Raw genomic sequence first — 54,892 nt, 5'->3', positions numbered from 1 at the left:
CCCCCGCGGCGTAAGCCTCGAGTCACTTCGAACTGCCCGAGGCCCCGCATTGCCGGGGCTTCTTCATTTGTAAACTGGACATCCCATGAAGTTCGTCGACGAAGCCTTCATCGACATCGCCGCGGGCGATGGCGGCAACGGCTGCGTGTCGTTCCGTCATGAGAAGTACAAGGAATTCGGCGGCCCCAACGGCGGCGACGGCGGCCGTGGCGGCCACGTGTTCGCGGTGGCCGACTCGAACCTCAACACCCTGGTCGACTTTCGCTACTCGCGCCGGCACGAAGCCAAGCGCGGCGAGCACGGCATGGGCTCCGACATGTTCGGTGCCGCTGGCGACGACATCACGCTCAAGATGCCGGTTGGCACGATCATCTCCGACGCCGAAACGGGCGAAGTGCTGTTCGAGCTGTTGAAGGAGGGCGAGGTCATCACCATCGCCAAGGGCGGCGACGGCGGCTTCGGAAACATGCGCTTCAAGAGCGCCATCAACCGCGCGCCGCGCCAGAAGACCCCGGGCTGGCCCGGCGAGAAGCGCAGCCTCAAGCTCGAACTCAAGGTTCTGGCCGATGTCGGCCTGCTCGGCATGCCGAACGCAGGCAAGTCGACGCTGATCAGCGCGATTTCGAACGCCCGCCCGCGCATCGCGGACTATCCCTTCACCACGCTGCACCCGAACCTGGGCGTCGTGCGCGTGGGCCCGGAGCAGAGCTTCGTGGTGGCAGACCTTCCCGGCCTGATCGAAGGCGCTTCCGAGGGCGCAGGCCTGGGCCATCTCTTCCTGCGGCACCTGCAGCGCACGCGCCTGCTGCTGCATGTGATCGACATGGCGCCGTTCGACGACAACGTCGACCCGGTGGCACAGGCCAAGGCCATCGTCGGCGAGCTCAAGAAGTACGACGCCGCACTCTACGAAAAGCCGCGCTGGCTCGTGCTCAACAAGCTCGACATGGTGCCGGCCGAAGAACGCGCAGCGCGCGTCAAGGACTTCGTGAAGCGCCTGCGCTTCAAGGGGCCGGTGTTCGAAATCTCGGCGCTCACGCGCGAAGGCTGCGAACATCTGGTGCAGGCCATCTATCAGCAGGTCAAGGCGCAGCAGGTGGCCGAGCATGCGCCGGTGGTCGTCGACCCGCGCTTCACGCCGCTGCCTCCCGAGGGCGCTTAGCGGCACCGCAGCATTGCCCGTGATGCTGCCAACGGACAGATAGACAGACAAAAGCAACCTCGCAGCATTCACCGCAAAATGACCTCGAACTCCGGATCCACAGCCTTGCGGGATGCCCGCCGTATCGTCGTCAAGGTGGGCTCCAGCCTCGTGACCAACGAGGGGCGCGGCCTCGACGAGGCAGCCATCGGCGAATGGTGCCGGCAACTGGCCGCGCTGGTGCGCGAGGGTCGCGAGGTCGTCATGGTGTCGAGCGGAGCGATCGCCGAAGGCATGAAGCGTCTCGGCTGGCGAACCCGGCCGCACGAGGTCCATGAACTGCAGGCCGCCGCGGCTGTGGGGCAGATGGGCCTGGCCCAGATGTACGAAACCAAGCTGCGCGAAAACGAGATAGGCAGTGCGCAGGTGCTGCTGACCCATGCCGACCTGGCCGATCGCGAGCGCTACCTCAATGCCCGTTCGACGCTGGTCACGCTGCTCAAGCTGGGCGTGGTGCCGGTCATCAACGAGAACGACACCGTCGTCAACGACGAGATCAAGTTCGGCGACAACGACACGCTCGGCGCGCTCGTGGCGAACCTCGTCGAGGCCGACGCACTGGTCATCCTCACAGACCAGAAGGGCCTGTACACGGCCGACCCGCGCAAGGACGTCGACGCGAAGTTCGTGCACGAAGCCGCCGCCGGCGACCCGGCGCTCGAGGCCATGGCGGGCGGCGCCGGCTCCAGCATCGGCCGCGGCGGAATGATCACCAAGATTCTTGCGGCCAAGCGCGCGGCCGGCTCGGGCGCCTCCACCGTCATCGCCTGGGGGCGCGAGTCCGATGCTCTGCTGCGCCTGGCGCGAGGCGAGTCCATCGGTACGCTACTGGTGGCGCAGACAGCCAAGCACCAGGCCCGCAAGCGCTGGATGGCCGATCACCTGCAACTGCGCGGCGCCGTCGTTGTCGACGCGGGCGCTGCCGCCAAGGTGCGGGCCGAAGGCAAGAGCCTGCTGCCGATCGGCATGACCAGCGTCTCGGGCGAGTTCTCGCGCGGCGACGTGATTGCGGTGCGCGACGTCGATGGCGTCGAACTGGCCCGGGGCCTGGCCAACTATTCGAGCGTGGAAGCGCGCCTGCTGTGCCGCAAGCCCTCGAGCGAATTCGAGCGCCTGCTGGGCTATGTCGCGGAACCGGAGATGGTCCATCGCGACAACATGGTGCTGATGCCCAACTGATGAAAACAACAACGGGGCGCAAGGCCCCGTTGATGGATTGACTACTGCACTTCCCGTATCGGGTTGCGTATGTTCTGGACCATTTCCCCGATCGAGGCGCGCGGCGCATTGCCGCGGCACAGGGCCTGGCGCGACAGCGCCCGGGTGTAGCTCGAATTCAGGTCGTTCAGGCGCTTCCACTCGGGCTTGGCGACGTCTTGCCAGGCGCCGTTGTTGTAGCGCGCATAGCTCTTCATTTCCGCGGTCGAGCAGCGCACGCCTTCATAGAAGGCATTGACGGCGCCGCCATTGCGGTTGTGCGCCACCACCACGTAGCGCACGATGCCGTCGCCCGTGATCGCGATCGTGTTCGGGTCGATGCCGAACTTCAAGCTCATGTACGGCGGCATTTCGATCGGCAGCAGGCGGCTTTCGCTGAAGGCCGGCGGTGGGGGCGTTGCGGTTTCCTCCCACTCCTTGTCCGTCTCGTAGCGCTTGGGCGGCAGCGGCATGCCCCCCTGGGCCCAGTCGGGATTGTCCGTGTCGTGCGGTCCCGAGGCGCATCCCGCAAGGATGCCGAAGCAGGCCAGAAGAAGGACGCGTTCAGCGTTGCGTCGGAAGGAACGGCGCTTTGTTGTCGTGGACAGGAGGTTCATCGCTCGCAGAAGGAATGTCGGGATGCGGATCGAAACTGCCGCCGGGCGGCAGGTCCAGTCCGGGAGGCGCCCCGGCGTCCAGCGAATGGCGCTCGAATTCTCGGGCGCGCACGTTGCTGCGCAGGAAGCGGTTGCGGAAATCCTGCCGTGGCAGGTAGCGAGCAAGCTCGGTCAGCGCCATCTCATAGACGCCGCGCTTGAACTCGACGACCACGTCGAGCGGCACCCAGTAGTCATGCCAGCGCCAGGCGTCGAATTCGGGATGGTCGGTGGCACGCAGGTTGAGATCCCAGTCGTGGCCGGTGAGTTGCAGCAAATACCAGATTTGTTTCTGGCCCTTGTAGTGGCCCCGTGCGTCACGGCGGATGAACCGATCCGGCACCTCGTAGCGCAACCAGTCGCGGGTACGGGCCACGATGCGCACGTGCTCCGGATGGAGCCCCACTTCCTCGTGCAGTTCCCGGAACATGGCTTGCTCGGGACTTTCGCCGCGGTCGATGCCGCCTTGCGGAAACTGCCAGGAATGCGTGCGTATGCGTTTGCCCCAGAAAACCTGGTTTCTCTGGTTGAGCAGGATGATGCCGACGTTGGGCCTGAAGCCGTCCCGGTCGAGCATAATCAAACCCCAATTTTTGAACTGAGTCGATTATGCATGCCGGGTTGCCGTCGGCAAGCTGCCGATGCCAGGCTCTCAGGGTCTCTCCGGGGGAGCAGTCCCCCACTTCCAAACTTCGAATCCAGCGAATCCATCACCGCAATCCCGATGAAAGCTTCCCGATTTTTTGTCTCCACCCTCAAGGAAGCGCCCGCTGACGCCGAGGTCGCGAGCCACCGGCTCATGATGCGCGCCGGCATGATCAAGAAGCTCGGCACGGGCATCTACACCTACATGCCCATGGGACTGCGCGTGATCCGCAAGGTCGAAGCCATCGTGCGCGAGGAGATGAACCGCGCCGGCGCCGTCGAGATGACGATGCCCGTGGTGCAGCCTGCCGAGTTCTGGCAGGAGACCGGCCGCTTCGAGAAGATGGGCCCCGAGCTGCTGCGCATCAAGGACCGGCACGACCGCGACTTCGTGATCCAGCCGACCAGCGAAGAGGTGGTGACGGACATCGCGCGCCAGGAAATCCGCAGCTACAAGCAGCTGCCGAAGAATTTCTACCAGATCCAGACCAAGTTCCGCGACGAGCGCCGCCCGCGCTTCGGCCTGATGCGCGGGCGCGAATTCATCATGAAGGACGCCTACAGCTTCGACCGCGACCTCGACGCGGCCAAGGCCAGCTACCAGGTCATGGCGCAGGCCTACCGCAACATCTTCGACCGCTTCGGCCTGCGCTATCGCGCCGTGGCGGCCGACAGCGGCGCCATCGGCGGGGACCTGAGCGAAGAGTTCCAGGTGATCGCCGCCACGGGCGAGGACGCCATCGTCTACTGCCCCGACAGCAATTACGCCGCCAACATGGAAAAGGCCGAGGCCCTGGCCCCGGCCGGCCCGCGCCCTGCCGCCGCCAAGGCGCTCGAGAAGACGCCCACTCCGGGCAAGGCCACCTGCGAAGACGTTGCAGTGCTGCTCGGCGTGCCGCTGTCGACCACGGTCAAGTCGCTCGTGCTGGCCACCGACATTGTCGACGACGCAGGCAACCCCAAGGGCTCGCAGGTCTGGCTGCTGCTGCTGCGCGGCGACCACGAGATGAACGAGATCAAGGTCGGCAAGCTGCCAGGCCTGGACAAGGGCTTTCGCTTCGCGACCCTGGCCGAGATCGACGAGCACTTCGGCTGCAAGCCAGGCTACCTTGGCCCGCTGAACCTCAAGAAGCCCGTCAGGATGGTGGCCGACCGCGAGGTGGCCGTGATGGCCGACTGGATCACGGGCGCCAACGAGATCGACTTCCACATGACCGGCGTCAACTGGGGCCGCGACCTGCCCGAGCCCGACCTGGTCGCCGACCTGCGCAACGTGATCGCCGGCGACGCCTCGCCCGACGGCAAGGGCGTGCTGGCCATCGAGCGCGGCATCGAGGTCGGCCACGTGTTCGTGCTCGGCACCAAGTACAGCAAGGACATGAACGCCACCTACCTCGACGAAGGTGGCAAGCCGCAGTTCCTCGAGATGGGCTGCTACGGCATCGGCATCACGCGCCTGCCGGCGGCGGCCATCGAACAGAACCACGACGAGCGCGGCATCATCTGGCCCGACGCGCTGGCACCGTTCACGGTGGTGGTCTGCCCGATCGGCATGGACCGCAGCCCTGAGGTCAAGGTGGCCGCCGAAGCGCTGTATGAGCAACTGCTCGCTGCCGGCGTCGACGTGTTGCTCGACGACCGCGGCGAGCGCCCCGGCGCGATGTTCGCCGACTGGGAGCTCATCGGCGTGCCGCACCGCGTAGTGATCTCGGACCGCGGTCTGAAGGAAGGCCAGCTCGAATACCAGCACCGCCGTGACACGGCGGCCACCAAGGTACCTGCGGCCGGCATTGCGGAGTTCATCACCGGCAAGCTCGCGAAATGAGCGTGGAGGGCGGCCTCTCGCGACGCCAGTGCCTGGGCGGCGCCGTGACGGCAAGCGCCCTCGCCATGCTGTCGCTGCCACAGACCGCCCTGGCCGGTGCGCAGATCGAGGAGCCGCTGATCGACTCGGTGCGCACCGCGCTCAGCTCGGCCATCCACAACAAGGCACCGCCGGTGCCCCAGTTCGCGAACACCGAGGCCCGGCTCGCCTACCTGCGCTGGTTGGGCGAGATGAGCGAGCGGCTGCGCAAGAAGGTTGCCGACGCGCCATCGCGCATCGAATTCCTGCAGACCGCCTGGTACGAAGCCAAGCGCTCGGGGCTCGACGTGAGCCTGGTGCTCGGGCTCGTCCAGGTCGAGAGCAATTTCCGCAAGTTCGCGGTGTCGAGCGCCGGTGCGCGTGGCTACATGCAGGTCATGCCGTTCTGGACGCGCGTGATCGGCGACGCCGACCCGGCCAAGCTGTTTCACATGCAGACCAACCTGCGCTTCGGCTGCGTCATTCTTCGCCACTACCTCGACCGCGAGAACGGCGACCTGTACATGACGCTGGGTCGCTACAACGGCAGCCGCGGCAAGTCGCCGTACCCGAACGCGGTATTTGCCAACCAGCGGCTCTGGGTGTTCAACGACAGGGAGCGCGAGCGCGAGAAGGACCCCGCCTCCGCAGGCTGAGCCTCCGTCAGCCGGCCGGCGCCTTGGCAGTGGCCGAGCCCTTCGTGACCATCACCTGGTCAATGCGGTAGCTGTCCACGTCCATCACCTCGAAGGTGTAGCCGCCCCAGGTCACGCTGTCGGTGCGCTTGGGTACGCGGCGCAGCATCACCATCAGGAAGCCGGCCAGCGTCTCGTACTCCTCCGAGTGAGGCAGTTCGTCGATGTGCAGTGCGCGCTGCACGTCCTGGATGGGCGTGATGCCATCGATCAGCCACGAGTTCTCGTCGCGCTGCACGATCTGCTCCTCGTCGGGCATGGAGACGAGGTCGCCCATCACCGTGCTCATCACGTCGTTGAGCGTGATCACGCCCACCACGAGGCTGTATTCGTTGACGATGATCGCGAAGTCCTCGTGCGCCTGCTGGAACTGTTCGAGCACCTCGGTGAGCGACAGGCGATCGGGAATCACCAGCGCCTTGTGCAGCGGCAGGCCCTGGTCGAAGGCCAGCGGCTGGCCGCTCAGCACACGCTGGAACATGTCCTTGGCATCGACGTAGCCGAGCACGTGGTCGATGTCGCCGTCGCACACCGGATACGCCGAGTAGGGCTCGGCCACGATGCGCGCACGCAGCACCGTCTCGGGGTCGTCGTGCAGGAACCAGGCGATGCTGTCGCGCGCCGTCATCACGCTGCTGACCAGGCGCGTCTCCAGTTCGAACACGTTGGCGATCACCTGTTGCTCGCGCACCGCGAGCACGCCGGCCCGTGCGCCGGCCTCGGTCATCGCGAGGATGTCGGCCGAGGTGATCTTGTCGTCGCGCGCCATCGGCATGCCGAGCACTTTGAAAAGCAGGTCGGTGCAGCGCGTGAAGAACCACACCAGAGGCTTGAAGGTGGTGATCAGCACCTGCATCGGCCCGACCATGCGCACCGCCAACTGCTCGGGGTTGCTCATGCCCAGCCGCTTGGGGAACAGGTCGGCGAACACCAGGAACACCGCGATGATGATGACGAACGAGCACAGGAAGGCCGCGTTGGCGGAGGCCTCGACGCTCAGCCATTTCTCGAAGAACACCGCGAAGTAGGGGCTGAGCGAGCCCTCGCCGACCACGCCGCCGAGGATCGCCACCGCGTTCAGGCCGATCTGCACCACGGTGAAGTAGTGGCCGGGTTGCTCCTGCACGCGCAGCACCTTCTCGGCCCGGGGGTCGCCCTCGTCGGCCATCTGGCGCAGGCGCAGGCGGCGCGAGGCGGCCAGGGTGATTTCGGCAAGTGAGAAGAACGCGCTCATCGCGATCAGCATGGCGATGATGAGCAGGCTTTGGGTCAGGGTCATGGTGGCACGTCGAAGACGGCCACCATGGTGCCATGACTCGACACCCGAAAAGTGCTCAGACCCCGCCCTGCGGATGCGTGGGGTCGACCCAGAGTACCGATTCGGGCTTTTCGACGGGTTCGATGTCGAGGTTGACCGCCACCGCTTCGCCATCGCTGCGGCACAGCACGCATTCGAGCGTCTCGGTCGCGCTGGCGTTGATCTCCTGGTGCGGCACGTAGGGCGGCACGTAGATGAAGTCGCCCGGTCCGGCCTCGGCCGTGAACTCGAGCTTTTCCCCCCAGCGCATGCGGGCCCGGCCGCGCACGACGTAGATCACCGATTCGAGATGCCCATGGTGATGGGCGCCGGTCTTGGCGTCGGCGTGGATGGTCACGGTGCCGGCCCAGAGCTTCTGCGCGCCCACGCGGGCGAAGTTGATGGCCGCTGCCCGGTTCATGCCGGGCGTCTGGGCGGTGTTGGCGTCGAGCTGGTTGGCCGCGATCACGCGCACGCCATCGTGCTTCCAGGCCGACTCGCCTTCTTCATGCGAATGGCCGTGATCCGCGTGATCGTGGCTCATTGCGGGTCCCGTGGAATCAGGCTGCGCCGCCGCCGATGACCTGCTGCAGTTCGCCTGATTCGTACATCTCCATCATGATGTCCGAGCCGCCGACGAACTCGCCCTTCACGTAGAGCTGCGGAATCGTGGGCCAGTTGCTGTATTCCTTGATGCCCTGGCGGATGCCGTCGTCTTCGAGCACGTTGACGGTCTTGAGCGTTCGGGTGTCGACGCCGACCGCCTTCAGGATCTGGATCGCGCGGCCCGAGAAGCCGCACATCGGGAAGCTGGCGTTGCCCTTCATGAAGAGCACGAGGTCGTTGGTTTTGACGAGGTCGTCGATGCGTTGCTGGGCGTCGGACATGGGGACTCCTGAAAAGTGGGCTGGGGGGATTATTTCACCGTGCGCCAGATTCCGCCGGAGCAGCGCTGGATGCCGGCGAGGTCGTCGCGGCTTTGCACTTCGGCGAAACCGCGCGCGGCGAGCAGTTGACGCACGGCCGCAGCCTGGTCGTGGCCGTGTTCGAGCAGCAGCCAGCCGCCTTCGGCGAGGTGGCCGGGAGCGTTCTGCACGATCTGGCGGATGTCGTCGAGGCCGTCGGCGCCCGCGACCAATGCGGAAACGGGTTCGTGGCGCAGGGCGGGCAGGTGCGGGTCGCCGGCGGCGATGTACGGCGGGTTGCTCGCGATCACCGTGTAGCCGCTGCTGGCGCCGTCGAGCCAGTTCGCTTCGGTGAAGCACACCGGCAGGCCGAGGCGCTGCGCGTTGGCCTGGGCGACCGCCAATGCGTCGGCGCTGGCGTCGACCGCGTCGACTTGTGCATCGCGGCGGGCATGTTGCAGGGCCAGTGCGATCGCACCGCTGCCCGTGCCGAGATCAAGCACGCGCGGGGCGACACGGCCTTCGAGGCACTGCAGCGCCCATTCGACCAGCGTCTCGGTGTCGGGCCGCGGCACCAGCACGCGTGGATCGACGTGCAGGGCGAGGCCGTGGAACTCCTTCTCGCCGAGCAGATACGCGATCGGCTCGCCCGCGAGGCGGTGCGACAACTGCGCGCAGAGCGCGGCCCACGCCGCGTCGGGCATCGCATCGGTGTCGTGCGCCAGCAGCCAGGCGCGGTCATGCGGCGCCCGGCCCAGCGCGTGCAGCAGCAGCAACTGCGCGTCGAGCCGCTCCACGCCCAGCGCGACGGCCGCGGCCAGTGCCTGCGCCACGGTGGACGGCTTCGGGTCGTCGGCGGTCATCACGCTGGCAGGCTCGATTCCAGCTCGGCCAGCTGTTCGGCCTCACGCGCGGCGCGCAGCGCGTCGAGCACGTCGCCAAGGTCGCCTTCCATGATCGCGAGCAGCTTGTAGAGCGTGAGGTTGATGCGGTGGTCGGTGAGCCGGCCCTGCGGAAAGTTGTAGGTGCGGATGCGGTCCGAGCGGTCGCCGCTGCCGATCAGGCCCTTGCGCATGGCCGCGTCCTTGGCCGCTCGCTCGCTGCGGTCCTTCTCCTGGATGCGCGCCGACAGCACCTGCAGCGCCTTCGCCTTGTTGCGGTGCTGGCTGCGGTCGTCCTGGCACTCGGCCACGATGCCGGTCGGGATGTGCGTGATGCGCACGGCCGAGTCGGTCTTGTTGATGTGCTGTCCGCCCGCGCCGCTTGCGCGGTAGGTGTCGATGCGCAGGTCGGCCGGGTTGATCTGCACGGCCACGGTTTCGTCGGGCTCGGCCAGCACGGCGACCGTGCAGGCGCTGGTGTGGATGCGGCCTTGTGTTTCGGTCGCCGGCACGCGCTGAACGCGGTGGCCGCCCGACTCGAAGCGCAGGTGGCCGAACACCTCGTCGCCGACGATGCGGATCACCACTTCCTTGTAGCCGCCGAGCTCGCTTTCGCTCTCGCTCACCACCTCGCAGCGCCAGCCGGCGCGCTCGCAGTAGCGCGTGTACATGCGCAGCAGGTCGCCCGCGAACAGGGCCGATTCGTCGCCGCCGGTACCGGCGCGGATTTCGAGGAAGGCGTTGCGCGCGTCGTCGGGGTCCTTCGGCAGCAGCAGGCGCTGCAGTTCTTCTTCGAGCTGCACCAGCTCGGCTTCGGCGCCCGCGATTTCTTCCTTTGCCATCTCGGCCATGTCGGGGTCGTCGAGCATCTCCCTGGCACCGGCGATGTCGGCCTCGCGCTGCCTGTAGCGCTCGTAGCGGCCGGCGATCTGCGTGACTTCGGCATGCTCGCGCGAGATGGTGCGGTACTGCGCCATGTCGCTCATGATGTCTTCGCGCGAGAGCAGGAAGTCGAGCTCGCCGAGGCGTTGGGCGTAGCGTTCGAGTTGGTGGCGCAGAAAGGATTTCACGGAGGAACGGGACTCGAAAAATATGGAGGTGCTGCCGCAAAAGGGCAGCGCGCATGAAGACCGCGGCCGATCGGGCCTGGCGACGACGAGCGTCGCTAACGCTCTTTGCGCAGGAACAGGCGCGAGATGGCCTGCGCCGTCTGCTCGCGCGAGGCAGCATCGCCCGCGTGCAGTTCGGCCATGGCGCCGTGCATGATCTTCTGCGTGAGCCCGCGCGACATGGCCTCGAGCACGGCATCGACCGATTCGCCCCTGGCCAGCAGCTTGCGTGCGCGCGCCATCTCGGCGGCACGCCATTCGTCGGCCTGCGCATTGAGCTGCTGGATCAGCGGCACGGTGCCGCGCTGGCCCAGCCAGTGCATGAAGCTCTGCACGCCGGCGTCGATGATGACTTCGGCCTGCGCGACAGCCGCCTGGCGGTTGGCCTGGCCCTGTTGCACGACCTGTGCGAGGTCGTCGACGGTGTAGAGGTAGATGTCCTCGAGCGCCTTCACTTCGGGCTCGATGTCGCGCGGCACGGCCAGGTCGACCATGAACATCGGGCGGTGCTTGCGTGCCTTGAGCGCGCGCTCCACGGCGCCCAGGCCGATGATCGGCAGCGTGCTCGCCGTGCAGCTCACGATGATGTCGAACTCGGCGAGTCGCGCCGGCAGGTCGGCCAGGCGCATCGCTTCGGCGCCGAAGCGCGAAGCCAGTTTTTCGCCGCGCTCGAGCGTGCGGTTGGCAATGGCGATCGACCTGGGTTCCTTGGCTGCGAAGTGCGTGGCCGCGAGGTCGATCATCTCGCCCGCGCCGACGAACAGCACGCGCGTTTGATGAAGGTCTTCGAAGAGCTGGCCAGCGAGCCGGACCGCCGCGGCGGCCATGCTGATGGAGTGCGCGCCGATCTCGGTGGCGGTGCGGACTTCCTTCGCCACCGCGAAAGAGCGCTGGAACAGCTGGTTCAGCGTGCTGCCGAGCGCGCCGGCGGTTTCGGCCGCGCGCACGGCATCTTTCATCTGGCCGAGGATCTGAGCTTCGCCGAGCACCATCGAGTCGAGCCCGCTGGCCACGCGGAAGGCATGGCGGGCGGCTTCGTCGTCCTGAAGCGTGTAGGCGTGCGATCGCAGCAGGGCCGGGGCCACGCCGCCGCTTTGCGCCAGCCAGCCGAAGGTGTGGTCGAGTGCGGCCTGTTCCGAGGCGCAATAGATCTCGGTGCGATTGCAGGTGGAGATGATCGCGGCCTCGACCTGGGGGTGGCGGCCGGAGGCAAAGGAACTGCGCAGGCTCTGCAGCGTGGGGGCGATTTGGTCGAGCGCGAACGCGAAACGACCGCGCAGGTCGAGCGGCGCGGTCGTGTGGTTCAAGCCGAGAGCCCAGACTGACATGGCCGTGATTATAAAATCAGCAGCCGCATGAGCCTTGCGGAGGGACAAATGGCTTTCCCTATGACAGCCATATCCTTCGCCGCATGTCCCGGCGCACGCGCAATTCCCTCCGATGGACCTGCTGGCCCTCCTCGATCACCTGTTCAATTTCGTCGCTCCGGCGGCCTTCCTGGCCCTGGTGCTGGCTCTTGCCGGCCGGTTCCTGGGCGGCGGGCGCGCCGGCGTCCCGCGCTGGTGGGTGCAGTGGGCGCTGACCTTTGCCGTGGGTGTCGGCGTGTCGGTGATCGGCCTCGTGGTGTTCGGGCGCGACGGGATGATGGCGACCTACGCTGCGCTTGTGGTGGCCTGCGGCACCGTCCAGTGGCTGGCGATGCGCGGCTGGCGCCGATAGGGCCGATCGACTCCGGGCTGCGGCGGCGGGCCCCCCCGCCCCCCCGCCCCCCCCCGGCACAGGGACGCCTGCCCGGGGACGGGGAGGAGGGCGTGGCGGGTGCCCGCGCCCCCCCCCCCGGCTCGGAGGGCGCCATCATGAAGGTGGTCGGCGTCGCCATCGGCAACGCGGCTTTCCTGAGCTCGTCGAGGATCACGAACAGCAGGTCGCTGCGCACGCCGCCCGCGAGCCGGGGGCTCGCCACATAGGCGATCGCCTGGAAGATCAGCAGCCCGTTCTCGATACCCTCGAGCGTGAGCGACGGCGCCGGCGTTTCCAGCACGCCTTCGTGCCCCCTGCAGGCCGCGAGGATCAGATCGCGCACGCGCTGCGCGTCGGTGGTCAGCGGCATCGGCAGGCGGATCAGCACGCGGCCCTCGGCATTGGCCAGCGTCATGTTGCGAACCGTCTTGGTGATGAACTCCGAGTTCGGCACGATGAGTGTCGAACGGTCGCCAAGCTGGATCTCGGTGGCGCGCACGTTGATGCGCCGCACGTCGCCCTCGGCCGTGCCCAGTACCACCCAGTCGCCCACCTTCACCGGCTGCTCCGCCAGCAGGATCAGCCCGGAGATGAAGTTCTGCACGATCGCCTGCAGCCCGAAGCCGATGCCCACCGACAGCGCGCTCGCCACCCACGCGATGCGCTCGATGCCGATGCCCAGCGCCGACAGGGAGAACGCAATCACCATGATGCCGCCCACGTAGCCCAGCAGCGTGGTGATCGAGTTCTGCATGCCCGGCTCGAACTGCGTGTTCGGCAGGTAGCTGCGCGTGAGCCAGCGCTTGAAGATGCGCAGGACGATGAAGCCCAACACCGCCACCGCCACCGCGCTCAGGATCGCGCCCGGCACCAGTTGGAATTCGCCTACCTTCACGCCGGTGCCGAGCTTGCCGCTGCGCTGGAACACTTCGCTCGGAGATGTGCCCAGCGGCGCGGCCAGCGCGATCAGCATGTAGACGAACAGCGCCACGCGGCTGATGCCCGACAGCACCGTGGCCGCCTGGTCCAGCGTCTGCGGTGCGAGGCTGAAGCTCTTCTGCAGCTTCTGGCCGAAGGTGCTGCGCGAGGCTACGCTGGCCATGAACACGTCGTCGGCGAACTTGAACAGCACGTAGAAGGCAGCGGCCACGATGCCGCTCCAGGTCAGCTGCGAGGCCAGGAAGCTGCCCAGCGCCACGTAGCCCAGCGCCACCAGCACCCAGATGGCGATCATCAGCATGCCGATCAGCGCCACCAGCAGGCCGACCCACATCGGCCGCTCGGGCAGGCCGGCCTCGGGCGCATCGGCGCGCAGCGCCTTGAGCCGGTAGATCACCGTGCCCACCAGGGCCGTCAGCACCAGCGCCGTCAGCACATGCGTGGTCACCACGGCGGCGAAGCTGGCGTCGATCAGCGCATTGATCTCGGCCGGCGTCCAGGCCAGTGCCGCCACCAGCGCCACCAGCCAGGGCAGCGCGGCAAGCCGGCTGGCCGTGGCGTCGGGGATCGGCGGCAGCCGCCATGAGGGGCGCGAAGTGGCCAGCAGCGCGCGGCCCAGGCCGATGACGAAGGCCATGAAGGTCAGCGCCTGCGCCGCCGATTGCAGCGCCTTGCGCGCCTGCGGGTCCCAGGTGGCGTAGGTCTTGAGCACTTCCACGAAGCCGTGCGCGGCTACCGCCACCAGCAGCACGTGGCTCGCGACGATGGCGATCACCAGCAACGAGCGGCGCAGCCTGCCGGCCGGCAGCACCCGCATGGAGAGCCGCGCCAGCAGGTGCTCGGCACCCCAGACGCCCAGGAAGGCCAACAGCAGCGCGCCTATCAGCGCGGCGATCACCGCCGTGCGCGATGCGGGTGCCAGCGCCTGTTCGATGCCGTTGCCGAGGGCCGTGCCCATGGCCTGCAGCCGTGCCAGGTCGTCGGGCCAGGCCTCCTGCAGGTCGTTCCAGAAGGCCTCGGTGAGCGGCGAGGCCGCGCGCTCGGTGAGCTGGGCCTCGAACAGTGCGCGCCGCTGCGTGACCAGGTCGGCGCCGCGCTGGCGCACGTCGATGGACAGAAGCTTCGCAAGCCGGATGTCGGCGTCGAGCGCGTTGCGCTCCTTCGTCAGCTGCGCGCGCTGGCGCGTGATGCCGGGGTCTTCGGTGCTGCCGGCAGCGGGCGGGTTGCCGAGCTCGCCCAGGCGTGCGTTGAGGTCTGCGAGGTCGCCGGTGCGCGCGGCGACGAATTTGTCCGCCTGCGCGCCGATGTCGTTGATCTGCCCGATCTGCTTGCGCGGGTCGTCCTCGGCGTCGCCGCCCTTGCCCGGGTCGGCGGTGAGCTTGTTGAATTGCGCCCGCAGTTCAGCCACGGTGGGCGCGGGGGCTGCCGCGGCGGCGGTGTTGGCGCTGTTGTTGGGATTGCCGGTGCCGGCGTTCATGCTGGCATCGGGCTGCGCGAACGCGCCGCACACCGACAGGGCCAGCAGGATGGCGAGGCCGAAGCCCGCCAGGCGAGAGGTCCGATTCATGGCCGCATCATAGAAGCGGCCATGAGGTAAGAGCCTGTAAGAAACGTGCGCCTCAGCCGGTCGGGCTGAACAGGTCGACCCGGTCAGTGATGATGCCATCGGTACCCAGGCCGATCAGCCGCTGCGCCGCCCATTCGTCGTTCACCGTGTAGCTCAGCGCGCGCATGCCGGCGCCGTGCACCTGCGCGACTACTGCGGCGTCCCACAGCGCGTGATTGCAGACGATGGCCACGCAACCCAACTGTTGCGCGGCTTCGAGCCAGCCGTTCCACAGCGTGTCGAGCAGCAGACCGCGCGGCAGCTCTGGCTGCACCGCTTGCGCGCCTTTCAGCGATTCGACCTGGAAGGACGTGAGCAGCGGCGGTACGGCCGCGCCTTGCCACAGGCGCGCAGCCTCACGCGCCACCACCTCGCCGGTTTCGCGCTCGACGCCCGGCGTCGGCTTGATCTCGATGTTCAGCAGGTGGCCGTTCGCCAGGCAGTAGCGCGCGAGGTTCTCCAGCGTGGGCAGCGGTTCGCCCGCATGGGCGCGTGAGTGCCAGCTGCCCGCATCGAGCTGCGCCAGTGCGCTCCAGGGCTGGGCGCCGCCGGTGCCGTGGCCGCTGGTGGTGCGGTCCAGTGTGGCGTCGTGCATCAGGAAGGGCACGCCGTCGGCGCTGAGCTTGGCGTCGCACTCGAACATGCGGTAGCCGTATGCCGCGCCGAGCCGGAACGCGGCAAGAGTGTTCTCGGGAGCCAGCTTGCCGGCGCCGCGGTGAGCGACCCAGCGGGGGTAGGGCCAGGAATTCATGATCATTTCCTGAGTTGGCTTTCGGCTTCTTCGTGGGACACCGCGGAACCGGCTTTGCCGGGCCGCTGGTGTCGCCCCCGGTAGGGGGTAGGAGAAGCGACACGAAGTGCGCGAAGCCTGGGGGCGAGCATTAGTCCGCGCGCTTGCCGGAGCCGGCGTCGAACCAGTGCAGCTTGTCTTCGCGTGCGGCGATCTTCACCGTGTCGCCTGCCACCGGCGGATGGTCGCCTTCGTCAGTGCGCATGATGATCTGCTCATCGCCGATGCGGCCGTACACCAGGCGCTCGGCGCCCAGCAGCTCGACCTGCTCGACCTGCACCGTCCAGCCGCTCTCGTCGAGCTTCAGGTGTTCGGGGCGGATGCCCAGGATCTGGCCGGGCCGCACGCCCGGCGCATGCTTGAGCAGGTTCATCGGCGGCGAGCCGATGAAGCTCGCCACGAAGGTGGTCGCCGGACGCGAGTACACCTCTTCGGGCGTCGCGAACTGGTCCATCACGCCGCCGTTCATCACGATGATGCGCTGCGCCAGCGTCATCGCCTCGACCTGGTCGTGCGTGACGAACAGCGAGGTGATGCCGAGTTCGCGGTGCAGCTTCTGGATTTCGAGGCGCGTCTGCGCGCGCAGCTTGGCGTCGAGGTTCGACAGCGGTTCGTCGAACAGAAAAACCTGCGGCTGGCGCACGATGGCGCGGCCCATGGCCACGCGCTGGCGCTGGCCGCCGGAGAGTTCGCGCGGCTTGCGCTCCAGCAGGTGGCCGAGTTCGAGGATCTTCGCGGCCTTGTCGACGCGCACCTTGATCTCATCGACCGGTACCTTGGCGATCTTCAGGCCGTAGGCCATGTTCGCGAACACGCTCATGTGCGGGTACAGCGCGTAGTTCTGGAACACCATGGCGATGTCGCGCTCGGAGGGTTCGAGCTGGTTCACCACCTTGCCGCCGATGGCGATCTCGCCGGCCGAGATTTCCTCCAGGCCGGCCACCATGCGCAGCAGCGTGGACTTGCCGCATCCCGAGGGGCCGACGATCACGATGAATTCATGGTTGGCGATCTCGGCGCTCACGCCGTGGATGACCTGGTTGGCTTTCGGCCCGTGGCCGTAGCGCTTGATGACGTTGCGTAGGGAAAGTGCAGCCATGTTCTTCTCGATTTCGGCCTCGACCACGAGGCGCTGTTATTTCCAAAACCACCGCGGAACCGGCTTTGCCGGGCCGCTGGTGGTGCCCCCGGTAGGGGGGAAGGCGTAGCGACACGAAGTGCGCGAAGCCTGGGGGCGAGCCTATTTCTCTGTATCAACAAGGCCCTTGACGAACCACTTTTGCATCAGCACAACCACCAGCGCGGGCGGCAGCATGGCGAGGATGGCGGTGGCCATCACGACGTTCCATTCGTTCTGGCCGTCACCGCCGGCGATGAGCCGCTTGATACCGACCACGATCGGGTACATGTCCTCGTTGGTGACCGCCAGCAGCGGCCACAGGTACTGGTTCCAGCCGTAGATGAACTGGATCACGAAGAGCGCGGCAATGCTGGTCTTCGACAGTGGCAGCAGCACGTCGAAGAAGAAGCGCATCGGGCTCGCGCCATCCATTCGCGATGCCTCGGTGAGTTCCTCGGGCACGGTCAGGAAGAATTGGCGGAACAGGAAGGTGGCCGTGGCCGACGCGATCAGCGGCACCGTGAGGCCCGCGTAGCTGTTCAGCATGCTCAGGTCCGACAGCACCTTGTAGGTGGGCAGGATGCGCACTTCCACCGGCAGCATCAGTGTCACGAAGATCGCCCAGAAGCAGATCTTCTTGAAGGGGAAGCGGAAGTAGACGATGGCGAAGGCTGACAGCAGCGAGATGGCGATCTTGCCGATGGCGATGACCAGTGCCGTCACCAGGCTGACCCACATCATGTGGGCCACCGGGGCGTTGGAGCCTGCGCTGCTCGCGCGGCCGAAGAGCGCGCCCTTGTAGCTGTCGAGCATGTTCGAGCCCGGCAGCAGCGGCATCGGCCGCTGCACGATTTCCTGTGCGGTGTGGGTGGACGCCACGAAGGCGAGGTAGATGGGGAAGGCGACGATCAGGACGCCGAGGATCATCACCACGTGGGCCAGGACGCCCTGAGTGCTTCTTCTTTCAACCATGTCAGTACTGCACCTTTTTCTCGACGTAGCGGAATTGCACGATGGTGAGCGCGATCACGATCACCATCAGCACGACCGACTGCGCGGCCGAGCCACCCAGGTCCAGCGCCTTGAAGCCGTCGTGATAGACCTTGTAGACGAGGATTTCCGTGTCCTTGCCCGGACCGCCTTCGGTGGCCGCGTGAACGATGGCGAAGGTGTCGAAGAACGCGTAGACCACGTTCATCACCAGCAGGAAGAAGGTGGTGGGAGACAGCAGCGGGAACTGCACCGTCCAGAAGCGGCGCCATGGGCGCGCGCCGTCGATGGCCGCCGCCTCGATCAGCGACTTGGGAATGGACTGCAGGCCAGCCAGGAAGAACAGGAAGTTGTACGAGATCTGCTTCCACACCGCGGCCATCACGATCAGCGTCATCGCGTGCTTTGAATTGAGCAGGTGGTTCCAGTCGATGCCGATCTTGCCGAGCGCATAGGCGACCACGCCCAGCGAAGGGGAGAACATGAAGACCCAGAGCACGGCTGCCACGGCGGGCGCCACGGCGTAGGGCAGGATCAGCATGGTCTTGTAGAACATGCCCCCGCTCACGATGCGATCGGCAAAGACGGCCAGCGTCAGCGACAGGCTCAGGCCGATGGTGGCCACCAGCACCGAGAAGACGGCGGTGGTCTTGAACGACTCGCCATAGGCCGGGTCGTGGAACAGGTCCTTGAAGTTCTGCAGCCCGACGAAGTCGACGGATGTGCCGAATGCGTCCTGCTGCTGCATCGATTGCAGGATGGCTTGTGCCGCCGGCCAGAAGAAAAACACGAGGATCACCGCCATCTGCGGTGCCAGCAGCAGCCAGGGCAACCAGCCCGAGCGAAAGAAAACGCGTTTTTCCATGAACCCTCTACATAAAAAATCCCGCCCGGCCCGCTCTTGCGCAAGCGCGGACGGGGGCGGGCGATGTTAGCCGGACACGCGAGGGGTCCGGTTGTCGATCGTCAGCTCTTGTTGGCCTTCTGGAAGCGTTCCAGCTGCTCGTTGCCGCGGGTCACGATGGCGTCGAGGGCTTCCTTGGCGGTTTTCTTGCCGTTCCAGACCTGTTCGAGCTCTTCGTCCTCGATGGCGCGGATCTGCACGTAGTTGCCCAGGCGGATGCCGCGGCTCTTGTCGGTGACCTTGCGGATCATCTGTGTCACGGCCACGTCGGTGCCGGGGTTCTGCTTGTAGAAGCCCGAGTCCTCGGTGAGCTTGTACGAGGCCATGGTCACGGGCAGGTAGCCCGTGCGCTTGTGGCTGGCGGACTGCACTTCAGGCGTCGAGATGAAGCTGAAGAACTTGGCCACGCCCTTGTACTCGGCCGGTTTCTTGCCCGACATGACCCACAGGCTGGCGCCGCCGATCACGGTGTTCTGCGGTGCGCCCGGCACGTCCGGGTAGTAGGGCAGGGGCGCCAGGCCGTAGGCGAACTTGGCGTTCTTCGCCACGTTGCCATAGAAGCCCGAGGACGTGTTGATCATGGCGCACTCGCCCGAGACGAACGAGGCTTCAGGCACGTTGCCGCGGCCCTTGTAGATGAACAGGCCCTGCTTGGCCATGCTGGCCAGGTTCTCGATGTGGCGCTGGTGCAGCGGCGAGTTCACCTTCAGGCGCGCGTCCAGGCCCTGCAGGCCGTTGGACTTGCTCGCGAACTCCACGTTGTGCCAGGCCGAGAAGCTCTCGACCTGCGTCCAGTTCTGCCAGGCCGTGGTGAACGGGCACTTGTGGCCGCTGGCCTTGAGCTTGGCGGCGGCGGCGACCACTTCGGGCCAGGTCGACGGCGCCTTGTCGGTGGGCAGGCCGGCGGCCTTGAAGGCGTCCTTGTTGAAATAGAAGATGGTGGTCGAGCTGTTGAAGGGGAAGCTCAGCATCTGGCCATTGGGGGCGGTGTAGTAGCCGGCCACGGCGGGGATGTAGGCGGCCGGGTCGAACTTCTCGCCCGCGTCCTTCATGACCTGGCCGACCGGCACGATCGCGCCCTTGCTGGCCATCATGGTGGCGGTGCCCACTTCGAAAACCTGCAGGATGTGCGGTGCGTTGCCGGCGCGGAAGGCCGCGATGGACGCCGTCATCGATTCGTCGTACGTGCCCTTGAAGGTCGGCACGACCTTGTATTCCTTCTGGCTCTCGTTGAACTGCTTGGCCAGGTCGTTGACCCATTCGTTGTTGACGGCGGTCATCGAGTGCCACCACTGGATCTCGGTCTGGGCCTGCGCCACGTTGAACAGCGTGGTGGCGGCCAACGCCGATGCCAGCGCGAGCGTCTTGAATCGCATGAAGACTCCTGAAGGGGAAAATGGAAAGCGCGGATGCTAGGGCATGTGCATGACACAGCCGCGTCACATTGGCGCACGGAGCGCTGCTTTCTTCCAATCAGGGAAACCCCTTTGGCCTCATGCCCGGCGCGGGCGACAACCCTGCATGCTGCGCTGCACCATGCTAGCATCGCCCTCCCTTTTTCTGGCCTAGCTTGTCGCCATGGCCGGGGCTTCCGCGAGACCGCCATGAGCAGCAAAACCTCCCTCGACAAAAGCAGGATCAAGTTCCTCTTGCTCGAAGGCATCCACCCCTCGGCCGTGGAGGTGCTGCGCGCCGCCGGCTACACCAACATCGAGTCGCTGCCGGGCGCACTGCCCGACGCCGAACTCAAGGCCAAGATCGCCGATGTCCACTTCCTGGGCATCCGTTCGCGCACCCAGCTGACGGCCGAGGTGTTCGCAGCCGCCCACAAGCTGGTGGCCGCCGGGTGCTTCTGCATCGGCACCAACCAGGTCGACCTCGAGGCGGCGCGCGAGCACGGCGTGGCCGTTTTCAATGCCCCTTACTCCAATACCCGCTCGGTGGCCGAGCTGGTGCTGGCCGAAGCCATCCTGCTGCTGCGCGGAGTGCCCGAAAAGAGCGCGGTGGCGCACCGCGGCGGCTGGCTCAAGTCGGCCGACAACGCGTTCGAGATCCGCGGCAAGACGCTGGGCATCGTGGGCTACGGCTCGATCGGCGCGCAGCTGTCGGTGCTGGCCGAGGCGCTGGGCATGCATGTGGCCTTCTTCGACGTGGTCACCAAGCTGCCGCTGGGCAATGCGCGCCAAGTGCGCGAGCTGCACCAGCTGCTGGCGCAGAGCGACATCGTGACGCTGCACGTGCCCGAGACCCAGGCCACGCAGTGGATGATCGGCGCGGCCGAGATCGCCGCGATGAAGCCGGGCGCCATCCTGCTGAACGCCTCGCGCGGCACGGTGGTCGAGATCGAGCCGCTGGCCGAGGCCCTGCAGAGCAAGAAGCTGCTGGGCGCCGCCATCGACGTGTTTCCGGTGGAGCCGCGCACCAACAAGGACGAGTTCCTGTCGCCGCTGCGGGGCCTGGACAACGTGATCCTGACGCCGCACATCGGCGGATCGACGATGGAGGCCCAGGCCAACATCGGGCTGGAAGTGGCCGAGAAGCTGGTCAAGTACAGCGACAACGGCACCTCGACTTCTTCGGTCAACTTTCCGGAGGTGGCGCTGCCGGCGCACCCGGGCAAGCACCGCCTGCTGCACGTCCACCGCAACGTGCCGGGCGTGCTGTCCGAGATCAACAAGATCTTCTCGGACAACAACATCAACATCTCCTCGCAGTTCCTGCAGACGAACGAGAAGATCGGCTACGTGGTGATGGACATCGACGCGGCTTCTTCCGACCTGGCGCTGGAGAAGCTGGCGAAGGTGAGCGGGACGATCCGCAGCCGCGTGCTGTTCTGATTTGGGTTTCCCCGGGTACGGCGCTGGGTGCTGTGCCCCTTTCCTTGGAGCCCGCTCCCGGTTTTGCTCCCTCTCCCTCCAGAGGAGGGTTGGGGTGAGGGCAGCGGCATCAAAGCCACGACAGGCGTCCGGTATGCGGTACGGCCCAGCCCGCGCGACGCCCCTGGCACAAGGACAACGCCGGGACCCCAAGGCAAGACCCCAAGCCCTGCCTTAAAATCATCCCCCCGGCTACATGGGCGCGCAGCGCCTGGCCAAGGGCCCCACCCGATGAATGCTCCGACCGCGTTGAATACGCTGTTGTCACAGGCCGCAGAGCCCGTACGACTGCGCGAGATCCCGTACAACTACACCAGCTTCTCCGACCGAGAGATCGTGATTCGCCTGCTGGGCGAGCGCGGCTGGGAACTGCTCCAGACCCTGCGCGCCGAGCGCCGCACCGGCCGATCGGCGCGCATGCTCTACGAAGTGCTCGGCGACATCTGGGTCGTCCAGCGCAACCCTTACCTCGTCGACGACCTGCTCGACAACCCGCGCCGCCGCGGCCAGCTGGTCGATGCCCTGCGGCACCGCCTGGCCGAGGTGCAGAAGCGCCGCACCCCCGACAGCGACCTGCCGCGCGACCAGCTCGTGGGCGAACTCACCGGCCTCGTGGGCGAGGCGGTGGCCGCGTTCGACACCAAGTTCCGCGAGGTCGCCGCCCTGCGCCGCAAGGCCACGCGCGCGCTGCGCAGGCTCACGGCCAAGGACAACATCAAGTTCGACGGCCTGTCGCGCGTCTCGCACGTGACCGACGCCACCGACTGGCGCGTGGAGTACCCGTTCGTGGTGCTGTGCCCCGACACCGAGGCCGAGATGGCGCTGCTGGTGAAGGGCTGCATCGAGCTGGGCCTGACCATCATCCCGCGCGGCGGCGGCACCGGCTACACCGGCGGCGCCATCCCGCTGACATGGAAGAGCGTGGTCATCAACACCGAGAAGCTCGAGGCGATGACCGAGGTCGAACACGTCTCGCTGCCCGGCCTCGAAGCCCAAGTGCCCACCATCTGGACCGAAGCCGGTGTGGTCACCCAGCGGGTGGCCGATGCGGCCGAGCGCGCGGGCTTCGTGTTCGCCGTCGATCCGACCTCGGCCGAGGCCTCGTGCGTCGGTGGCAACGTCGCCATGAACGCCGGCGGCAAGAAGGCCGTGCTCTGGGGCACCGCGCTCGACAACCTCGCCTCGTGGCGCATGGTGACGCCGCAGGCCGAATGGCTCGAAGTCACTCGCATCGGCCACAACCTCGGCAAGATCCATGACGCCGAGAGCGCCGTGTTCGAGCTGCAGTACTACGCGGCCGACGGCAAGACGAAGCTGCGCACCGAGCGCCTCGACATTCCGGGGCGCACCTTCCGCAAGGAGGGCCTCGGCAAGGACGTGACCGACAAGTTCCTCTCGGGCCTGCCGGGCATCCAGAAGGAGGGCTGCGACGGCCTCATCACCAGCTGCCGCTGGGTGGTGCACAAGATGCCCGCGCACACGCGCACCGTGTGCCTGGAGTTCTTTGGCAATGCCAAGGACGCCGTGCCCAGCATCGTCGAGATCAAGGACTTCATGTTCGCCGAGCAGAAGCGCTCGGGCGTGCTGCTGGCCGGCCTCGAACACCTGGACGACCGCTACCTGAAGGCCGTGGGCTACGCCACTAAGTCGAAGAAGCACGGCGGCCTGCCGAAGATGGTGCTGTTCGGCGACATCGCCGGCGACGACGCCGATGACGTGGCCCGCGTCACCTCGGAAGTGGTGCGCATCGCCAACTCGCGCAGCGGCGAAGGCTTCATCGCCATCAGCCCCGAGGCGCGCAAGAAGTTCTGGCTCGACCGCAAGCGCACGGCCGCCATCAGCAAGCACACCAACGCCTTCAAGATCAACGAGGACGTGGTGATCCCGCTGCCGCGCATGGCCGAGTACAGCGACGGCATCGAGCGCATCAACATCGAGCTGTCGCTGCAGAACAAGCTCGCGCTCACCGACGCGCTCGAAGCCTTCCTGCTGCGCGGCAACCTGCCGCTGGGCAAGACCGACGACGCGCATGAAATCCCGGCGGCCGAGCTGCTCGAAGACCGTGTGGCGCAGGCCGTCGCGCTGGTGCAGGGCGTGCGCGCGCTCTGGGCCGAATGGCTGCGCGACGTCGACACGCTGTTCCCGCAGCTGCAGGACCACACCCTGCGCGCCAGCTGGAAGACCCAGCTGCGCCAGCCGCTGCAGGAAATCTTCAGCGGCGTGGAGTTCGCCCCCATCGTTGCCGAATGCGCGGCCATCCACAAGCAGGTGCTCAAGGGCCGCGTGTGGGTCGCGCTGCACATGCACGCGGGCGACGGCAACGTGCACACCAACATCCCCGTCAACAGCGACAACTACGACATGCTGCAGACCGCGCATGCCGCGGTGGTGCGCATCATGGCTCTGGCACGCAGCCTCGACGGCGTGATCTCGGGCGAGCACGGTATCGGCATCACCAAGCTCGAATTCCTGAGCGACGAGGAGCTGCGTCCGTTTACCGAGTACAAGGCCAAAGTCGACCCCGAAGGCCGCTTCAACAAGGGCAAGCTGCTGCGTGCGCCGGCAGGCCAGGCTCAGACGCTGCACGCCGACCTGACCAACGCCTACACGCCGAGCTTCGGCCTCATGGGGCACGAGTCGTTGATCATGCAGCAGAGCGACATCGGCGCCATTGCCGACAGCGTGAAGGACTGCCTGCGCTGCGGCAAGTGCAAGCCGGTGTGCGCCACGCACGTGCCGCGCGCCAACCTGCTCTACAGCCCGCGCAACAAGATCCTCGCGACCTCGCTGCTGGTGGAGGCCTTCCTCTACGAAGAGCAGACGCGGCGCGGCATCAGCATCAAGCACTGGGAGGAGTTCGAGGACGTGGCCGACCACTGCACCGTGTGCCACAAGTGCCTCACGCCGTGCCCGGTGAAGATCGATTTCGGCGACGTGTCGATGAACATGCGCAACCTGCTGCGCAAGATGGGGCAGAAGAGCTTCCGCCCAGGCAACGCGGCCGCGATGTTCTTCCTCAACGCGACCAATCCGCAGACCATCAAGGCGGTGCGCGCGGGCATGGTGGGCGTGGGCTTCAAGGCGCAGCGCCTGGCCAACGACCTGCTGCGCGGCCTCGCGAAGAAGCAGACCTCGGCGCCGCCGGCCACGCTCGGCCCGGCACCGGTCAAGGAGCAGGTGATCCACTTTATCAACAAGAAGATGCCGGGCAACCTGCCGAAGAAGACGGCGCGCGCGCTGCTCGACATCGAGGATGCGGACTACGTGCCGATCATCCGCAACCCGAAGGCGACCACGTCGGAAACCGAGGCGGTTTTCTACTTTCCGGGGTGCGGGTCGGAGCGCCTGTTCTCGCAGGTCGGCCTTGCCACGCAGGCGATGCTGTGGCACGCGGGCGTGCAGACGGTGCTGCCGCCGGGCTACCTGTGCTGCGGCTATCCGCAGCGCGGCAGCGGCCAGTACGACAAGGCGGAGAAGATGATCACGGACAACCGCGTGCTTTTCCACCGCGTGGCCAACACGCTCAACTACCTCGACATCAAGACGGTGGTGGTGAGCTGCGGCACCTGCTACGACCAGCTGCAGGGCTACCAGTTCGACAAGATCTTCCCGGGCTGCCGCATCATCGACATCCACGAGTACCTGCTGGAGAAGGGCATCACGCTGGCCGATGCCGGCGGTGGCGGCTATCTTTATCACGACCCGTGCCATTCGCCGATGAAGCAGCAGGACCCGATGAAGACCGTGAAGGCGCTGGTCGGCGACAACGTGCTCAAGAACGACCGCTGCTGCGGCGAGTCGGGCACGCTGGGCGTGTCGCGGCCCGACATCTCGACGCAGATCCGCTTCCGCAAGGAAGAAGAGCTGAAAAAGGGCGAGGCCGCGCTGCGCGACAGCGGCAAGGTCGGCGCGAAGGACAACGTGAAGATCCTCACCAGCTGCCCGAGCTGCCTGCAAGGCCTCTCGCGCTACGGCAACGACCTGAACAACGGACTGCTCGAGGCCGACTACATCGTGGTCGAGATGGCCAACAAGCTCCTCGGCAAGGACTGGATGCCCGAATACGTGGCCGCGGCCAACCAGGGCGGGATCGAGCGGGTGCTGGTATGACGGCGCAAGGCTGCCCGCTCTGCGAAGGCCCTGGCGGACGCGTCGTGTTCGAGGGTGCGAAGCTGCGCGTCGTCCACGCGGAAGAGGCAGGTTTCCCGGCCTTCTATCGCGTGATCTGGCGCGCGCATGCGCCGGAGTTCTCGGATCTCGACGCCGCCGGCCGCGCGCTGTGCATGGACGCGGTGGTGGCGGTGGAGCAGTGCCTGCGCGAGCACCTGCATCCCGCCAAGGTGAACATCGCCGCGCTCGGCAACATGGTGCCGCACCTGCATTGGCACGTGATTGCGCGTTTCGCCGACGACAGCCATTTCCCGGGCTCGGTATGGGCACCCGTGCAGCGCGCACGGAATACCGCGCACGAGGCGCATGTCGCCGCGCGCCTGCCGGCCGTCGAGGCTGCGATGATCGAACGCCTGGGTACAAGGAGCTTCTGATGGCAGGCTTGAAACAGGGCGCACCGACGCCGCAGTCGATCACCGTGCATGGCCAGTCGCGCGTGCTCGAAGTGGGCTTCTCGGATGGCACGACCTTCCGCATTCCCTTCGAGCTGATGCGCATCTACTCGCCGTCGGCCGAAGTGCAGGGCCACGGCCCGGGCCAGGAAATCCTGCAGACGGGCAAGCGCGACGTCGAACTCGTCGACCTCCAAGCGGTCGGCAACTACGCCGTGCAGCCGACCTTCAGCGACGGCCACAGCACCGGCATCTACTCGTGGGACCTGCTCTACGAACTGGGCGCGAAGCAGGCCGAGCTGTGGGCTGCCTACGAGCGCCGGCTGGCCGAAGCGGGCGTCGAGCGCGACACGCCGATGCTCGACAAGGGCGGCCACGCCTGCGGCAGCCACTGAGCCGCGAATCTGCGCGGTGCTCTCGAAAAGATAGCCCTGCGTCCAGGAAGGACGGGCGGAAAAAGCAACAAATGTCCGCCGTACGCGCGGGGTCGTCGGCTTGATGTGAGGGCTTCCGGCCTAACATCGGTTGCATGAGTACCACACACTTCGGCTTCGAAACGGTCGACGAAAGCGAGAAGGCACGCCGCGTGCGCGGCGTCTTCGATTCGGTCGCCTCGCGCTACGACGTCATGAACGACCTGATGTCGGCCGGCCTGCACCGCGCCTGGAAGGCATACACCGTGATGGTCGCGAACGTGGGCGAGGGCTCGCGCGTGCTCGACATCGCGGGCGGCACCGGCGACCTCGCGCTCGCCTTCGCGAAGAAGGTCGGCGCCACCGGCCAGGTGGTCCACACCGACATCAACGAAGCCATGCTGCGCACCGGCCGCGACCGTCTGCTCGACGCCGGCGTGTCGCTGCCCACCATGGTCTGCGACGCCGAGAAGCTGCCCTTTCCCGACGACCACTTCGACGTGGTGACGGTGGCCTTCGGCCTGCGCAACATGACGCACAAGGACATCGCGCTCAAGGAAATGAACCGCGTGCTCAAGCCTCGCGGCAAGCTGCTCGTGCTCGAGTTCTCGAAGGTCGCGAAGCCGCTCGCCAAGGCCTACGACTGGTACTCCTTCAACGTGCTGCCACGCCTGGGCAAGCTGGTGGCCGGCGACGACGCGAGCTATCGCTACCTCGCCGAATCGATCCGGATGCATCCCTCGCAAGAGGAGCTCAAGACCCTCATGAAAGAGGGCGGTTTCGGACATGTGGACTATCACAACATGACTGGGGGAATCGCCGCCCTCCATGTTGGAATCAAGTGTTGATGACGCGAATCTTTCGCTCAGAGGAGACGACATGAAGAGTTTGGGTTCTTTGTTTTTGGCAGCTGCATTGGTGCTGGTCAGTGTCCAGGCCGAGGCTGCGCGCATGGGCGGCGGCAAGTCGTTCGGACGCCAGTCGTCCAACGTGACGCAGCGCCAGGCCACGCCTCCCGCAGCGCCGGGCGCACCCACGCAGCAGAACGCGACCAATGCGGCGGCGGCGAAGCCCGCAACGCCCGCACCCGCGGCGGCCGCGCCGAAGCGTCCGTGGGGCGCCATGCTCGGCGGCCTGGCCGCCGGCCTGGGCCTCGCATGGCTCGCGCATTCGCTCGGCCTCGGCGCCGGCTTCGGCAACATCCTGCTGATCGGCCTGCTCGTGCTTGCCGCGGTGGTGGTGTGGCGCATGATCAAGTCGCGCTCGCAGCCTGCCGGCAACGGCCAGGGCGGCTTCGCCTTCCAGGGTGCGGGCGCCAGCCCGAGCAATGCCAGCGCGCCGGCGCAATACAGCCCGGCCAACGTGGGCAACGACGCATCGGCACGTCCATGGGAGCGCAATGCCGCCGCCTTCGACGCCACCCCGTCGAACGACGCGCCGCACGGCAGCAGCCTCTCGGCAGCGGGTGCCGCGGCCGGTGGCAGCATGATCGGCTCGGCGCTCGGCGGTTCGCAGTCCTGGGGCATCCCCGCGGGCTTCGACGTCGACGGCTTCCTCGGCGCCGCGAAGCGCAACTTCGTGACACTGCAGGATGCCTGGGACCGCGCCGACGTCTCGATGCTGCGTTCGATGATGACCGACGGCATGGTCGACGAGATCCGTACCCAGCTGGCCGACCGCGCCAGCCACACGGGCGGCGCCTCGAACAAGACCGAAGTCGTGATGCTCGACGCCAAGCTGCTCGGCATCGAGGAACTGCCCGACGCCTACATGGCCAGCGTGGAGTTCTCCGGCATGATCCGCGAAGACGCCTCGGCCGGCCCGGGTCCGTTCCGCGAAGTGTGGAACATGACGAAGCCGACCAGCGGCAACAGCGGCTGGCTCGTGGCTGGGGTGCAGGCACTGCAGTAAATAAAGGCTCGCCCCCCAAGGCTTCGCGCACTTCGTGTCGCTTCTCCTGCCCCCTGCCGGGGGCAACACCAGCAGCCCGGCAAAGCCGGTTCCGCGGTGTTTCTGGAAAAGGGCATGTGGTCCATGGGTCGCGGGGCGCTACAGTGACGGGATAATGGGGACATGGCCACACCATCGTCCCCATTTTCTTTTCTCGGCGACCTTTTCAATCGCATCGGCGAGCGTCTGCAGCCCCCGGACTGGGCGGTCCACGAGATCCAGCATCGCGCGGTCCTGTTCCTGAACCACGTGCTGCAGCAGGAGCCCGAGGCTCAGCAGCGGCTGCTGCGCCAGCAGGGGCGGGTGGTGCGTTTCCAGTGGCGCTTCGTGACGATGGAACTGGTGGCCACGCCGGCCGGCCTGCTCGACCTGGCACCTGAGGGCTCGGTGCCTGAACTGACGCTCACCGTCATCGACGAATCCCCCTTCGACATCGCCCGCGCCACGCTGCGGGGCGACAAGCCGGCCGTGCAGATCATCGGCGACGTGCAGCTGGCGGCCGAGGTCAACTGGCTGGTCGATCACGTGCGCTGGGACGTCGAGGACGACCTGGCCCGCCTGATCGGCGACGTGCCCGCTCACACGCTCGGCAACGGCGTGCGGCGCGTCGTGGGCGCGCTGCGCCAGTTCGTCGGCGATCGCTCGGCCAAGGCTGGCGGCTCGGCGAGCGCGGCCGAATGAGGCGCTTCTACCGCGGCCTGTTCATCGTCTGGGTCGCACTGCGCTACGGCCTCGACGAGCTCGTGCTCACGAGCTTCCAGAAGCCCTGGCTGCGCGTGGTGGCGCGCGTCGTCTCGTTCGGGCGCAACCTCGACGCGCCGCGCGGCCAGCGCCTGCGCGAGGCGCTCGAGCGGCTCGGCCCCATCTTCGTGAAGTTCGGCCAGGTGCTGTCGACCCGGCGCGACCTGCTGCCGCCCGACATCGCCGACGAACTGGCCTTCCTGCAGGACCGCGTGCCGCCGTTCCCGTCGGCGGTGGCCATCGCCACCATCGAGCGCGCGTTCCGCCGGCCGGTGGGCGACGTGTTCGTGCAGTTCGATGAAACGCCCATCGCCAGCGCGTCGATCGCGCAGGTGCACTTCGCGACCATCCGCACCAACCAGGGCGAGTTGCGTGAAGTGGCGGTGAAGGTGCTGCGTCCCAATATGCGCGGCGTGATCGAGAAAGACCTGGCGCTGATGGCCATGATGGCCGGCTGGATCGAGAACCTCTCGGCCGACGGCAAGCGCCTGAAGCCGCGCGAGGTGGTCGGCGAGTTCGACAAGTACCTGCACGACGAGCTCGACCTGGTGCGCGAGGCGGCCAACGCCGCCCAGCTGCGCCGCAACATGGCCGAACTCGACCTGGTGCTGATCCCCGAGATGTTCTGGGACTTCTGCCATCCGGAAGTCATCGTGATGGAGCGCATGAAGGGCGTGCCCATTGCGCAGATGGACCGCCTGCGCGCGGCCGGCGTCGACATTCCCAAGCTGGCGCGCGACGGCGTCACCATCTTCTTCACGCAGGTGTTCCGCGACGGCTTCTTCCATGCCGACATGCATCCCGGCAACATCCAGGTGAGCCTGGCGCCCGAGACCTTCGGGCGCTACATCTCGCTGGACTTCGGGATCATCGGCACGCTGACCGAGTCGGACAAGGAATACCTGGCGCAGAACTTCGTGGCCTTCTTCCGGCGCGACTACAAGCGCGTGGCCGAGCTGCACCTCGAGAGCGGCTGGGTGCCGGTGGGCACCCGCATCGACGAGCTGGAGGCGGCGATCCGCACCGTCTGCGAGCCGTACTTCGACCGGCCGCTGAAGGAAATCTCGCTGGGCATGGTGCTGATGCGCCTGTTCCAGACCTCGCGCCGCTTCCACGTCGAGATCCAGCCGCAGCTGGTGCTGCTGCAGAAGACGCTGCTCAACATCGAGGGCCTGGGCCGCAACATCGATCCCGAGCTCGACCTCTGGGCCACGGCCAAGCCCTTTCTCGAGAAATGGATGGTCGACCAGATCGGCCCCAAAAAGCTGTTCCAGCAGCTCAAGGCCGAGGCGCCGCGGTACGCCAAGCTGCTGCCCCAATTGCCGCGCCTGCTGCACGATTTCCTCGAAAATCGGCCGGTCGACAACCGCCGCGAGCTGCTCGAACTGCTGGCCGAGCAGAAACGCACCAACCGTTTGCTGCAGACGATCGTCTACGGTGGCATAGGTTTTGTATTGGGGTTGCTCGCCATGCAATTGCTGGTGCGCGTGCGTCTGTTCTAGAGGAGTTTCTGCCGTGTTGCTGACGCTGGTCATCGTCTATCTGCTGGTCACCATCGCGATCGGTCTTTATGCCGCCAAGCGGGTGAAGAACACCACCGACTTCGCCATCGCCGGGCGGCACCTGCCGCTCTACATGATCGTCACGACCACCTTCGCGACCTGGTTCGGCTCCGAAACGGTGCTCGGCATTCCGGCCAAGTTCATCGAGGGCGGGCTCAACGGCGTGATCGAGGACCCGTTCGGCGCGGGCACCTGCCTGATCCTGGTGGGCCTGTTCTTCGCGGGCAAGCTCTACCGCATGACGCTGTTGACCATCAGCGACTACTACCGCGAGCGCTACGGCCGCGGCGTCGAGGTGGCCTGCTCGCTCATCATCATGCTGAGCTACCTGGGCTGGGTGTCGGCGCAGGTCACGGCGCTGGGGCTGGTGTTCAACCTGCTGTCGGGCGGCGTCATCAGCATTCCCGTGGGCATGGTGATCGGCGTGGTCTCGATCCTGGCGTACACGCTGTTCGGCGGCATGTGGTCGGTGGCCGTCACCGACTTCATCCAGATGATCATCCTGGTGGCCGGCCTTGCCGTGATCGCGATGTTCGCGGGCAACATGGCCGGCGGCGCCGACAAGGTGGTGGCCTTCGCGGTCAGCAAGGACCTCTTCAAGTTCTGGCCCGAACCCAACTGGCACGACATGGTCTTCTTCCTCGCGGCCGCCATCACCATGATGCTGGGCTCCATCCCGCAGCAGGACGTTTTCCAGCGCGTGATGTCCGCCAACAGTGCCAAGGCGGCGCAGCGCGGGCCGGTGATCGGCGGCCTGGCGTACATCCTGTTCGCCTTCGTGCCGATGTTCCTGGTGGCCAGCGCGCTGCTGATCATGCCGGAGCAGACCGCCACCCTGCTGAAGGAAGATCCGCAGAAGGTGCTGCCCACGTTGGTGCTGCAGAAGATGCCGTTCGTGATGCAGGTGCTGTTCTTCGGTGCGCTGCTGTCGGCCATCAAGTCGACCGCCTCGGCCACGCTGCTGGCGCCCAGCGTCACCTTCACCGAGAACATCTGGCGCCAGTTCCGCCCCGCCGGCACCGACCGCCAGAACCTCATGACGATGCGCATCACGGTCTTGCTGTTCAGCGCCGCGGTGCTTGCCTACGCCATCCGCATGCAGGGCACGCCAATCTACGAACTGGTGTCGGGCGCCTACCAGGTGCCGCTGGTCGGCGCCTTCGTGCCACTGGTGTGCGGCCTGTACTGGCGCCGCGCCACCACCCAGGGCGCCATCGCCTCGATCGTCCTGGGCATCGGCATATGGCTGCTGTTCCTGTGGATGCCCTGGGGCAGTGCGTTTCCGGCCCAGCTGGCAGGCGTGCTGTGCTCGTTCGCGGGCATGGTGGTCGGATCGCTGCTGCCGCAATGGTTGGCGAACACTCACACGCCGCACCGGCCTTTGACGACGGAACCGGCCTGAAGCAGGGGGCAGCCCTATAATCGAGGGCTTTGCGAGCGGCAGCTGCGCCGCTCATTTGACCTCATTTCCCATGCCCATCTACGCCTACAAGTGCAGTGCCTGCGGCTTTGCCAAAGACGCTTTGCAGAAGATGTCCGACGCGCCCCTCACGGTGTGTCCGGCGTGCGGCGCGAGTGCGTTCGAAAAACAGGTCACGGCCGCCGGCTTCCAGCTCAAGGGCTCGGGCTGGTACGTGACCGATTTCCGTGAGGGCGGCGGCAAGAAGTCCGAGCCGTCCACGGCGCCCGCGTCCAGCGACGGCGGCAAGTCCGCCGAGTCTTCCTCTTCCACAACCGTCGCCGCGCCGAGCCCCGCTCCGGCGCCCGCCGCACCGGCCCCCGCGCCGGCCGCGGCCAGCGGCGACTGATCGATCCCGACCGCCATGCTCGCCCTGCGCAAATGGTTGCTGTCCGGCCTGCTGGTCATCGTGCCGCTGGTCATCACGCTCGGCGTGCTGAACTGGATCATCGGCACGCTCGACCAGACGCTGTGGCTGCTGCCCGCGCAGTGGCAGACCTGGCTCAGCGACCACAAGGTGCGGGGCCTGGGCGTGCTGCTCACGCTGGCCATCCTGCTGGTGGTGGGCGCCACGGCCAGCAACTTCGTCGGCAAGCGCCTGCTCGGGTGGGGCGACGCCGTGGTGCGCCGCATTCCGGTGGTGCGCTCGATCTACTCCAGCGTCAAGCAGGTGTCGGATACGCTGTTCTCCGAGAACGGCAATGCCTTCCGCACGGCGGTGTTAGTGCAGTGGCCGCGCGAGGGCGTGTGGACCATCGCCTTCGTGACCGGCGCGCCCGGCAACGAAGTCGCCGAGCACCTTGGCGAGGGGGAATTCCTCAGCGTCTACGTGCCGACCACGCCCAACCCGACGGGCGGCTACTTCGTGATGCTCAAGCGCAGCGACTGCATCGAACTGAAGATGAGCGTGGACGAAGCGCTCAAGTACATCGTCTCGATGGGGGTGGTCGTTCCAGGCGGCCCCGCCACGGTGGCGGTGAAGTCTTCCAACTCATAAAAACGAACGCGCCCACAAGGCGCCGGAATGGATTCCTATGGCCATGCGTACTCACTATTGCGGTCTCGTGACCGAAGCCCTGCTGGGCCAGACCGTCACCCTGTGCGGCTGGGTCAACCGCCGCCGCGACCACGGCGGCGTGATCTTCATCGACGTGCGCGACCGCGAAGGCTATGTGCAGGTGGTGTGCGACCCCGACCGCGCCTCGACCTTCGCCGTCGCCGAGAACCTGCGCAACGAGTTCTGCGTGCAGATCACAGGCCTCGTGCGCGCACGCCCCGAAGGCACGACCAACGACCAGCTCAAGAGCGGCAAGATCGAAGTGCTGTGCCATGAGCTCAAGGTGCTGAACCCCTCGGTCACGCCCCCCTTCCTGCTGGACGACGACAACCTGTCGGAAACCACCCGCCTCACGCACCGCGTGCTCGACCTGCGCCGTCCGGCCATGCAGCGCAACATGATGCTGCGCTACAAGGTGACGATGGAAACGCGCAAGTTCCTCGATGCCAACGGCTTCATCGACATCGAGACGCCGATGCTCGGCAAGTCCACGCCCGAAGGCGCGCGCGACTACCTCGTGCCCAGCCGCGTGCACGACGGCAGCTTCTTCGCGTTGCCGCAGTCGCCCCAGCTGTTCAAGCAGCTCTTGATGGTGGCCGGCTATGACCGCTACTACCAGATCGTGAAGTGCTTCCGCGACGAAGACCTGCGCGCCGACCGCCAGCCCGAATTCACGCAGATCGACATCGAGACCTCATTCCTCGCCGAAGAAGAAATCCGCGAGATGTTCGAAGGCATGATCCGCAACGTGTTCCGCAATGCCGCGGGCATCGACCTGCCGGTATTCCCGACCATGACGTACGGCGACGCGATGTTCAAGTACGGTTCGGACAAGCCCGACCTGCGCGTGAAGCTCGAGTTCACCGAGCTCACCGAACTGATGAAGCGCGTGGAATTCAAGGTGTTCTCGAATGCCGCCACCATGAAGGGCGGCCGCGTGGTCGCGCTGCGCGTGCCTGGCGGCGGTGCCGAAGGCGGCCTGTCGCGCGGGGAAATCGATGCGTACCAGGAGTTCGTCAAGATCTACGGTGCCAAGGGCCTGGCCTACATCAAGGTCAACGACGCGGCTGCTGGCCGCGAAGGCCTGCAGAGCCCGATCGTGAAGAACCTCGACGACAGTTCGCTGGCCGAGATCATCGCCCGCACGGGCGCGCGCAACGGCGACATCCTGTTCTTCGGTGCCGACAAGGAAAAGGTCGTCAACGACGCCATCGGCGCGCTGCGCGTGAAGATCGGCCACAGCGCCTTCGGCAAGAAGGCGGGCCTGTTCGACGACCGCTGGGCGCCGCTGTGGGTGGTCGACTTCCCGATGTTCGAGTTCGACGAGGAAGGCCAGCGCTGGAGCGCCGTGCACCATCCGTTCACCGCGCCGAAGGACGGCCATGAAGACCTCATGGACACCGCACCCGAGAAGTGCATCGCCAAGGCCTACGACATGGTGCTCAACGGCATCGAGATGGGCGGTGGCTCGGTGCGTATCCATCGCGAGGAAGTGCAGAGCAAGGTGTTCCGCGCGTTGAAGATCAGCGCCGAGGACGCGCAGCTCAAGTTCGGCTTCCTGCTCGACGCGCTGCAGTATGGCGCGCCGCCGCACGGTGGCATCGCCATCGGCCTGGACCGCCTGGTCATGCTCATGACCGGCGCCGAGTCGATCCGCGACGTGATCGCCTTCCCCAAGACCCAGCGCGCGCAAGACCTGCTGACGCAGGCGCCGAGCCCGGTCGATGAGAAGCAGTTGCGCGAGCTGCACATCAAGCTGCGCAACACGCCCCAGGCAGCCTGACACGGCCATGACGACCAGCCCCCGGCCCTGGAAGATCCCGGAGTCGGTGCTGGTCGTGATCCACACGCCGGCGCTCGATGTGCTGCTGATCCGGCGTGCGGATGCCGAGACCGACTTCTGGCAGTCGGTCACTGGCAGCAAGGACGCCGCCGACGAGCCCCTCGCACTCACCGCGGCGCGAGAGGTGGCCGAGGAAACCGGCATCTCCTGCGGCGAGGGCACCGCGCTCGCCCCGCGGCTGGCCGACTGGCAGCTGCGCAATGTCTACGAAATTTATCCACGGTGGCGCGCCCGCTACGCGCCCGGCGTGACGCACAACACCGAGCACCTGTTCGGCCTCTGCGTACCCGATCGCCTGACGCCCACGCTCGATCCGCGCGAACACACCGGCTGGAAGTGGCTGCCGTACCGCGAAGCGGCGGACGCGTGCTTTTCCCCGTCGAACGCCGAAGCCATCCTGTTGCTGCCAGAATTTGCGCGATGAACCAGCCGGCAGCAACATCAGCGCAGAACCTCCGGGTCGCGACCTACAACATCCACAAGGGTGTGCAGGGCATCGGGCCCGCGCGGCGGCTCGAGATCCACAACCTGGGCCACGCGATCGAGCAGCTCGACGCCGACATCGTCTGCCTGCAGGAGGTGCGCAAGATGAATCGGCAGGCCGCCACACGCTTCGCGCACTGGCCCGAACTGCCGCAGGCCGACTTCCTCGCGCCCGAGGGCTACACCGCGGTCTATGAGACCAATGCCGTTACGCGCCACGGCGAGCACGGCAATGCGCTGCTCACGCGCTGGCCGGTGCTGCGCACCAGCCACCAGGACATCTCCGACCACCGATTCGAGCAACGCGGGCTGCTGCACGTGGTGATCGACGTCGAGGGCCGCAGGGTGCACGCCATCGTGGTGCACCTGGGGCTCATCAGGGGCAGCCGGGTGCGGCAGGTCGCACGCCTGCGCGAGTTCATCGACCGCGAAGTGCCGCCCGACGAGGCCGTGGTGGTCGCGGGAGACTTCAACGATTGGGGTGCCCGCATGCGCTACGCCATGAACGCCATGGGACTGCGCGACACCAGCGACCTGCGTGGTGCGCGCACGCTCACTTACCCCTCGCGCCTGCCGGTGGCGCAACTCGACTTCGTCTACGGGCGCAGGCTGGAGCCGCAGGCCTGCACGGTGCCGCGCGGGCCGATCTGGGCACGCATGTCCGACCACCTGCCGCTGGTGGCTGATTTTACGCTCCTCAATTGATAGCATTGCTCCAAGAAGGGACGGGCGTTGCGGGCCCGAATCTCTGGAGCCATTCACTGGTACGATCCCCGCCATGCTGAGGAAAACCGACGTCGACCCGCGCCCCGATCGAAACGACGATGACGAGGGCACGCCCGTCTCCGTGAAGATCCGCGAGCGCATCACCGCAGCGCGCAAGCGCTTCAACGCCAACGACAACATCGCCGAGTTCATCGAGCCCGGCGAGCTGGAGACCTTGCTCGACGAGGTCGAGGTCAAGATGAAGGGCGTGCTCGAAAGCCTGGTCATCGACGTCGAGAACGACCACAACACCGACAACACCGCGCGCCGCGTCGCCAAGATGTACCTCAATGAGGTGTTCAAGGGCCGCTACGTGGCGCCGCCCTCGCTCACCGAGTTTCCCAACGCCGAGCACCTGAACGAGCTGATGATCGTCGGCCCGATCACCGTGCGCAGCGCCTGCTCGCACCACTTCTGCCCGATCATCGGCAAGCTGTGGATCGGCGTGATGCCCAACGAGCACACCAACGTGATCGGCCTGTCGAAGTACGCGCGCCTGGCCGAGTGGGTCATGGGCCGTCCGCAGATCCAGGAAGAAGCCGTGGTGCAGCTGGCCGACCTGATCCAGGAAAAGACGCAGCCCGACGGCCTTGCCCTCGTCATGGAGGCCGAGCATTTCTGCATGGCCTGGCGCGGCGTGAAGGAAATGGACAGCAAGATGATCAACTCCGTGATGCGCGGCGTGTTCCTGAAAGATCCGAGCCTGCGCCGCGAATTCCTTTCCCTCCTTCCCCGAAAGGGCTGAGCCATGCTGGTCCGACTTCTCTACGCCAGCCGCGCCGTCGACACCAGTCCCGAGGCCATCGAGGCGATCCTTGCGCAATCGCGCTCGCACAACACGACCTGCGGCATCACCGGCATCCTCTGCTATGGCGCAGGCACCTTCCTGCAGGCCATCGAAGGTGGCCGCATGGCCATCAGCGAGCTGTACGGCCACATCCAGCGCGACGGGCGCCACAAGGACGTGGTGCTGCTGCACTACGAGGAGATTTCCGAACGCCGCTTCGGCGGCTGGACGATGGGGCAGGTCAACCTGTCGAAGCTCAATGCCTCGACGCTGCTGAAGTATTCCGAGAAACCCGAGCTCAACCCGTATGCGGTCTCGGGCAAGGTTTCGCTGGCGCTGCTCGAGGAACTGATGGCCACCGCGGCCATCGTCGGCCGACACTAGAACGTGGCCCCCGCGCTCTGCCTCGCATAGATCGAGGTGCCGCTCTCCGCATTCGCCCTGATCCTGCTCGCCGGGGTCATTCATGCCAGCTGGAACATCGCCGCCAAGAAGGCGAACGGCGATGCGCGCTTCGCCTTCCAGAGCGGCGTATTCATGGCCGTCGTGTGGGCGCCGGTGGGCATCGTGCTCGGCTGGCGCGTGGTGCCGGCCTGGGGCTTGCGCGAATGGGGCTTCGTCGCGTTGAGCGGCGTGCTGCACGTCTTCTACTATGTGATCCTGCTGCGGGGCTACCGCAAGTCCGACCTTACGGTGGTCTATCCGCTGGCGCGCGGCTCGGGCCCGCTGCTGTCGTCGCTGGTCGCGATCCTGTTCCTCGGCGAGACGATCAGCCTTGTCGGCGTGGCCGGCATCTTCGGCGTGGCGCTGGGCGTGTTCCTCGTGGCGGGTGGCCCGCGCCTGTGGCACGGCAAGCATGACCCGGCGCAGCGCGAGCGTGTGCACAAAGGCATCCGCTACGGCGTGCTGACCGGCGCCTTCATCGCGGCCTACACGGTGGCCGACAGCTATGCGGTCAAGTTCCTGGCGATGTCGCCGATCCTGCTCGACTACATGAGCAACTTCGTGCGGCTCGTGCTGCTGCTGCCCGCCGCACTGCAGGACCGCGCGACCACAGCGCGCATGTGGCGCGCGCAATGGAAGTACGCGCTGCTGGTGGCGGCAATCAGCCCCGTGTCGTATGTGCTCGTGCTCTACGCGGTGCAGCAGGCGCCGATCTCGCACGTCGCGCCGGCGCGCGAGGTGTCGATGCTGTTCGCCGCGCTGGTCGGCGGCCACCTGCTGCGCGAAGGCGACCGGCTCTTGCGGCTGCTGGGCGCGCTGTTCATCGCCGCCGGCGTCGTCGCGCTCGCGATGGGCTGAGGCCATGGTGCTGTTCGGCTGCGATTTTTCCAGCGCGCCGACGGCACGCAAGCCGATCGTGGTGGCCGGCGGTGAACTCGCCGATGGCAATCGCGTCGTGCTGACTGGCCTGCAACGCTTCTCGACGCTCGAAGCATGGGGCGAATGGCTGTGCGCCACGCCCGCCTGGACCGGCGGTTTCGATTTTCCATTCAGCCTGCCGCGCGAACTCGTCGAGCATCTGGGATGGCCGGTGCAATGGGCGCCATTGATGGCCCACTACGCCAGCCTGAGCCGCGCCGAAATCCGCGAGACCTTCGCCGCATTCTGTGCGGCGCGACCCCTCGGCGGCAAGTTCGCGCACCGTGCGACCGATGGGCCCGCAGGTTCCAGCCCGTCGATGAAGTGGGTCAATCCGCCGGTGGCCTACATGCTCCACGCAGGTGTGCCGCGCCTGCTGGCCGCCGGTGCACGCATTCCCGGCCTGCACGCCGGCCCTGGCGCGGACCGCATTGCGCTGGAGGCCTATCCCGGCCTGCTGGCGCGGGAGTTGATCGGGCGCCGCAGCTACAAGAGCGACGAGCTGCCGAAGCAGACGCCCGAACGGCTCGCCGCACGCACCGACCTGCTCGTCGCGCTCGAAGCGGGCACCACGCGCCTTGGCCTGCGGCTTGGCGTCACCGCGCCGCAGCGCGCCGAACTGCTGGCCGATGCCCGCGGCGACGACATCGACGCGGTGCTGTGCCTCGTGCAGGCGGCCTGGGCCCTGCAGCGCGCGCAAAGCCCCGGGCCCGGCCATGGCCTGCCGCGAAATTTCGATCCGCTTGAAGGATGGATCGTCACCGCCTGAGCCTCGTTGTCCTACACCGCTTCGGGCTTCCGTCGGCGTTCGCGGCCGTCGGCGAAAGCCTAGATTGAAATCGGCGGGCCGTTGCGGACCGCGCATTTCATCACCCGATCAGGAAGGACAACGACATGAACAAGGACCAATTGGCAGGCCGCATGGAAGAAGCCAAGGGCAAGCTGAAGGAAGTGGCCGGCAAGGCCGTCGGCAGCGAAAAGCTCGAAGGCAAGGGCATTGCCGAACAGGCCGCCGGCAAGGTTCAGAAGACCTACGGCGACGTCAAGGAGCGGGCCAAGGACGCTATCAAGTCGGGCGCCAACAAGCTGTGACGCCCATTTCCCGTGCGCGATCGAGCGACGGACAGGAGGATTTCCATATGAACGAACACATTACCCCCATCACCATGCCGCATTCGCGCGCGTGGCTCGCCGTGCTCGTGGCCGGCGTTGCGCTGACGCTGGCCGGCTGCGACAAGTCCGACAACCGCACGGCGGGCGAGAAGCTCGACAGTGCAGTAGCCAAGACCGAGAAGGCGGCCGATACCGCGGCGGCCAAGACCGGCGAGGCCGTCAGGGATGCCAAGGCCAAGGTCGAGTCGTCCAGCACCACGGCCGAGGTGAAGGAAGGCATGGCCCGTGCCAAGGAAGCTGCCAAGGACGCCGGCGCCGCGATGAGCGCGACGATGGACGATGCCGCCATCACGGCCTCCGTATCCGCAGGCCTCGCCAAGGACCCGGACCTCAGCGCGATCAAGATCGACGTCGACACGAAGGGCGGCGCCGTGAGCCTGAAGGGACCCGCGCCCACCGCCGCCGCCAAGGCGCGCGCCGAGGAGATCGCCAAGGGCGTGCAGGGTGTGACATCGGTGAACAACCAGCTCGAAGTGAAGGGCTGATCGCCACCCTGCGCCAGGCGCAAAAAATGAAGAAGCCCGGTCTCTGCCGGGCTTTTTTTGGCGAGGGCCCTCCGGGCCCTCGGCTCGATGGTCAATGGCCGAGCCAGTCCTTCAATTCGTCGGCATGCTCTTCTTCCTCCGAGAGGATGTCCTCGAGCATGCGGCGCGTGGTCGGGTCCTTGTCGCCGATCAGGGTGATCATCTGGCGATACGCCTCCACCGCGATGCGTTCGGCGACGAGGTTGGCGCGCACCATCGATTGCAGGTCGGTCGACTCGTCGTAGGCCGCATGGCTACGGTCCAGCAGGTGGCTGGGTGCGAAGTCGGGCTCGCCGCCCAACTGCACGATGCGCTCGGCGATGCGGTCGGCGTGTGCCGACTCGGCGTTGGCATGCACGAGGAACTCGTCGGCAATGGCGGGCGAGTCCACGCCGTTGGCGGTGAAGTAATGGCGTTTGTAGCGCAGCACGCAGACCAGTTCGGTGGCGAGTGCGTCGTTCAGGAGCTTGACGACGTCGTCGCGCCAGGGGCCATAGCTGGGCGTGACGGCGCCTTCGTCGAGGCTGTTGCGCGCGGCGTCCAGGCCGCCCTGGTCCAGCACCAGGTTCTTGTGCTGAGCCGCCTTGGAGGATGAGGAAACATCGACTTTCATGGAGGGTCCTTTCGTGGGAGGCTTGTGGTCTTGCGCATCAAGGTGTTGACGAGGTCGGCCACGTCGGATGTCTTCAGTACCGCTGCAAGCACGGCCGTGGCCGACAGCAGGCGCCACGGCTTCACGAGCACCAGCACCGCGCCTGTGGCCGCGGCCGCGGCCATCAGCTTGGCCGGCTCCTTGCGCGCATAGTGTTCGAGCAGCGGGCGGGCCAGTTGGCCGACTGCATGTGCCGGATGCCGGCGCCACCAGCGTTCCACCACGCCGCGGCCCATCGAGAGCCATACGTTGTTTCGTCCCCGCCGCGGGTTTTGCGGGTGCCGCTTGCGGCGCGGCGCGGCGGCCGATGGGTCGTCGAACGCGTATTCCAGTTCGTCCTCGGGCTCGCGGTCGCGTTCCGCCCGGGGTTGTGCGTCGTCGTTCGCGGCGTCCGCATCGCCGTTCAGCTGCCGCACCAGCGCGCGGCGCGAGAGGGCCAGGCGCTGCTGCGGGGTGAGGGAGGAGCGTTCATCGCTGTTCATGGGCAGCTCCGGCGTCGCGCAAGGCCTGCAGGTCGGCACCCAGCTGCGAGCGCAGATCGTCGAAACCGTAGCTCGGAACGGACTTCGTCGCGTACCACGTACAGATGGCCGCTATCACCAGCGCCACGCCCGGCACGGCCACGAGCACCCAGTGAAAGCTGCCGTGCATCACGCCCAGCAGCACTGCGACCCCCGTCAGTCCAAGGGCCAGTGCGGCGCAGGCCGCAGCCAGCACGCCTGCGACGATGCGGGCGACGAGCCCGCGTCCCGCCTGCGCTGATTCCTGGCGCACGAGGGCGGCGTAGTTGGCAAGGTGTTCAGCGACCAGTTCCGGATGCCCGAGCACCGTGGAGAAAATCGGATGAAGCATGGTGCCGGGATGGGTGGAGCGAAAAAGGTCGGCGGATCAGTAGTCGTCCCGGCTGCGGCGGCTGGCCAGCACGATGAGCGCCGTGATGGCAGCGCCGGCGGCCGCGGCCAGAAGCACCGAGCGCACCGGCTGGTCGGAGATGTAGCGGCCCGTGACGTCGGCAGCCTGTTCGAGTCGGCGCTGCGCACGTGCGCTGGTGGTGGACGCGGCGTCCAGCCCGCGCTGAACGGCCTGCTGCACGCGGGCAGCCAACTGCTCGACAGCGGGTTCGGCATCGCGTTGCAGGTCGCGGACCTTTTCGCCCGCCGCATTCACCGCGTTCTGTGCATAGGCGCGGGTCGTTTCGACCGCTTCGCGCGCGGTCTGGCGGGCGTCGTCGGCGAGTTGCGAGGGAGTCTTGGTCGTCGTGTTCATGTGAAAGTCCTTTCCGGAAAAATGAGATGCGCAAGCCTGTTGATCGTAACGACGCTACTTGCGTCGTAGCAAGCCGGCAAGGAAGCTCGCAATCGCGAGGATCGCGAAGATCACGAAAAGGATCTTGGCAATGCCGACCGCGCTGGCGGCGATGCCACCGAACCCGAACAGGGCCGCGATCAACGCGATGACCAGAAACACCACGGCGTAATGCAACATGCGGAACTCCTTCGAGGCTGCCCTCGTTGTGTTGTAAGCGGCGCATGCCGGACTCCCGCAGAGGAAGTACCGGATGGCACAGGTGCAACCTTAAGTGGGGCACTGCCGCAGACCTGTCAGCGGCCGGGGGCGGGGTGCGTAGGAGATGGCCGAGTCGCCCTGCGCTGATGTGTGAAGGAGTACCGCTGTCCGGCGTCTCAAACGGGTTTGACGATGGGCAGCATGGCGCTCAGGCGCGTGCCCCTGCCCGGCGTCGACGACACCGTGAGCTTGCCGCGCGCCGCCTCCACCCGATGCCGCATGCCCGCGAGGCCGTGCGTCGATGGCCGCATGCGCTGCGTGTCGAAGCCCTTGCCGTTGTCCGCCACTTCCACGATCACGTGGTTTTCATAGTTCTTCAGCACGATGGTGGCTTCGCTGGCCTCGGCGTACTTGCCGATGTTGGTGAGGCTCTCCTGCACCATGCGGTAGATGGTGAGCTGGCGCGATTCATCCATGGTCACCGGCTCCAGCGCCATCTCGATCTGCAGGCCCGAGCGCTCCCCGAACTCGCGCCCCAGGATCTCCAGCGATGCGACCAGCCCCAGGTTTGAGAGCGACGACGGCCGCAGGTCTTCGATGATGCGGCGCTTGAGCGCGATGCCGCTGTTGAGCAGCTCGGTCAGATGCTGCAGCCGCTGGGTGGCGTCGGGTGCGTCCGTCAGCCGCGACTTCAGCCGCGCCACGTCCAGCTTGGCGGCGGTGAGCAGCGAGCCCAGTTCGTCGTGCAGCTCGCGCGCGAGGTAGCCGCGCTCGGTTTCGCGCACATCCTGCAGATGGGTTGCCAGTTCGGCCAGCGAGGCAGTGCGTTCGAGCACTTCGTCCTCCAGCGCATTGCGCTCGCGCTGCAGGGCCTCCTGCTGGCGCTCGCCGATGGAGCGCAGCGCATGCGTCTGGCGCAGGTAAAGGAAAAAGGCGATCAGCGCCGCCAGCGCCACGATGGCGGTGCCGATGCGCGCCAGCTGCAGCGAGCGCAGCACCTGCTGCTGGCTTCGCTGCAGGGTGTTGTTGCTGGTCTTCACCAGTTCGCTCGCTGTCGTGCGGATGGCCTCCATCTCCTCGCGGCCGACATCGGTCGTGATGACGAATTTCCAGGCGTCGTCCTTGCCGTCCTGGCGCAGCCGCACGCTCATGTCCATCTCGGCCACCTTGCGCAGCACGTGCTTCGACAGTTCGGCCAGCTGGGTGAGTTCGGCCGGCCTGGCGGCGTACAGCCGGCGCAGCGTGGCGAGATGGCCGTCGACCTGCTTGACCGCGTCGTCGTAGGGCTTTCGGTAGCTCGCCTCTCCGGTCAGCAGGTACCCTCGCTGGCCGGTTTCGGCATCCAGCATGTTCTGCAGGATCTGGTTGAGCGTGCCGCGCACCTGCTGCGCCTCGTCGATGTCGGCCAGGGCGCGGCTCGACTGCCGGTAGCCGGCCTCGTTGATGCCGACGAGGGCCAGTGCAGCCAGCGCCGCGAGCAGCAGGCTCACGGCCATTCGTGGAGGGGCTAACCAGTGCATGAAACTTTCAAGGTCGCTTGACGCGCAAGTTCGTGAATAATTGATAACAATCAGGGACCGGTATGTTGCGACCCGCATGCCCGCAACACAACGACGAAAGTAACAGATGATCAAAATCGGAATTGTGGACGACCACGCCATCGTGCGATCGGGCCTCCGGCAGTTCTTCTCCGAGCACGTGGACCTGCGTGTGGCGGGTGAGGCAGCAAGCGGGCGCGAGGCCATCGAACTGGTGCGCACCACGGAACTCGACGTGCTGGTCATGGACCTTTCGATGCCGGGCCAAAGCGGCATCGACGCGCTCGCCATGATCCGCGCCAAGGCGCCGGACGTGGGCATCCTGATCCTCAGCGGCTATCCTGAAGAGCACTACGCGATGAACCTGATCCGGCAGGGCGCGAGCGGTTACCTGAACAAGGAATGCGATCCCATCGAGATCGTCAACGCCATCCGCACCATTTCGCTGGGCCGGCGCTACATCACGCCCGCCGTGGCCGAACTGCTGGCCCGCCAGCTCGACCGCAAGGACGACGCCGCGCCGCACGAGCAGCTCTCGGAGCGCGAGTTCCAGGTGTTCCTGAAGCTCGCCAAGGGCGAGACCGCAGGCGATATCGCCAAGACGCTGTCGCTGTCGGTGAAGACCGTGAGCACCTACCGCACGCGCCTGATGGAGAAGATGAACCTCTCCTCCAACAGCGACCTCACGTACTACGCACTGAAGAACAAGCTGATCGATTGAGATCGGCCTGCGAGCGGGAAGGGGCCCCATGCAGCGGCTCCTTCTTCAACCTGTTCCGGACGAGGAATGCAGCGCCTTGGCCTGCCCGATGCAGAAGTCGACCAGCGCGTCGATTTCGTTCGACTTGTCGAACACCGCATCGACCCCGAACTCGGCGCAACGCCGCCTGATGTCGGGCGTCGCATAGTTGCTGAGAACCACCACCTTCTGCACGGGCTTGCGCGACTGGCAGGCCTGGAGCACCCCCAGGCCGCTGCCTTGCTTGAGAAAGAGATCGACGATGACGAGGTCCCACTCGCCATTGTGGCCGAGCAGCCACGCGCGCGCGCCGCTCTCGGTTTCGGCGAAGCCAACCACCGTGGCGCAGGTCAGTTCTTCCAGCGTACCAATGAGGTTTTCACGGATCGTGAGGTTGTCTTCGACGACGTAGGTCTGCAATCTGGAATCCATGCCGAACCGCGCTTCCTCTGAGGTTGGCAGGCGCATTCGCGGCGCCTAGCTCCATGACCGCCTGCATATCGAGTGTGAGACGCTTCTGTCACCCCATCATGCAAGCTTCAACGTGCGGCTGTTGTAGGCGGGTTCCGACGCGTATACCCGGCCCAGTCTGCAGCGCACCTTCGTAGGCGGCGCCTCACGGTTTTTGCGGCCCGCCGCCGACCCGGACGACGCAATGCCCGGAGTGACAATGACCCATGGCAACGATGATCCTTCGCAACCGGCCCCTCTGGCAGAAGCTGCTCGCATTCGTCGTGCTGCTGTTCGCGGCGCTGGTCATCGTGCTCGCCTTCTTCCCCTGGGACACGCTGCGCGGACCGGTCAACCGCTATGTCAGCGAGCAAACGGGGCGCAAGTTCGAGATCACGCGGCGGCTCGACGTGGGCCTTGGCTGGGGGCAGGCAACGGTCAAGCTGGACGGCATCGAGTTTGCCAATCCCTCTTGGGCGCGCGACCCGTACTTGGTCAAGGCGGACCGCGCCGAGTTCGACATCCGCGTCTGGCCGCTGATCACGAGCAAGGTCGTCATTCCCCGGTTGTTGCTTTTCTCGCCGACGCTCGGGTTGCAGATGGAGGCCGACGGGCGCCGAACCTGGGCGCTCGGCAAGGACACCTCCGATCCCGGCACGGTGCCCGACATCGGCCTCATCCAGGTCGATACCGGCGTGGTCGGCTTCCTTGCCAAGCACCTCGGCGTCGACCTGCGCGCCGACCTGAGCTACGACAGCAGCCGCGGCGAAATGCCGCTCAACTACCGCATCAAGGGCCGCTACAAGGGCCAACCGCTGACCGCCAGTGGCCGCACCGGCAACGTGCTGCAGATCAATGCCGCGGGTGCGCCGCCGTTCCCGATGGAAATCAATGCGGCTGCCGGCCAGACCCAGCTGAAGGCCGCCGGCACCGTGGCCGAGCTGTCGGGGCTCGACGGCATCGATGCCAAATTCGAGATCAAGGGCCAGACGCTGGGCGCGCTATACCCGCTGCTCGGCATCGCGCTGCCACAGACTTCGCCCTATGTCCTGAGCGGCAAGCTGGGCAAGCGCGGCAAGCTGTGGCAGGCCACCGGCCTCAACGGCAGGCTGGGACTGTCCGACATCGCCGGCGACATGCGCTTCGACCAGGCCGGCCAGTTGCCGTACCTGGCGGGCGACCTGCGTTCGCGCGTGATGGACATGGACGACCTCGGCCCGTTGATCGGCCTGCAGCCCACGGCACGCACTGCCAACGCCGTAGAAGGCGTAGCCCCGCCCCCGACCATCACGCAGGTCAGGCGCCCGGGCGGCAAGGTGCTCCCCGCGACCCCGCTTGACTTCGAGCGCGTGCGCGCAATGAACGCCGACGTGAAGTACACGGCCGACCGCATCCGCAACGTGCGCGACATTCCACTCGAGCGCGGCAGCGTTCAGGTCAAGCTGGCCAACGGCGTGCTCACGCTAGATCCGCTCGACCTCGGCATGGCTGGCGGCAGGTTCGCCGGCGCGATCCGCATCGATGCCTCGAAGAACCCGGCGGATATCCGCGCCTCGCTCGACGTACGGGCGATGCAGCTGGCCCGCCTCTTTCCCAAGCTCGAAACGACGGGCAACAGTGTGGGGCGGCTGGACGGGCGCATCAACCTGTCGGGCTCCGGCACTACCGTGGCCAACTGGCTCGGGGGCGTGTCGGGCGACGTGGCGGTCATGTCGGGGCGTGGCCAGTTCGGCAACCTGCTGCCGGTGTTCGCGACGCTGGTGGGCGGCGACATCATCAAGTTCGTGCTGCGCGGCGACCGCAACGTCGAGCTGCGCTGCGCGGCGTTGGCCTTCGACGTAAACAAGGGGCTGATGACGGGGCGCACGATGATGGTGGACACGACCAACGCCGTGTTCATCGCCACCGGCCAGGCCAACCTGGCAACCGAGGGGCTCGACTTCGTGATCCACCCGGAGCCCAAGAGCAAGAACATCCTGTCGATCCGCACGCCGCTGGTATTGAATGGCACCTTTGGAGCGCCGAAGGGCGGCCTGCAGGCGGGGCCGCTGGCGGGACGCGGCCTGGCCGCACTGGCGCTGGGCGCCGTCAATCCGCTGCTGGCACTGGCCGCGACCGTCGAAACCGGGCCGGGTGCGGATTCCGATTGCAAGAGTGTGCTGGCTCAGGCAAACACCCCCGCGGCTGGGGCGCCCGCCAAGGGGGCAGCCCGCGCGAAGGGCGCAAAGCAGCCTTAAACGACGCCGTGGACGGGCAGGGCGGGGCGCTGCGCGCAGACGCTGCAGTGCGGGTCGCGCGCCACGCGCAGCGTGTCGAAAGATGTGCTGCGTCCGTCGAACATCAGCAGCCTGCCCGCCAGCGACGGCCCGATGCCGGCCAGCAGCTTTAGCGCTTCGCTGGCCTGCAGCGTGCCGATGGTCCCAACCACGGGACCGAACACACCCAGGACGGCGCAGCGCGTTTCCTCGAAGGCCGCATCGGGCGGGAACAGGCAGGCGTAGCAGGGCGAGGCGGCGTCACGGGTGTCGTAGACGCTCAACTGCCCGTCGAAGCGGATCGCCGCACCGGCCACCAGCGGCCTGCCATGGGCCACGCAGGCGCGGTTGACGGCATGCCGCGTGGCAAAGTTGTCGCAGCAGTCCACGACCACGTCAGCCTCGGCCACCAGGCGCGACAGCAGCGCCTCGTCGGCGCGCAGGGCGTGGGTTTCGATGGCGATGTCGGGGTTGATGTCGCGCATGGCCCGCGCGGCCGATTCGACCTTGGCGAGGCCCACCCGCGCGTGCGTGTGGGCAATCTGGCGCTGGAGATTGGTGAGATCGACTTCGTCGTCGTCGACCAGCGCGATGTGGCCGACGCCTGCTGCCGCAAGGTACAGGGCAACCGGCGAGCCCAGCCCGCCGGCACCTATGACAAGAACTCGCCCGGCCCTGACGCGCGTTTGCCCGTCGATGCCGAACTCCTCCAGAAGGATGTGGCGCGAGTAGCGCAGCAGATCGCTATCTTCCATGCGCCGCCCGGCTCAGTTTTCTTTCTTTTCTTCCTTGTTGTCGATGATGACCTGTGTCTTGCTCACGAGCACCGGCTGGCCCTTCAGGCGGTTGAGCGCCTGCACCAGCGGGAAGTCCTTGTCGGTGCCGAATTCGGGCACCTTGCGGTCCTGCGGCGGCTTCTTGGCTTCTTCCTCGAGGCGCTTGCGGGCTTCGTCGCGGGCCTTTTCGCGTTCCGGGTCCTTGACTTCGGGGCCCTGGCCGCTGGCCAGGTGCTTCTCGAGGTCGGCTTCGCGCATGCGCAGGGCGGCAAACGGGCTGCCTTCGGCGCTTTCGTCGATCAGCACGTTGGGCACGATGCCCTTGGCCTGGATCGAGGTGCCGCTGGGCGTGTAGTAGCGCGCCGTGGTGATCTTCAGGCCGGTATCGGGGCCGAGCGGGCGCACCGTCTGAACCGAGCCCTTGCCGAAGGTCTGGCTGCCCATGACGGTTGCGCGCTTGTGGTCCTGCAGCGCGCCGGCCACGATTTCGCTGGCCGAGGCCGAGCCTTCGTTCACCAGTACCACCAGCGGCACGTTCTTCAGCGCGGCCGGCAGGCTGCGCAGCGGGTCGCTTCCGGAGCGGCGCTGGTAGAACTCCGGCGCAGCCTTGTAGACGGACTTGCTTTCGGCCAGCTGGCCGTCGGTGGTGACCACCGTGACGTTCTCGGGCAGGAAGGCCGACGACACCGCCACCGCCGCGTCGAGCAAGCCGCCCGGGTCGTTGCGCAGGTCGAGCACCAGGCCCTTGAGGTTCGGATCTTCCTTGTACATCTCGTCGATCTTCTTCACGAAGTCGTCGACGGTGCGTTCCTGGAACTGCGACAGGCGGATCCAGCCGTAGCCGGGCTCCATGATCTTGCCGCGGACCGATTGCGTGCGGATTTCCTCGCGCGTGATCGTGACCGGGAAGGTGCGGCTCTCGTCCTTGCGGAAGATGGTCAGCAGCACCTTGGTGTTGGCTTCGCCGCGCATGCGCTTGACCGCCTCGTTCAGCGACAGGCCGCGCACGGCGGTGTCGTCGATCTTGGTGATCAGGTCGTTGGGCTTCAGTCCGGCGCGGAAGGCCGGGGAGCCTTCGATGGGCGAGACGACCTTGATCAGGCCGTCTTCCTGCGAAATCTCGATGCCCACGCCGACGAAGCGGCCGGTGGTGCCCTCGCGGAATTCCTTGAAGGACTTCTTGTCGAAGTACTGGGAATGCGGGTCGAGGCCCGCGACCATGCCCGAAATGGCGTCGGAGATGAGCTTTTTCTCGTCGACCGGCTCGACGTAGTCGCTCTTGACCATGCCGAAGACGGCAGCGAGCTGCTGCAATTCCTCGAGCGGTAGCGGCGCAAGCGATCCGCGTGCGACGGTCTGCAACGAGACGGTGGTCAGGACGCCGGCAACGGCGCCGGCGGCGACCCAGCCGGTGATCTTCAGTTTCTGGCCCATCATGAGTGGTTGTCCTTGTCGGCGGCTGTCAAACCAATATACACAGCTTGGAAGCAAATTGCCTGCCGGGGTTCCACGTAGGGCCCGGCAGAAAAGGGTTTCTTCAGCCTTTACCTTGCGAGGCCACCGCGGCGGCGGCCTTTTCGGCGGCCGCGGCATCGCCCAGGTAGTAGTGGCGCATGGGCTTGAGGTCGTCGTCGAGCTCGTAGACCAGCGGGATGCCGTTCGGGATGTTCAGGCCGACGATGGCGTCGTCGGAGATGCCGTCGAGGTATTTCACCAGCGCCCGGATCGAGTTGCCGTGGGCCGCGACGACCAGGCGGCGCCCCGTGCGGATGGCTGGCGCCATCGATTCGTTCCAGAACGGCAGCACGCGCGCCACCGTGTCCTTCAGGCACTCGGTCAGCGGGATCTGCTCGGGCGACAGCTTGGCATAGCGCACGTCGCTGCGCTCGCTGCGCGGGTCGTCGGCTTCCAGCGGCGGGGGCGGGGTGTTGTAGCTGCGGCGCCAGACCAGCACCTGCTCGTCGCCGTACTTCTTGGCGGTTTCGGCCTTGTTCAGGCCCTGCAGGCCGCCATAGTGGCGCTCGTTCAGGCGCCAGGAATGGACCACCGGCAGCCATGTGCGGTCGAGCTCGTCGAGCGTGTGCCACAGGGTGCGGGTGGCGCGCTTCAGGACGCTGGTGTAGGCGACGTCGAAGTCGTAACCTTCTGCCTTGAGCAGCCGGCCGGCCTGCTTGGCCTGCTCGACGCCGGTTTCCGTGAGGTCGACGTCGGTCCATCCGGTGAAGCGGTTTTCGAGATTCCAGGTCGATTCGCCGTGACGGATCAATACCAGTTTGTGCATGTGGGAGGCCTTTGGCTGCGCTTGCGAAACCTCGCATTCTAAAATCCCCGGTTTGCCATTCAAGGAACCCCCGTGAAATTGATCGAATTCGTCACCGCGAACTGGATGCTGATCCTGATCGCGCTCAGCTCCGGCGCCATGCTGGCCTGGCCGCTGGTACGGGGTGCGGGCGGCGGAACGCTCACGGCCCAGGGCGCCGTGCAGCTCATCAACCGCGAGCGCGCGGTGCTGGTCGACGTGCGCGAGCCGGAAGAATTCGCCACCGGCCACATGATCGGCGCCAAGAACGTGCCCCTGAACCAGCTCGAGGAAAAGCTGACGGGCGCGGTCAAGAACAAGACCGTGCCGCTGCTGCTGGTATGCGCCACCGGCACCCGCGCCCAGCGTGCCGTGGCCATGGCCAGGAAGCTGGGCTACGAGCAGGCCCAAGCCGTGGCCGGCGGACTCAAAGCCTGGAAAGACGCTAACCTGCCGGTTGAAAAAGCCTGAGTCTTCCCAAGGTAGAGAGCATGCAAGCCGTCAAGATGTACACCACCGCCGTCTGCCCTTACTGCATTCGTGCGAAGCAGATCCTGAAGTCCAAGGGGGTCGAGCAGATCGAGGAGATCCGCATCGACACCGACCCGCAGGCCCGCAACACCATGATGGAGATCACCCAGCGCCGCACGGTGCCGCAGATCTTCATCGGCGAGACGCACGTGGGCGGCTGCGACGACCTGATGGCTCTCGACGGCCGCGGCGGCCTCGTGCCCCTGCTGCAGGGTGCGTAAATAGGCTCTCCCCCAGGCTTCGCGCACTTCGTGTCGCTTCTCCAACCCCCTACCGGGGGCAACACCAGCGGCCCGGCAAAGCCGGTTCCGCGGTGTTTCACGGATGAGCCTCGTCGTGGGGCGATAATCTTGAGTCCATTCATCTGCAGCCCGCTGCGGGAACCTTTCCCCGGCGGGCATTGTTTTGATCCTCGAAAGTTCAGCCATGGCCGACCAGCAAGCCCAAGATCCCGTGTTCCAGATCCAGCGCGTCTACCTCAAGGACCTGTCGCTTGAGCAACCCAATTCGCCCGCGATCCTGCTGGAACAGGAACAGCCCACGGTCGATATCCAGCTCGGCGTGGACGCCCAGCCGGTGACCGACGGCATCTTCGAGATCACCGTTTCGGCCACCGTGCAGACCAAGATCGGCGACAAGACCGTGTTCCTGGTCGAGGCCAAGCAGGCCGGCATCTTCGAGATCCGCAACCTGCCGGAAGACCAGATGGGCGCGATCCTGGGCATCGCATGCCCGCAGATCGTCTACCCGTACCTGCGCGGCAACGTCGCCGACGTGATCCAGCGCGGCGGCTTCCCGCCCGTGCACCTCGCCGAGATCAACTTCCAGGCGATGTACGAACAGCAGCAGGCGCAGGCCGCCGGCCAAGCCGCGCCGACCCTCGCGCAGTAAACCGGCACAGACGCCGCCAACGCCGATGAAGATCTGCGTTCATGGCGCCGGTGCCTGGGGCACGGCAGTCGCCGTCAACGCGGCGGCTCGCCACGAGGTCACGCTCTGGGCGCGCGATGCCGCTCAGGCCGACGCCATGTCGGCCGCGCGCGAAAACACCCGCTACCTGCCCGGGCTGGCTTTGCCGGCCTCGCTCGCCGTGCGCGCCGGCGACATCGCCCAGGCGCAGGCCGGCGCCGACCTCGTCATCGTGGCCACGCCCATGGCCGCCCTGCGCGAGCAGCTCGTCGCACTGCGCGGCACCACCGCGGCGGTGGCGTGGCTGTGCAAGGGCGTCGAGCCCGCACTCGACAGTTCTCCCGAATCCTTTGGCCTGCTGGCCCACGAAATATGGGCGCAGGTTGCTCCTGATTTGAGAGCGGGCGTGCTCAGCGGCCCCAGCTTTGCGCAGGAGGTCGCCGAAGGCCGGCCGACCGCGCTGGTGGCCGCCAGCCCGCATGCCGCGGTTCGCGACACGCTGGTCGATGCCTTCCACGGACCCGCGCTGCGCGTGTACGCCAACGAAGACATCGTGGGCGTGGAAGTGGGCGGCGCGGTCAAGAACGTGCTGGCCATCGCCACCGGGCTGTGCGACGGCCTTGCGCTGGGGCTCAACGCCCGGGCGGCACTCATTACCCGCGGCCTCGCCGAAATGACCCGCTTCGGTCTCGCGCTGGGCGCCCGCGCCGAGACCTTCATGGGCCTTTCGGGCCTGGGCGACCTCGTGCTGACCTCCACCGGCGACCTGTCGCGCAACCGCAAGGTCGGCCTGCTGCTGGCCCAGGGCCGAACGCTGGCGCAGGCCGTCGATTCGCTCGGCCACGTCGCCGAAGGCGTGTATTGCGCCCGCACCGTGGTGCAGCGCGCGCGCGGCCTTGGTGTCGAGATGCCGATCGCCGAGGGCGTGGTCGCCCTGCTCGACGGCCGCGTGAGCCCGCAGGACGCCGTGGCCGCCCTGACGGGCCGCGACCCGGTGCCGGAATCGGTCCAGCCGGGCGCTGCGGCTTCCCCTCGTCAATCCTCCTGAAGAAAAAACGCAGAGACAAAGAGCCATGAGCCTTCGCTTCGATTTTTCAGCGCCGGCCGTGGCCGCGCTGGCCCTGTCCGATGCCACCCGCGCATTGCAGGAAGACGTTGCCGACGGCGACCTCACCGCGTCGCTGGTCGATCCCGTCCGCACCGCCCGCGCCCGCGTGCTGGCGCGCGAAGCTGCCGTGGTGTGCGGCGCGCCCTGGGTCGAGGCGGCCCTGCGGCAGCTCGACCCGCAAGTGCGCATCCACTGGCTCTGCGCCGAAGGCGAGCGTTGCGCAGCCGGCCAGACCGTGTTCGAGATCGAAGGCTCTGCGCGTGCACTGCTGACGGCCGAGCGCACCGCGCTCAACTTCCTGCAATTGCTGAGCGCGGTCGCCACCAAGACCGCCCTGTATGCCGACGCCGTGCGAGGCACGCGTGCCCGCATCGTCGACACCCGCAAGACGATTCCGGGCCTGCGCCTCGCTCAGAAATACGCTGTTCGCACCGGCGGTGGCCTGAATCACCGCATTGGCCTGTACGACGCGGTGCTCATCAAGGAAAACCACATCGCCGCGGCCGGCGGCGTGGCGGCCGCCCTGCGCGCCGTGGCGCCGGTGGCTGCGCGGGCCGCCTTCGTCGAAGTCGAGGTCGAAACGCTGGCCCAGCTGCGCGAGGCGCTGGACGCCGGCGCGCGCATGGTGCTGCTCGACAACATGGATTTGCCCACGCTGCGCGAGGCCGTGCGCATCAATGACGAAGCCGGCGAAAGCCGCAAGGCCGTGCTGGAAATATCCGGCGGCGTCACGCTGGACGGCCTGCGCGCCCTGGCCGAAACCGGTGTCGACCGGATCTCGGTGGGCGCGTTGACCAAGGATGTCAAAGCCATCGACTATTCGATGCGTTTCCAGGAAGGCTGATCCGCCCATGTCGTCTCCGGTCATCGACATCGACTACGAACAGCCCGCGCTGAAAGGTTCAGCCTGCGACACGCGCCACGCCTGGGCCCGCGTGCCCCCCGAGCCTTCGCCCGATGAACGCACCGCGCTGAAGGAGCGCATCCGCCGCCTGCTGCGTGAGCGCAACGCCGTGATGGTGTCGCACTTCTATGTGCACCCCGACCTGCAGGACCTGGCCGAGGAAACCGGCGGCATCGTGAGCGATTCGCTCGAGATGGCGCGCTTCGGCCGCGACCATGCCGCGCAGACGCTGGTGGTGTCGGGCGTGCGCTTCATGGGCGAGACCTCGAAGATCCTGTCGCCCGAAAAGCGCGTGCTGATGCCCGACCTCGACGCGAACTGCTCGCTCGACCTGGGCTGCCCGGTCGACGAATTCAGTGCCTTCTGCGACCAGCACCCCGACCGCACCGTGGTCGTCTACGCCAACACCAGCGCCGCCGTGAAGGCGCGCGCCGACTGGCTCGTCACGTCGAGCTGCGCGCTCGACGTGGTGGGTGCCCTGCACGCGGCGGGCCAGAAGATCCTCTGGGGCCCCGACCGCCACCTGGGCGACTACATCCAGCGCCAGACCGGTGCGGACATGGTCAGCTGGAACGGCGCCTGCATCGTGCATGACGAATTCAAGGCGCTGGAGCTCGAACTGCTCATGAAGGAGCACCCGAAGGCGAAGGTGCTGGTGCACCCGGAATCGCCGTCGGACGTGATCGCGCTGGCGGATGCGGTGGGTTCCACCTCGGCCATCCTGAATGCCGCGCAGCGCATGGACGCCAGCGAATTCATCGTCGCCACGGACACCGGCATGCTGCACAAACTGCGCACGCTGAACCCCGGCAAGACCTTCATCGAGGCGCCAACCGCCGGCAACGGCGGCACCTGCAAGAGTTGCGCGCATTGCCCGTGGATGGCGATGAATGGGTTGGTGGAGCTGGCGAATGCGCTGGAGACGGGTGCGGGCGAGATCCACGTCGATCCGGCACTGGGGCTGCGGGCGCGTGTGCCGATCGACCGCATGCTGGCGTTTACGGCCGGGCTGAAGAACGGGCAGGCGCCGGGCAGCTTGGTTGCCGGCATCGGCGCTGCCTGATCCCGTCTTGCACCTTCCCCCTCTGGGGGAAGGTGGGATGGGGGCAGCAGAGCGCTTCCTGGGTATGCCGCTTGCCCCCATCCCACC

The 54,892-nt window shown here is 66.8% G+C and carries 57 protein-coding genes (1 of these 57 cut by a window edge); 33 read left to right on the top strand and 24 right to left on the bottom strand.

Going from position 1 to position 54,892, the window contains the following annotated elements:
• From rpmA to proB, 3 genes are all read left to right on the top strand, one after another.
• Positions 1-14: the 3' portion of a 50S ribosomal protein L27 gene (gene rpmA, locus ACCC97_RS17390; RefSeq protein WP_007833244.1), read on the top strand. The gene continues 247 nt to the left of window position 1, outside the view; the window shows 14 of its 261 coding nt (coding positions 248-261); its start codon lies off the left edge, out of view; its stop codon occupies positions 12-14.
• Between the two features lie 71 nt (positions 15-85).
• Entirely contained in the window at positions 86-1,162 is a 1,077-nt protein-coding gene (gene cgtA / locus ACCC97_RS17385; RefSeq protein WP_007833246.1) for an Obg family GTPase CgtA, read from the top strand.
• A gap of 78 nt (positions 1,163-1,240) precedes the next feature.
• Positions 1,241-2,380: a glutamate 5-kinase gene (proB, locus tag ACCC97_RS17380; protein ID WP_413334056.1), complete on the top strand. Its 1,140-nt coding sequence runs from the start codon at positions 1,241-1,243 to the stop codon at positions 2,378-2,380.
• A 41-nt stretch (positions 2,381-2,421) separates the two neighbouring features.
• Here proB and ACCC97_RS17375 read toward each other — a convergent pair whose 3' ends face one another.
• Both ACCC97_RS17375 and ACCC97_RS17370 read right to left on the bottom strand, forming a co-directional pair.
• Positions 2,422-2,871: a CNP1-like family protein gene (locus tag ACCC97_RS17375; RefSeq protein WP_237726091.1), complete on the bottom strand. Its 450-nt coding sequence runs from the start codon at positions 2,869-2,871 to the stop codon at positions 2,422-2,424.
• A 91-nt stretch (positions 2,872-2,962) separates the two neighbouring features.
• On the bottom strand, positions 2,963-3,631 hold the full coding sequence (locus tag ACCC97_RS17370; RefSeq protein WP_007833253.1) for an RNA pyrophosphohydrolase: 669 nt from the start codon (positions 3,629-3,631) through the stop codon (positions 2,963-2,965).
• A gap of 147 nt (positions 3,632-3,778) precedes the next feature.
• On the opposite strand from ACCC97_RS17370, the gene ACCC97_RS17365 reads away from it, so the two are divergent.
• Together ACCC97_RS17365 and ACCC97_RS17360 are read left to right on the top strand one after the other, a co-directional pair.
• Positions 3,779-5,524, top strand: a complete 1,746-nt coding sequence (locus ACCC97_RS17365) for a proline--tRNA ligase (RefSeq protein WP_413334054.1) — start codon at positions 3,779-3,781, stop codon at positions 5,522-5,524.
• Positions 5,521-6,198, top strand: coding sequence for a lytic transglycosylase domain-containing protein (locus ACCC97_RS17360; RefSeq protein ID WP_007833257.1), 678 nt, complete (start codon positions 5,521-5,523; stop codon positions 6,196-6,198). Before ACCC97_RS17365 ends, ACCC97_RS17360 begins: the two co-directional genes overlap by 4 nt.
• Before the next feature lie 7 nt (positions 6,199-6,205).
• Here ACCC97_RS17360 and ACCC97_RS17355 read toward each other — a convergent pair whose 3' ends face one another.
• The 12 genes from ACCC97_RS17355 to ugpB all read right to left on the bottom strand — a co-directional run bounded on the left by ACCC97_RS17355 (position 6,206) and on the right by ugpB (position 19,894).
• Positions 6,206-7,516, bottom strand: a complete 1,311-nt coding sequence (locus ACCC97_RS17355; RefSeq protein ID WP_007833260.1) for a hemolysin family protein — start codon at positions 7,514-7,516, stop codon at positions 6,206-6,208.
• A gap of 55 nt (positions 7,517-7,571) precedes the next feature.
• Positions 7,572-8,078 carry a cupin domain-containing protein gene (locus tag ACCC97_RS17350; RefSeq protein WP_007833262.1) on the bottom strand — a complete coding sequence of 169 codons (507 nt, stop codon included), beginning with the start codon at positions 8,076-8,078 and terminating at the stop codon, positions 7,572-7,574.
• Between the two features lie 16 nt (positions 8,079-8,094).
• Positions 8,095-8,421, bottom strand: a complete 327-nt coding sequence (gene grxD / locus ACCC97_RS17345) for a Grx4 family monothiol glutaredoxin (protein WP_007833264.1) — start codon at positions 8,419-8,421, stop codon at positions 8,095-8,097.
• A 29-nt stretch (positions 8,422-8,450) separates the two neighbouring features.
• A complete protein-coding gene (gene prmC / locus ACCC97_RS17340; protein WP_413334051.1) occupies positions 8,451-9,302 on the bottom strand; it encodes a peptide chain release factor N(5)-glutamine methyltransferase in 852 nt (283 codons plus the stop codon).
• The gene (gene prfA, locus ACCC97_RS17335) at positions 9,302-10,390 is read right to left on the bottom strand and encodes a peptide chain release factor 1 (protein ID WP_007833268.1); all 1,089 of its coding nucleotides are present in this window, start codon (positions 10,388-10,390) and stop codon (positions 9,302-9,304) included. The genes prmC and prfA overlap by 1 nt, the downstream gene beginning before the upstream one ends.
• A gap of 95 nt (positions 10,391-10,485) precedes the next feature.
• On the bottom strand, positions 10,486-11,757 hold the full coding sequence (gene hemA, locus ACCC97_RS17330; RefSeq protein ID WP_007833271.1) for a glutamyl-tRNA reductase: 1,272 nt from the start codon (positions 11,755-11,757) through the stop codon (positions 10,486-10,488).
• A 143-nt stretch (positions 11,758-11,900) separates the two neighbouring features.
• Complete coding sequence (locus ACCC97_RS17325; RefSeq protein WP_413334048.1) at positions 11,901-14,675, bottom strand: DUF3772 domain-containing protein; 2,775 nt, start codon at positions 14,673-14,675, stop codon at positions 11,901-11,903.
• Between the two features lie 52 nt (positions 14,676-14,727).
• Positions 14,728-15,471 (bottom strand): glycerophosphodiester phosphodiesterase, encoded by a 744-nt coding sequence (ugpQ, locus tag ACCC97_RS17320; RefSeq protein WP_413334046.1) that lies wholly within the window; start codon positions 15,469-15,471, stop codon positions 14,728-14,730.
• 124 nt (positions 15,472-15,595) lie between these two features.
• The gene (gene ugpC, locus ACCC97_RS17315) at positions 15,596-16,603 is read right to left on the bottom strand and encodes a sn-glycerol-3-phosphate ABC transporter ATP-binding protein UgpC (RefSeq protein WP_413334044.1); all 1,008 of its coding nucleotides are present in this window, start codon (positions 16,601-16,603) and stop codon (positions 15,596-15,598) included.
• Positions 16,604-16,744: 141 nt separating this feature from the next.
• Positions 16,745-17,596 carry a sn-glycerol-3-phosphate ABC transporter permease UgpE gene (gene ugpE / locus ACCC97_RS17310; protein WP_007837107.1) on the bottom strand — a complete coding sequence of 284 codons (852 nt, stop codon included), beginning with the start codon at positions 17,594-17,596 and terminating at the stop codon, positions 16,745-16,747.
• A 1-nt stretch (position 17,597) separates the two neighbouring features.
• Positions 17,598-18,479 (bottom strand): sn-glycerol-3-phosphate ABC transporter permease UgpA, encoded by an 882-nt coding sequence (ugpA, locus tag ACCC97_RS17305; RefSeq protein ID WP_007837109.1) that lies wholly within the window; start codon positions 18,477-18,479, stop codon positions 17,598-17,600.
• Between the two features lie 101 nt (positions 18,480-18,580).
• On the bottom strand, positions 18,581-19,894 hold the full coding sequence (gene ugpB / locus ACCC97_RS17300; RefSeq protein WP_007837114.1) for a sn-glycerol-3-phosphate ABC transporter substrate-binding protein UgpB: 1,314 nt from the start codon (positions 19,892-19,894) through the stop codon (positions 18,581-18,583).
• A gap of 228 nt (positions 19,895-20,122) precedes the next feature.
• Between ugpB and serA the strand changes: the two genes are divergently transcribed.
• From serA to ACCC97_RS17200, 20 genes are all read left to right on the top strand, one after another.
• Positions 20,123-21,355, top strand: coding sequence for a phosphoglycerate dehydrogenase (gene serA, locus ACCC97_RS17295; RefSeq protein WP_007837115.1), 1,233 nt, complete (start codon positions 20,123-20,125; stop codon positions 21,353-21,355).
• A gap of 270 nt (positions 21,356-21,625) precedes the next feature.
• Positions 21,626-25,504: a DUF3683 domain-containing protein gene (locus tag ACCC97_RS17290; RefSeq protein ID WP_413334042.1), complete on the top strand. Its 3,879-nt coding sequence runs from the start codon at positions 21,626-21,628 to the stop codon at positions 25,502-25,504.
• A complete protein-coding gene (locus ACCC97_RS17285; protein WP_007837117.1) occupies positions 25,501-25,938 on the top strand; it encodes an HIT family protein in 438 nt (145 codons plus the stop codon). The genes ACCC97_RS17290 and ACCC97_RS17285 overlap by 4 nt, the downstream gene beginning before the upstream one ends.
• Complete coding sequence (locus ACCC97_RS17280; protein WP_007837118.1) at positions 25,938-26,351, top strand: gamma-butyrobetaine hydroxylase-like domain-containing protein; 414 nt, start codon at positions 25,938-25,940, stop codon at positions 26,349-26,351. Before ACCC97_RS17285 ends, ACCC97_RS17280 begins: the two co-directional genes overlap by 1 nt.
• 134 nt (positions 26,352-26,485) lie before the next feature.
• A complete protein-coding gene (ubiE, locus tag ACCC97_RS17275) occupies positions 26,486-27,217 on the top strand; it encodes a bifunctional demethylmenaquinone methyltransferase/2-methoxy-6-polyprenyl-1,4-benzoquinol methylase UbiE (RefSeq protein ID WP_007837120.1) in 732 nt (243 codons plus the stop codon).
• Positions 27,218-27,248: 31 nt separating this feature from the next.
• Positions 27,249-28,280 (top strand): Tim44 domain-containing protein, encoded by a 1,032-nt coding sequence (locus tag ACCC97_RS17270; RefSeq protein WP_007837121.1) that lies wholly within the window; start codon positions 27,249-27,251, stop codon positions 28,278-28,280.
• Positions 28,281-28,442: 162 nt separating this feature from the next.
• Positions 28,443-29,000: an SCP2 domain-containing protein gene (locus tag ACCC97_RS17265; RefSeq protein WP_007837122.1), complete on the top strand. Its 558-nt coding sequence runs from the start codon at positions 28,443-28,445 to the stop codon at positions 28,998-29,000.
• Positions 28,997-30,562: a ubiquinone biosynthesis regulatory protein kinase UbiB gene (gene ubiB / locus ACCC97_RS17260; protein ID WP_413314793.1), complete on the top strand. Its 1,566-nt coding sequence runs from the start codon at positions 28,997-28,999 to the stop codon at positions 30,560-30,562. The genes ACCC97_RS17265 and ubiB overlap by 4 nt, the downstream gene beginning before the upstream one ends.
• A gap of 13 nt (positions 30,563-30,575) precedes the next feature.
• Complete coding sequence (locus ACCC97_RS17255) at positions 30,576-32,024, top strand: sodium:solute symporter family protein (protein WP_413334039.1); 1,449 nt, start codon at positions 30,576-30,578, stop codon at positions 32,022-32,024.
• Between the two features lie 70 nt (positions 32,025-32,094).
• Positions 32,095-32,430 carry an FmdB family zinc ribbon protein gene (locus tag ACCC97_RS17250; protein WP_007837132.1) on the top strand — a complete coding sequence of 112 codons (336 nt, stop codon included), beginning with the start codon at positions 32,095-32,097 and terminating at the stop codon, positions 32,428-32,430.
• Between the two features lie 15 nt (positions 32,431-32,445).
• Positions 32,446-33,078 carry a DUF502 domain-containing protein gene (locus tag ACCC97_RS17245; protein WP_007837133.1) on the top strand — a complete coding sequence of 211 codons (633 nt, stop codon included), beginning with the start codon at positions 32,446-32,448 and terminating at the stop codon, positions 33,076-33,078.
• 37 nt (positions 33,079-33,115) lie between these two features.
• Complete coding sequence (aspS, locus tag ACCC97_RS17240) at positions 33,116-34,921, top strand: aspartate--tRNA ligase (protein WP_007837135.1); 1,806 nt, start codon at positions 33,116-33,118, stop codon at positions 34,919-34,921.
• A 7-nt stretch (positions 34,922-34,928) separates the two neighbouring features.
• The gene (gene nudB, locus ACCC97_RS17235) at positions 34,929-35,405 is read left to right on the top strand and encodes a dihydroneopterin triphosphate diphosphatase (RefSeq protein WP_413334037.1); all 477 of its coding nucleotides are present in this window, start codon (positions 34,929-34,931) and stop codon (positions 35,403-35,405) included.
• Positions 35,402-36,169: an endonuclease/exonuclease/phosphatase family protein gene (locus ACCC97_RS17230; protein ID WP_413334035.1), complete on the top strand. Its 768-nt coding sequence runs from the start codon at positions 35,402-35,404 to the stop codon at positions 36,167-36,169. The genes nudB and ACCC97_RS17230 overlap by 4 nt, the downstream gene beginning before the upstream one ends.
• Before the next feature lie 73 nt (positions 36,170-36,242).
• Positions 36,243-36,974 (top strand): GTP cyclohydrolase I, encoded by a 732-nt coding sequence (gene folE / locus ACCC97_RS17225; protein ID WP_007837141.1) that lies wholly within the window; start codon positions 36,243-36,245, stop codon positions 36,972-36,974.
• Between the two features lie 3 nt (positions 36,975-36,977).
• Positions 36,978-37,400 carry a BLUF domain-containing protein gene (locus ACCC97_RS17220; protein ID WP_007837143.1) on the top strand — a complete coding sequence of 141 codons (423 nt, stop codon included), beginning with the start codon at positions 36,978-36,980 and terminating at the stop codon, positions 37,398-37,400.
• A gap of 36 nt (positions 37,401-37,436) precedes the next feature.
• Entirely contained in the window at positions 37,437-38,318 is an 882-nt protein-coding gene (locus ACCC97_RS17215; RefSeq protein WP_007837145.1) for a DMT family transporter, read from the top strand.
• Between the two features lie 4 nt (positions 38,319-38,322).
• Positions 38,323-39,147 carry a DUF429 domain-containing protein gene (locus tag ACCC97_RS17210; RefSeq protein ID WP_413334033.1) on the top strand — a complete coding sequence of 275 codons (825 nt, stop codon included), beginning with the start codon at positions 38,323-38,325 and terminating at the stop codon, positions 39,145-39,147.
• 125 nt (positions 39,148-39,272) lie between these two features.
• The gene (locus tag ACCC97_RS17205; protein WP_007837149.1) at positions 39,273-39,470 is read left to right on the top strand and encodes a CsbD family protein; all 198 of its coding nucleotides are present in this window, start codon (positions 39,273-39,275) and stop codon (positions 39,468-39,470) included.
• Positions 39,471-39,517: 47 nt separating this feature from the next.
• Positions 39,518-40,036: a BON domain-containing protein gene (locus ACCC97_RS17200; RefSeq protein WP_413334031.1), complete on the top strand. Its 519-nt coding sequence runs from the start codon at positions 39,518-39,520 to the stop codon at positions 40,034-40,036.
• Between the two features lie 91 nt (positions 40,037-40,127).
• Here ACCC97_RS17200 and ACCC97_RS17195 read toward each other — a convergent pair whose 3' ends face one another.
• The 6 genes from ACCC97_RS17195 to ACCC97_RS17170 form a co-directional block, all read right to left on the bottom strand.
• Positions 40,128-40,688 carry a ferritin-like domain-containing protein gene (locus ACCC97_RS17195; RefSeq protein WP_413334029.1) on the bottom strand — a complete coding sequence of 187 codons (561 nt, stop codon included), beginning with the start codon at positions 40,686-40,688 and terminating at the stop codon, positions 40,128-40,130.
• Positions 40,685-41,209 carry a hypothetical protein gene (locus tag ACCC97_RS17190; RefSeq protein WP_413314801.1) on the bottom strand — a complete coding sequence of 175 codons (525 nt, stop codon included), beginning with the start codon at positions 41,207-41,209 and terminating at the stop codon, positions 40,685-40,687. Before ACCC97_RS17190 ends, ACCC97_RS17195 begins: the two co-directional genes overlap by 4 nt.
• Entirely contained in the window at positions 41,196-41,579 is a 384-nt protein-coding gene (locus tag ACCC97_RS17185; protein WP_413314802.1) for a hypothetical protein, read from the bottom strand. The genes ACCC97_RS17190 and ACCC97_RS17185 overlap by 14 nt, the downstream gene beginning before the upstream one ends.
• A gap of 36 nt (positions 41,580-41,615) precedes the next feature.
• Positions 41,616-41,993 (bottom strand): hypothetical protein, encoded by a 378-nt coding sequence (locus ACCC97_RS17180; protein ID WP_007837164.1) that lies wholly within the window; start codon positions 41,991-41,993, stop codon positions 41,616-41,618.
• Between the two features lie 54 nt (positions 41,994-42,047).
• Positions 42,048-42,212, bottom strand: a complete 165-nt coding sequence (locus ACCC97_RS17175) for a DUF1328 domain-containing protein (RefSeq protein ID WP_007837165.1) — start codon at positions 42,210-42,212, stop codon at positions 42,048-42,050.
• Positions 42,213-42,409: 197 nt separating this feature from the next.
• The gene (locus ACCC97_RS17170; protein ID WP_413334059.1) at positions 42,410-43,729 is read right to left on the bottom strand and encodes a CHASE3 domain-containing protein; all 1,320 of its coding nucleotides are present in this window, start codon (positions 43,727-43,729) and stop codon (positions 42,410-42,412) included.
• A gap of 130 nt (positions 43,730-43,859) precedes the next feature.
• Between ACCC97_RS17170 and ACCC97_RS17165 the strand changes: the two genes are divergently transcribed.
• Positions 43,860-44,492: a response regulator transcription factor gene (locus tag ACCC97_RS17165; RefSeq protein WP_007837167.1), complete on the top strand. Its 633-nt coding sequence runs from the start codon at positions 43,860-43,862 to the stop codon at positions 44,490-44,492.
• 45 nt (positions 44,493-44,537) lie between these two features.
• Here ACCC97_RS17165 and ACCC97_RS17160 read toward each other — a convergent pair whose 3' ends face one another.
• Complete coding sequence (locus ACCC97_RS17160) at positions 44,538-44,942, bottom strand: response regulator (RefSeq protein ID WP_413334027.1); 405 nt, start codon at positions 44,940-44,942, stop codon at positions 44,538-44,540.
• A gap of 245 nt (positions 44,943-45,187) precedes the next feature.
• On the opposite strand from ACCC97_RS17160, the gene ACCC97_RS17155 reads away from it, so the two are divergent.
• A complete protein-coding gene (locus ACCC97_RS17155) occupies positions 45,188-47,197 on the top strand; it encodes an AsmA family protein (RefSeq protein WP_413334025.1) in 2,010 nt (669 codons plus the stop codon).
• On the opposite strand, the gene ACCC97_RS17150 is transcribed toward ACCC97_RS17155, so the two are convergent.
• The 3 genes from ACCC97_RS17150 to gpmA form a co-directional block, all read right to left on the bottom strand.
• Entirely contained in the window at positions 47,194-47,970 is a 777-nt protein-coding gene (locus ACCC97_RS17150) for a HesA/MoeB/ThiF family protein (protein WP_007837170.1), read from the bottom strand. The two genes, ACCC97_RS17155 and ACCC97_RS17150, sit on opposite strands and share 4 nt — an antisense overlap.
• A 12-nt stretch (positions 47,971-47,982) precedes the next feature.
• On the bottom strand, positions 47,983-49,425 hold the full coding sequence (locus ACCC97_RS17145) for a S41 family peptidase (RefSeq protein WP_042674053.1): 1,443 nt from the start codon (positions 49,423-49,425) through the stop codon (positions 47,983-47,985).
• 103 nt (positions 49,426-49,528) lie between these two features.
• Complete coding sequence (gene gpmA / locus ACCC97_RS17140; RefSeq protein WP_007837175.1) at positions 49,529-50,272, bottom strand: 2,3-diphosphoglycerate-dependent phosphoglycerate mutase; 744 nt, start codon at positions 50,270-50,272, stop codon at positions 49,529-49,531.
• A 72-nt stretch (positions 50,273-50,344) separates the two neighbouring features.
• Between gpmA and ACCC97_RS17135 the strand changes: the two genes are divergently transcribed.
• From ACCC97_RS17135 to nadA, 6 genes are all read left to right on the top strand, one after another.
• Positions 50,345-50,761, top strand: coding sequence for a rhodanese-like domain-containing protein (locus ACCC97_RS17135; protein ID WP_007837177.1), 417 nt, complete (start codon positions 50,345-50,347; stop codon positions 50,759-50,761).
• A gap of 20 nt (positions 50,762-50,781) precedes the next feature.
• Positions 50,782-51,042 (top strand): glutaredoxin 3, encoded by a 261-nt coding sequence (gene grxC, locus ACCC97_RS17130; protein ID WP_007837180.1) that lies wholly within the window; start codon positions 50,782-50,784, stop codon positions 51,040-51,042.
• Positions 51,043-51,247: 205 nt separating this feature from the next.
• On the top strand, positions 51,248-51,712 hold the full coding sequence (secB, locus tag ACCC97_RS17125; protein ID WP_007837580.1) for a protein-export chaperone SecB: 465 nt from the start codon (positions 51,248-51,250) through the stop codon (positions 51,710-51,712).
• 25 nt (positions 51,713-51,737) lie between these two features.
• Positions 51,738-52,778 (top strand): NAD(P)H-dependent glycerol-3-phosphate dehydrogenase, encoded by a 1,041-nt coding sequence (locus ACCC97_RS17120; RefSeq protein WP_007837582.1) that lies wholly within the window; start codon positions 51,738-51,740, stop codon positions 52,776-52,778.
• A 25-nt stretch (positions 52,779-52,803) separates the two neighbouring features.
• Complete coding sequence (gene nadC, locus ACCC97_RS17115; RefSeq protein WP_007837584.1) at positions 52,804-53,682, top strand: carboxylating nicotinate-nucleotide diphosphorylase; 879 nt, start codon at positions 52,804-52,806, stop codon at positions 53,680-53,682.
• Between the two features lie 7 nt (positions 53,683-53,689).
• Positions 53,690-54,805, top strand: coding sequence for a quinolinate synthase NadA (nadA, locus tag ACCC97_RS17110; protein WP_413314808.1), 1,116 nt, complete (start codon positions 53,690-53,692; stop codon positions 54,803-54,805).
• Positions 54,806-54,892: the final 87 nt, after the last annotated feature.

It is taken from the genome of Variovorax sp. Varisp85 (assembly GCF_047304045.1).
GTDB lineage: Bacteria > Pseudomonadota > Gammaproteobacteria > Burkholderiales > Burkholderiaceae_C > Variovorax.
The sequence above is the reverse complement of the archived record's forward strand: the minus strand, read 5'-3'. Positions and strand labels throughout refer to the sequence as shown.

Bases quoted from the DNA above. Each gene is read 5' to 3' on its own strand.
- cgtA (WP_007833246.1), top strand. From the start codon at position 86: ATGAAGTTCGTCGACGAAGCCTTCATCGACATCGCCGCGGGCGATGGC.
- proB (WP_413334056.1), top strand. From the start codon at position 1,241: ATGACCTCGAACTCCGGATCCACAGCCTTGCGGGATGCCCGCCGTATC.
- ACCC97_RS17375 (WP_237726091.1), bottom strand. From the start codon at position 2,871: ATGCCGCTGCCGCCCAAGCGCTACGAGACGGACAAGGAGTGGGAGGAA.
- ACCC97_RS17370 (WP_007833253.1), bottom strand. From the start codon at position 3,631: ATGCTCGACCGGGACGGCTTCAGGCCCAACGTCGGCATCATCCTGCTC.
- ACCC97_RS17365 (WP_413334054.1), top strand. From the start codon at position 3,779: ATGAAAGCTTCCCGATTTTTTGTCTCCACCCTCAAGGAAGCGCCCGCT.
- ACCC97_RS17360 (WP_007833257.1), top strand. From the start codon at position 5,521: ATGAGCGTGGAGGGCGGCCTCTCGCGACGCCAGTGCCTGGGCGGCGCC.
- ACCC97_RS17355 (WP_007833260.1), bottom strand. From the start codon at position 7,516: ATGACCCTGACCCAAAGCCTGCTCATCATCGCCATGCTGATCGCGATG.
- ACCC97_RS17350 (WP_007833262.1), bottom strand. From the start codon at position 8,078: ATGAGCCACGATCACGCGGATCACGGCCATTCGCATGAAGAAGGCGAG.
- grxD (WP_007833264.1), bottom strand. From the start codon at position 8,421: ATGTCCGACGCCCAGCAACGCATCGACGACCTCGTCAAAACCAACGAC.
- prmC (WP_413334051.1), bottom strand. From the start codon at position 9,302: ATGACCGCCGACGACCCGAAGCCGTCCACCGTGGCGCAGGCACTGGCC.
- hemA (WP_007833271.1), bottom strand. From the start codon at position 11,757: ATGTCAGTCTGGGCTCTCGGCTTGAACCACACGACCGCGCCGCTCGAC.
- ACCC97_RS17325 (WP_413334048.1), bottom strand. From the start codon at position 14,675: ATGAATCGGACCTCTCGCCTGGCGGGCTTCGGCCTCGCCATCCTGCTG.
- ugpQ (WP_413334046.1), bottom strand. From the start codon at position 15,471: ATGATCATGAATTCCTGGCCCTACCCCCGCTGGGTCGCTCACCGCGGC.
- ugpC (WP_413334044.1), bottom strand. From the start codon at position 16,603: ATGGCTGCACTTTCCCTACGCAACGTCATCAAGCGCTACGGCCACGGG.
- ugpE (WP_007837107.1), bottom strand. From the start codon at position 17,596: ATGGTTGAAAGAAGAAGCACTCAGGGCGTCCTGGCCCACGTGGTGATG.
- ugpA (WP_007837109.1), bottom strand. From the start codon at position 18,479: ATGGAAAAACGCGTTTTCTTTCGCTCGGGCTGGTTGCCCTGGCTGCTG.
- ugpB (WP_007837114.1), bottom strand. From the start codon at position 19,894: ATGCGATTCAAGACGCTCGCGCTGGCATCGGCGTTGGCCGCCACCACG.
- serA (WP_007837115.1), top strand. From the start codon at position 20,123: ATGAGCAGCAAAACCTCCCTCGACAAAAGCAGGATCAAGTTCCTCTTG.
- ACCC97_RS17290 (WP_413334042.1), top strand. From the start codon at position 21,626: ATGAATGCTCCGACCGCGTTGAATACGCTGTTGTCACAGGCCGCAGAG.
- ACCC97_RS17285 (WP_007837117.1), top strand. From the start codon at position 25,501: ATGACGGCGCAAGGCTGCCCGCTCTGCGAAGGCCCTGGCGGACGCGTC.
- ACCC97_RS17280 (WP_007837118.1), top strand. From the start codon at position 25,938: ATGGCAGGCTTGAAACAGGGCGCACCGACGCCGCAGTCGATCACCGTG.
- ubiE (WP_007837120.1), top strand. From the start codon at position 26,486: ATGAGTACCACACACTTCGGCTTCGAAACGGTCGACGAAAGCGAGAAG.
- ACCC97_RS17270 (WP_007837121.1), top strand. From the start codon at position 27,249: ATGAAGAGTTTGGGTTCTTTGTTTTTGGCAGCTGCATTGGTGCTGGTC.
- ACCC97_RS17265 (WP_007837122.1), top strand. From the start codon at position 28,443: ATGGCCACACCATCGTCCCCATTTTCTTTTCTCGGCGACCTTTTCAAT.
- ubiB (WP_413314793.1), top strand. From the start codon at position 28,997: ATGAGGCGCTTCTACCGCGGCCTGTTCATCGTCTGGGTCGCACTGCGC.
- ACCC97_RS17250 (WP_007837132.1), top strand. From the start codon at position 32,095: ATGCCCATCTACGCCTACAAGTGCAGTGCCTGCGGCTTTGCCAAAGAC.
- ACCC97_RS17245 (WP_007837133.1), top strand. From the start codon at position 32,446: ATGCTCGCCCTGCGCAAATGGTTGCTGTCCGGCCTGCTGGTCATCGTG.
- aspS (WP_007837135.1), top strand. From the start codon at position 33,116: ATGGCCATGCGTACTCACTATTGCGGTCTCGTGACCGAAGCCCTGCTG.
- nudB (WP_413334037.1), top strand. From the start codon at position 34,929: ATGACGACCAGCCCCCGGCCCTGGAAGATCCCGGAGTCGGTGCTGGTC.
- ACCC97_RS17230 (WP_413334035.1), top strand. From the start codon at position 35,402: ATGAACCAGCCGGCAGCAACATCAGCGCAGAACCTCCGGGTCGCGACC.
- folE (WP_007837141.1), top strand. From the start codon at position 36,243: ATGCTGAGGAAAACCGACGTCGACCCGCGCCCCGATCGAAACGACGAT.
- ACCC97_RS17220 (WP_007837143.1), top strand. From the start codon at position 36,978: ATGCTGGTCCGACTTCTCTACGCCAGCCGCGCCGTCGACACCAGTCCC.
- ACCC97_RS17210 (WP_413334033.1), top strand. From the start codon at position 38,323: ATGGTGCTGTTCGGCTGCGATTTTTCCAGCGCGCCGACGGCACGCAAG.
- ACCC97_RS17205 (WP_007837149.1), top strand. From the start codon at position 39,273: ATGAACAAGGACCAATTGGCAGGCCGCATGGAAGAAGCCAAGGGCAAG.
- ACCC97_RS17200 (WP_413334031.1), top strand. From the start codon at position 39,518: ATGAACGAACACATTACCCCCATCACCATGCCGCATTCGCGCGCGTGG.
- ACCC97_RS17195 (WP_413334029.1), bottom strand. From the start codon at position 40,688: ATGAAAGTCGATGTTTCCTCATCCTCCAAGGCGGCTCAGCACAAGAAC.
- ACCC97_RS17190 (WP_413314801.1), bottom strand. From the start codon at position 41,209: ATGAACAGCGATGAACGCTCCTCCCTCACCCCGCAGCAGCGCCTGGCC.
- ACCC97_RS17185 (WP_413314802.1), bottom strand. From the start codon at position 41,579: ATGCTTCATCCGATTTTCTCCACGGTGCTCGGGCATCCGGAACTGGTC.
- ACCC97_RS17180 (WP_007837164.1), bottom strand. From the start codon at position 41,993: ATGAACACGACGACCAAGACTCCCTCGCAACTCGCCGACGACGCCCGC.
- ACCC97_RS17175 (WP_007837165.1), bottom strand. From the start codon at position 42,212: ATGTTGCATTACGCCGTGGTGTTTCTGGTCATCGCGTTGATCGCGGCC.
- ACCC97_RS17170 (WP_413334059.1), bottom strand. From the start codon at position 43,729: ATGGCCGTGAGCCTGCTGCTCGCGGCGCTGGCTGCACTGGCCCTCGTC.
- ACCC97_RS17165 (WP_007837167.1), top strand. From the start codon at position 43,860: ATGATCAAAATCGGAATTGTGGACGACCACGCCATCGTGCGATCGGGC.
- ACCC97_RS17160 (WP_413334027.1), bottom strand. From the start codon at position 44,942: ATGGATTCCAGATTGCAGACCTACGTCGTCGAAGACAACCTCACGATC.
- ACCC97_RS17155 (WP_413334025.1), top strand. From the start codon at position 45,188: ATGGCAACGATGATCCTTCGCAACCGGCCCCTCTGGCAGAAGCTGCTC.
- ACCC97_RS17150 (WP_007837170.1), bottom strand. From the start codon at position 47,970: ATGGAAGATAGCGATCTGCTGCGCTACTCGCGCCACATCCTTCTGGAG.
- ACCC97_RS17145 (WP_042674053.1), bottom strand. From the start codon at position 49,425: ATGGGCCAGAAACTGAAGATCACCGGCTGGGTCGCCGCCGGCGCCGTT.
- gpmA (WP_007837175.1), bottom strand. From the start codon at position 50,272: ATGCACAAACTGGTATTGATCCGTCACGGCGAATCGACCTGGAATCTC.
- grxC (WP_007837180.1), top strand. From the start codon at position 50,782: ATGCAAGCCGTCAAGATGTACACCACCGCCGTCTGCCCTTACTGCATT.
- secB (WP_007837580.1), top strand. From the start codon at position 51,248: ATGGCCGACCAGCAAGCCCAAGATCCCGTGTTCCAGATCCAGCGCGTC.
- ACCC97_RS17120 (WP_007837582.1), top strand. From the start codon at position 51,738: ATGAAGATCTGCGTTCATGGCGCCGGTGCCTGGGGCACGGCAGTCGCC.
- nadC (WP_007837584.1), top strand. From the start codon at position 52,804: ATGAGCCTTCGCTTCGATTTTTCAGCGCCGGCCGTGGCCGCGCTGGCC.
- nadA (WP_413314808.1), top strand. From the start codon at position 53,690: ATGTCGTCTCCGGTCATCGACATCGACTACGAACAGCCCGCGCTGAAA.